Raw genomic sequence first — 55952 nt, 5'->3', positions numbered from 1 at the left:
TAGTCCTTCACCACCATCAGGTTGGACAGGGGACTTGCACCCCCAAGCTGTTGCGCATGCTCGGCGCACCAAAAAAATGCCCGCCGGTTATGGGCGGGCAAAACGCTGCGCTTGTCTCGGAGCTGTGCTGAACTAGCCTGCGCTCGATCATGGGGATGACGCCGCGACCTCTCGCGCCGGGCATCGCCCCCAACGAAAAAACTTCTTATTCGACGTGTTCGCCATGCAGCGTCACGTCAAGGCCTTCACGTTCCTCTTCTTCTGTGACACGCAGACCCATGACCATGTCGATAATCTTCAAAAGGACGAAGCTCATCACGCCGCTGTAGACCAGCGTGGTAAGCACGCCCTTGGCTTGCAGGAGGATGCTGCCGTCCGCGCCGCCAATGTCCTTGACCGCAAAGATGCCGGTCAGGAGCGCGCCGAGAATACCGCCCACGCCGTGGACGCCAAACGCGTCGAGCGAATCGTCGTAGCCGAGCTTCGTCTTGAGCCACGTTGCCGACCAGAAGCAGACCACGCCAGCCGCAATACCAATCACGATCGCACCGGTCACGCCGACATAACCCGAAGCCGGCGTAATGGCCACCAGACCTGCCACCGCACCCGAGATGATGCCGAGCACCGAAGGCTTACCCTTGGCCAGCCATTCGGCGAACATCCAGCCGAATGCGGCGAATGCGGTAGCCACTTGCGTCGTCAACATCGCGAAACCGGCACGGCCGTCAGCCGCCACTGCCGAACCCGCGTTGAAGCCGAACCAGCCGACCCACAACATGGACGCACCAATCAGCGAGAGCACGAGGTTGTGCGGCGCCATGACTTCGCGGCCATAACCGACCCGCTTGCCGAGCACCAGACAGCACACCAGGCCCGCGATACCGGCGTTGATGTGAACCACCGTGCCGCCTGCGAAGTCGAGGATGCCAGCCGCTGACAACCAGCCAGTCGGTTCCCAGACCATGTGCGCGATCGGCGAGTAGACGATGATCGACCACAGACCCATGAATACCAGCATGGCGGAGAACTTCATCCGGTCGGCGAACGCGCCGGCGATCAGCGCCGGGGTGATGATCGCAAACGTCATCTGATAGACGAAATAGACGGTTTCCGGAATCGTCGGAGCCAGATGGCTGACGGTCAGGGTGGTCGCCTTGTCGCCGTGGATGTAGTTCATGCCGTGCAGGAACACCCGCGAAAAGCCGCCGATGAACGCGTTACCCGGCGTGAACGCGAGGCTGTAGCCCACCACGGTCCAGAGGATCGTGACCAGGCAGCAGATCGCGAAGCTCTGCATCACGGTCGCGAGCACGTTCTTCTTGCGGACCATGCCCGCGTAGAAAAGCGCAAGGCCCGGGATCGTCATGAACAGCACGAGGGCGGTGGAAGTCAGCATCCAGGCGGTGTCGCCGGAATTGATCTTCGACGAATCAACAGAGAACGGTTCCGTCGGTGCGGCAGGTGCGGCGTCGGACGCGCCGGAAGCGGGAGCGGCCGCCGATGCTGCCGGTGCCGCGCTGGCTGTATCTGGTGCGCTTGCAGGCGCCGCCGCGGTGGTGTCTGAAGCCGCGGCGGATGCAGCCGCTGGCGCGGATGCATCCTGCGCCATCACGGTGCCGACGCTGACTCCTAGCAGCGACCCCGCCATCAACAAGGACATCAATAATTTACGCATTCTTCTGTTTCCTCTTATCGCCGTGTCTTTTCTTAGAGAGCGTCCGCGCCGGTCTCACCGGTGCGAATGCGAATGACTTGTTCAATCTGGGTGACGAAAATCTTGCCGTCACCGATCTTGCCCGTGCGGGCCGCACGCTCGACCGCCTCGATCGCCTGGTCGACGATGTCGTCGGAAACCGCCGCTTCGATCTTCACTTTCGGCAGGAAATCGACCACGTATTCGGCGCCGCGATACAGCTCCGTGTGGCCCTTCTGGCGGCCGAAGCCTTTTACCTCGGTCACGGTAATGCCCGAGACGCCAATAGCCGATAACGCTTCGCGTGCTTCGTCGAGCTTGAACGGCTTGATGATTGCGGTAATGAGCTTCATGTATCCCTCGCTGTGGTGTCGAACAGAGTTGGCGCTTTAGCGCCTTAATCTGGTCCCATGCCTGATCCCTCGCTGCCTGATGCCCGTCGCGAGCGGCGTCCGATGCGCCACGCCGCATTGCCGACCGCCCGGAAAAGCGCGCACGGACAAGGCCCGGGGCACATATGCAACTCGTATGCCATGCGCGTGTCCCCGCCTGTCGAATTGGCTCCGAGGGCCAGCATGTGTGGGCGTAGACCGGATGGCCAGCAACGCTTGCGTTCGCTGGCGCGCACCGTGGATCGTTGCTAGAGTGCTCGCAAGGTTCAGGCAGGCAGGGGTGTTCCACAGCGCAGGGTTGTGCTGCGCCAAGCGTCTCGCGGTGCCGGCGGCACGCAAGAGTACGCACCAAAATGGATCATCCGGTTTGCCGGAGCACTGAGCTAACAATGAATGCACTCTTATGGTGCGCAAGAGGAAAACGTATGAAACAACCGAACGACGTATTCAATGACTTCCAGGCCAAGATGAGCGAGCTGCTCAAGAATTCGCCGGCAAAGGACATTGAACGGAATATGAAAGCCATGTTGTCCCAGGGTTTTTCGAAGCTGGACCTGGTGACGCGCGAAGAATTCGATACCCAGACGCAAGTGCTCGTGCGTACGCGCGCCCGGCTTGAGGAACTGGAGCAACGGGTCGCGCAACTGGAAGCGAAGCTGGGCGGCGGACCGTCGGCTAGCAACCAGGACTGAAGTCCGGATGTTCTAAAGCGTGTCATCGGCTAAGCGAGCCGTGATGTTGGATCATTAAGCCGATGCCTCGAATCAGCGAGGCAACGGCAGCGGGGAAAAAATCATGTCGCTTGCCGTGGTGCGCAGCCGCGCGCCCGCCCCTGGGCGCGCGCCCGAGGTGACCGTCGAGGTTCATCTCGCCAATGGATTACCTTCGTTTTCAATCGTCGGCCTGCCCGATCTCGAAGTTCGTGAAAGCCGCGAGCGGGTGCGCGCCGCACTCCAGAATTGCGGCTTCGATTTCCCCGTTCGCCGCATTACCGTCAATCTCGCTCCCGCCGACCTGCCGAAGGAATCCGGCCGCTTCGACCTGCCGATCGCACTGGGCATTCTTGCCGCGAGCGGACAGATTCCCGCTGAGGCACTGCTGCATCGCGAATTCGCCGGGGAATTGTCGTTGACCGGTGCGCTGCGCCCAATGCGCGGCGCATTCGCCATGGCCTGCGGCGCGGCGCGGCAGTACGCGCGGGCCGGGTCATCGCTGGACGGCGCAGCCATGCGCGATTCCGATCCTCGCATGCCCGAAATCTACCTGCCCTTGGGTAGCGCGGCGGAAGCGGCGCTGGTGCCGGGTATCGATGTATTCGGGGCCGACGATCTGCCCGCTTTGTGTGCACACCTGAGCGGCTCAGTCGACGGCCGCCTGACGCCCATTCGCGGCGCTGCGCCCGACTCCCTGCTGCGCAGGCGTGCACCGTTGCCCGATCTGGTCGATGTAATCGGCCATCCCGGCGCGCGCCGGGCACTGGAAGTCGCGGCGGCGGGCGGACATCACCTGCTGATGGTCGGGCCGCCGGGCGCGGGCAAATCCATGCTCGCCGCCCGGCTGCCCAGTCTTCTTCCGCCCATGACCGATGACGAAGCGTTGTCGTCAGCCGCCATTCTTTCCTCCAGCATGCTGGGATTCTCTCCCGCGCAGTGGCGCCAGCGACCCTTTCGCGCGCCACATCATTCGTCGAGTTCCGTAGCGCTGGTAGGCGGGCGCAATCCACCGCAGCCCGGCGAGATCACGCTGGCCCATCTCGGCGTGCTGTTCCTTGACGAACCTGAAATTTCGCGTTTCAGCACAATGTTGCTCAGGCAATTTTCTTCATATTTTTCAATATCTTGTCGAAATCCTGAGCAAGCAGCTCGTGAGCAACTTACTGAGTCGCGTCGTGAAGCGTCTGATTACCCGCCGTGCGCTTCTTGGGCCCCACGCGGGCTCCGACATCTTGAGCCAACGCTTCGTAACGATGCATCAGCTCCAGCGTGAACTGCTCCGGTGACAGTGACTCCCGCAGCGCCTCAATCTCCGCGAGACTCGACTCCACGCTTGCCGCAACTCGAGCCATATCCACGAATTTCCGTTCGTTGCCTTCAGAGCCGGCCAGCTCAATGAAGGCCCAGTCGATATATCGGTCCAGCGACGCTAAACTTTTGTGCCCGGTGGACTCAGCCACCTCCTTCTTGAATCCTTCCATCTGAAACAGTATTTCAAACTCGGTGCGATTCGAAAGCTTATGGGCTTCAATTAAATCCTTGAGGCGAATTGTTATGAATCGATGTCTAAACAAATGAGGATGCGCCTTCCCCGTAATCTTCGCTTCAATACGAAGCCGCCTGAGTTCGCCGGTGATTGTCGTCTCTACCATTCGCTCAGCATGGTCCACACCAACCAGCAAAAATCCGTGGTCACTTTCCGACCCAAGCAATCTATCAATTAACGGAGCGCGAAATTTGTCTATATATCGCTGGATGTAATCAAGGTCGTTATAGGTGACCTTCACGAACCTATGGGGCTCATTCGACTTATTATTTCCCGTGCGCTTCGCGGAATACAACTTGAGAAACGGCCCAACGCTGGCAAGCGCCTCTTGAATATCCTCAACCGTAATGAGAGCAATTTCGCATCTCCGGCCACCTGTAGCCTCTAGAAGGCGCAGCAATACAAGGCGCCGCTGTTTGATAAACGGGTCGGACCTACCCATTTTTGCAGACTTATAGGTAATGGCCGCTCGCCGTAATCGCGTCACATAATCGATACCAATCAGATGCCTTTTATTGTCTTCGACCCGCTCCGGAAAAGAATGATGATACCAATAATGGACAATCCTCTTTCTGGCGGCATGAGATGAACCCACGGCCATTGCGCGCCTTTCCGCCTTAATATGCCCCTCTTCGCCACTTAGTAATCCAGTTATTCCGTGTAGATTACCAACGAACTCGAGAAACTCTAAACACCGTCGCCCGATTGAAATTACTGTGTTTGAATTCCGCGAGTCCTTTGGCTCATCGTTTTTGAATAGAAGTTCATCCTTCATCCCGCCCATGAATTTTGTAAACTCGTCATCATCCATTGCGTCAAACGGACAATTTTTGCGCCAGCAGTATCGTACGAGGTGGCTGATTTGCGACGTATATGTGGCCACTGTTCCGCCCCGGCTGAACAGAGAAAGGTTGCGACGCACGGCCTTACCAAGGTAAAGAGCGACCTCCGCACACCAACGTCCATCGGGCCAGATAGGTAAGGGAAGTCCATCCGCCGGGCTCGTCCGAGCGGTTCCGTCTCGTTGCATCGAAACGAAAAGTTGCGTCCCGGCTGGGGCTCGCAGAAACAATTGGCGGAAGCGCATGTCTACAAAATCCGAACTGTTTCTGCCCAACCCTCAGCATCGCTTCCCTTTGTAGCGACAAGCTGCTTTGACAGCCGCAGCCTGCTGCGAATCGTGGCTTCCTTTTTACGCCAGACCTCTTGCAGGGCGGAGTCCCCGGTATCGCCGGCAATCTTGCGGCCGGCCTCAATCGCCTCGAACAGAGCATGGGTCAGATGCCAACAATCGACAAGCCCAAGAACGACCTTCGCATTGCTATCTTCCGATTGCTGCTTATAGTAGTCGCGCGTTCGCTTAGGCGCTGACGGCACCTCCGCTAGCGTTCGCGCAACGGTCTTCAATTCTGCAAGCGCATCTTTCCGGAGCTTGTCGAATTCGAGCGCACCGCCGGGAAGCAGACGTTCACAAACACGTTCGATTGAGCTTCTAGATGTCGGGATTACGCCGTGAGCCTTGTTCTGATATGCCCCGAGACGCGACTGTCGCCGCAACGCTTGCAGCAGCTCTTTGTCCTTCACGAAATGCCGAGGCGCTTTGCTCACGAGCATCAAGAACTCATGTAGCGCTGAAACAGCTCGCTCCGTTGGAGTCTTAGCGTTCTTAATCATATGTTTGCACTCCTACTGAGCGTAACGGCTATTCTGGCAATCTTATGTCCCCCAACTTCAAAGAAGTGTGGAAGTGCAGACAGACCTTTCTTGACTGCCATGTCGAGAAAACTTTGGAGAAGTTCCGAATCAACAACATCAAATCTTCGAGTTCCGAACCGCCGTTCCATACCGTCTTCGAGCGCCGCAACAACATCTTCATGCATTTCGATTTGCTGCGGTTCGAACGGATGGTTCCGCAACGCGTCCAGCATGAAATAGGCTTGCACCTCTTTTAACATTTCCCCCGGTATCGACGTCATCAGATAGTGCCAGAGGTGTTCCACGTCACCGTGTCCAAGCATCCAACGAATAGCGTGGACGTTGCCCTCCGCGATACCGTAATAGAACGCGAGCACAAGAAATTTCCGATTTTGATGTTGGCGCACGTACCAGCGACGCCCTTGGCTATCGCACGCAACTTCAAAATAATCAGCGAAGGCGTCGAGGCAAATGTCGAATGTCGTTTTTGATGCACGCCTCATTCCGCAGACACCTGGCATATCCAGAAGCATGCCAGTATCAAATGAGCCCAAGCTGGCATGTAACTCCTCGCAAATCTGCACGACATGGGAGACTAGCTTTGGTACGGGGCGGACCTCCTCTTGCTTTTTGTCATCCAAGCCTGTCTTAGCGTTACCGAAGATAATATTCTCCCTAGACTCATCCAACACGCGCGAGACCGGTAGACGCACTAGTTCGGAACGTCGACGGGCAGTGACAGGACCTATGCACTGAATCACCGAGCCGATAAAGACCCGACCAAGTTCCACAAGCCCCTCGTTGTTCCTGAGCGAAGCGAAATAACGTTTAACTAGCTCTTCTTGAGGGATACGTCGCCTCGAGTCGGCCCTGGCCTGCAATCCCACTGATAGCCTACGCACCCCAAGTGCCAAAGTCTTAGCATCGAGAAACCCCTCCAATCCGTGCCGCTCGACAAGCTGAAACAAGGTTAACTCCTCGCTTTTAGCGGCGGCTACTAAAGCCGCGAAGCTTTTGACAATATGCTCACCATGTCGGAGACAGAATTCGGTCCCGTACTTAATGTTTCGCATGACCACCGGGAATGGTGCGATGGCAAAGCCTCTCGTATCGCGAAGCGATTCGACATCTATTGGACCAGCCCCCAACGCGGCCAGCAATGGACCTGCAGGTACACCATCGCAGACGTCCTGAAGCGCCGCTAGCGTCTTCAGCGTACTCCTTTGATAACCTACGTCCTGTTTGGTCGGGCGCTCGCCAGAGGCCCTCACCGGGACCGGTGTTTTCTCCCGAAGGCATCGCTCCACTGGAATCAGCCCGAGTTCGTCGAATAGCGGCTTCGAACTCACACCTCTCAGAGTATCCTCATATAAGATGGTGGATACGAGTTCCGTGTCGACAGTATGCACAAAGTCATGGTTTCCTATCGACCGGTAGTAGCCGCCAACCCACAAAGCGACCCGCCAGCGAATCAGCGTTCGCTTGTCCTTAGCAAGTCGCCAATCAATCTGAAGCGTATGCATCTCGCGCAAAAATCGATTTTCCCGCAAGGTCTTGGCGAGAGCAGGTCGATACCTCTCGACAAGTGTGTCGAGCCACTTCGCCAAACGAGTGGGCCACTCATAAGTGGCGTTCGCGAATCCGACGCCAGACTCAATCGCGCGTAACATCTCAACGAAATCGTTCTCGGTAGCGGCGCGGAGGCCATATTTCTCTAATCCGAACAGTTCCCGATTGAGCAACATATAGTCGATATGCGCAATCACTCGCGTCACGCGACGATAGAGGTATGCACTTCCATGAATGCGACCGCCCGTAACTCTCGGATGCGATTGCGAAAGAATCCAGCACTTGAAGATTGTCAGGACTTGTTGATGCCGTTTGTCAGTTAAACGGTCCTTTCCGAGAGAGACGTTCCAATTGAGCTTGATGTGATAGTGGCCAATCACAAGCGACCAATCGGCGCTGCCAAACGCAGACCGCAAAAATGGTGCCGTCCTAAAGCTATCAATAGTTGGTGACGCGATGGCATGAAGATGTGCCATGACTGCATTGGGTACAGAGTTACGCATAAATTGCTCTATCAAAGTTGTGTTCTTCAACGTGGCATTCAGCTTCCTCTAACATGACGATGAGCTCCTCTCGAGGAGGCTGCGCATGTTTGATATATCGAAACAGGCGGTCCGCATAGTCAGCCCACTCAACCGCGAGAGCAGTCGGGGGCACCGTTGCCCGTCTCACTGCCCGGCGGATGCCTTCCAAAACTGTAAGTGTCTCCACGCTTGCCGCAAAATAGACCTGCGAATCACCATCATCCACTTTGGCCTGGCGTCGCGCCTCCGCCGGCACGCCCCTCAATCTCAAAGCGTGGTTATTCAAAAATTGGTTCAGTTCGTCGGATGATTCAAAGTCCGTAGCGCGCAGTCGGTATTCGCTGTCTTTCAAAGCTTCCGCAATGACGGCATTTTGAAAAATTCTTACCCACCTCTCCTGGAAGAATGCAATCAAAGGTGGGGGGACATATCTCTCAATTTGATGGAAAGAAAGACGTTCGTGGCCTAAGTTTTTGGCTGCCTCGGCGAGGTCGGGTTTCTTGAGATATCTGGCAACGACCTCGCTAGCGCGCAACGTGACAAGACTGAATCGTTTTGCTAGCCGCCGCGCGTCCTCCTCGCGCATGTCCGCAAACGACACCAACTCATTGGTCAGTCTGTTGACGTTATCCACGCCTGACGTTCGCTTCGATGCAACAACGGGCCCTGGGTCATCAAATCCCTTCCCAGTCTCAATGAATATTCGTCTCCAGCTAGGGTCGCCTTTACCTTTGAGATAGTTGCGTAAAGGTTGAGTCAGTTTGATAACTTGCCCAAGTATCTCTGCTGCGCGGTCGGAAAGCGGCACCTTCTGTTGAGCAGTGTCCGGCCCCTTGCGCGCCTTCTTTCCATCAAGAACCCATCGACTATCTATCTCACTCACTCCGGCTACGCGGTCGTCCTTGTCATACAAAGTCAATTCGGTGAAGAAGCTGGGAGTCAACAGAGGATGCTCAATAACCAACGCGGCCATATGTGCCAACAGGGACCCAGCAGTGGGAAGCGCAATTATCGAATAGACGTCCGACCGCGGGGCTCCATACAGCAGGTCGAGCCGTGGCTCGTCATTGGGCGTTTCGAAACCACGAGCTGCATACGTTGCGGCTACGTTCTCCTGCCAACTTTCGTGCGTCCGTCGCGTTGCACCTTTTCTTAGCGTATGTCCTGCCTTAGAAAACTCTCGAACAGTGCCACTAGCGGACAGCTTCAAAAACACCTTATATCGATTCCATATCTCGGAAATCCGAGCATCAGCCCAAGCCTGTATGCGAGCCAAATCCGCGCGTATGGTACGGAAAAGGAGCTCTGCTGCCTCCTTATCTGTCAGCTTTAGCGGCACGTTTGTCAGGAGCTTCGTGCTATACCTCCCCCCAGCGCCATCGCTACGTTCATGTGTACGGTTCGGACTTCCCGCAGAAGGGAATTCTGGGAGCCCCCACAAGGGGCTGGCAAAAAGGCCACAGGAAAAGAACGCTTTGCGGAGAAAATTGCAACCCTTCGCCCAGTGGTTCTTGATGTAATCGTAATCGTGCGTACGACCTCGAACCTTTGCAAAATGCAGCGCGTAGGCGGCGAATAAACGTTGCGACTTGTCCGATTGGCCAAAATGTTCCCTTCTCCAGTTCGGGGGCAAATTCGCCAGGTAATCAAGGAGGAAGCTAATCTGATGTATCGATTCCTGGTCGCGTCCGTCGTAGAACCTTTGAGTCGCAGCCTGAACCTCACAAGCAAACTGAGAGCCGTATCGGAGATGCAGCGCACGCAGGTCCAGCCACCTTAGACCATCTTTGTTAGCAACCGGCCATCCGCGCGCGAGCACGACAGCCTCGGTGTCGAGTGTTGCCACTTCGAACTTAGCCCGCTGCGCCGCCCAGAACAGAGTCGGCCCTTTCGTCGAGATTTGAGGAAACATGGAATCGGAGATTGTCCTCGTCGCGGCCGCCAAATCTCTGACGGTGCACACCAAAGAATGCCGCCGAGAACGTCGTGCGAACCAAAAGCTCTCGGAATAGAGAGCACCGGCGAATTTCAAGAGAACGGACTTCGGCGATAGCCGGCCGTCACGAAGCGAAATGCGCTGGTCGGTAATTTGCAGATATATGTCGAGTAGGCGAATCGCTACATTTGCGTAACTGTTGTACGGCTTCGAATCCTCTGATGCGTCGAACAGGCATTTGAGCGCGTCTCGCGATATACGTTCGTGGGGTTGGCCGGCATACCACTTCACATCTCGAACAATTGCTGAAGATTCAAATCGCTGGTCACGAACAGAAACGAAGTGGCTCTCTTCAACTACCTCATCACTTTCCAGTGGTACAAGACGTAGGCGACTCATAACCCGACCGTCATCATCGATTTAGCGCTCGCTTTCGCATGACCTCCTGCTACCAAGGCCCGCTTAGTCGTGCTGTGTCGCTCCGCATTAATAGGTCGTCGCGCAGCCTCCTCGTCGATGAATAAATGTGAGAAAGACGGGCCGGCGTAATTTGTGCAGGTAACCAAAGTGATTTGTGTGAGAGCGCGTTGGGGCGGAAGATGCTGGTGTCTGCCTGATGTGCACATAAGGTCCCTGATGAGCGCAATGCAACCGTTGAAAGCAGCGCCATTTTGTGTCGGCTGCGTTGACGCCTCCAGCTAGGAGATGCTCCAGGTTTCGACCTAGATTTGGTACGATTTCCATCTGCACTTCGTCCAACACGTCATCTCGACAGCAGGTGTATCGCCCAGTAAACACCTGCTGCATCCGCAGCAGGTGGCGACCCTTGATAGGTAACGTGTGGCATGGAAATTTCCCCAGCTCCTCCAAAGTCGATGTTTTCAATGCAGGGTATTTACGTTGCGCATCAGCCACATCGCTGACGGAAAGTACAAATGTTTTGCGGCTGTTCTTGGAGGACATTTTCGACGTTGTGTGGAGTTGCTGGCATCCAGCGCGTTCCGGCTCGACGTCGCTCATTGACGGGAGCAGGGCCGGGCCCAAGCCTTCACACGCTGAACATTGATTTGGCCGACAAAATTTTGACTGACTTTGCGGCTCGCGTGAGCGCGACGTACCAGTGATGTCGAGTGGTGCACGCTTCTGGGGTTATTACCACGTGGTCAAACTCAAGTCCTTTGACCAGCAGCGTGCTGCCTACTGACCGGTTGCGAATAATTCGACCTTTCTCGCGCCGAGTATTGGCAACGTGCCATGACGCGTCCTCAAGTTGAACGTCAGGATTCTCGACGCAATGACGGAGCGTTGCTCTAACGCCATTTATGAGTTCCGGTCTGACGAGAGTCACGCCGGGTTCCAGCGCGATGCAGTTAAGAGCGTCAAGCACCGCATTTAACGAGGGGTCCCGGGCGATATTGCTTAGGGCGAACTCTGCTGGCGTCGGGGGCACTCTCATCCTGCTTGGATTGTTGAGAATGCTCTCGACTCGCTTTCGTTTTTCCGCGGCGTTCGCACCTGCAAAACCTGAACCTGCCAACTCGAGAACCGCGCCCACCAGGTGTGTTCCGGTGAGACTGCGCAGCGCGTCATAGAAGTTGCGCTCAGCACGCCCTCCGATAGGCTCAACCGTCGTTGCACCGATGAACTTCGCAAGTTCTGCCCGACCCGCGTCGTTCACGCTTGAGTGCAAAACAGAAAGGGTATGGCCATCCCTCATCCCTTTTGCGAAGCAGTCGCCTTTGAGGTCACGCGGCTCGCGCTCCTCGGCGGATTGCACCCAAGTCACACAGTTAGGCGCGTTCGCAAAATCGAAGTTTCCTGCCCGGAAGTTTGGCCTCTGAGCTATCAGCCACATCCCTAGGTCAGGGTCACCAGCCTGATTCCATCGATGTCCTGTGGAAAAACTGCCAGCCAAAGGAAACGCTTTTATCGTTTCAGACTCCCAATCGACCAACGGGTCGTTACCAAAGCCGAAGATTGCCTGCAACGGGTCGCCGAAAACATAGCAGCGCATGATTTGGCTGAGTGCCTTGACCAGCCGATGATGCGAAACGGTGCAGTCCTGATACTCGTCAACCAGGACGCCGTCGAATGAAGCTTTTAAGATGCTCCCGACAGCGCCGCTCTCTACGAGTGAGGCTGCGGCGTTCATAACAGCGGTCCAGTCGCGGCTTTGGGCTGTCCAAGAACTAGCCAAGCCGGAGTTCACCGGGAAAGCTCGGGCCCAACGGTATGACCACGCTGCGATGGTATCTACTTGAGTTTTCTCGCCATGTACTTGACGTTTGCGAAGTCGTCGGCGGATAGCCTCGACACCGGCCACGGTGTGCGTAAGTATCAGCCACCTTCCTGGCAGTTCCCCGGCTAACAGCGTAATCTGTTCGGTCTTTCCGGTTCCGGCAGGTGCCTCGACCGAGCCTTTGTCGGTTAGCAGCATTCGCTGAACAATGGGTTCAAGCATCGGCAGAGAACCAGACATCAAGTTTTTCGAAGTGCGAGGTGAGGCTACCGTCACCAAGGAGGCGTGCGAACGCCAGGTCGTGGTAGCCGATTTCGAAGCAGAGGTCGAAATTAGTCTTTATCCACCTGGCCTCATGGGCGAGCTTTCCGACGAGCCTCGCGTTCTCATCGTCGCCGATGTACTCCGCGACTTCTCCGATTGACTCGAACTTCACACGAGTCGAACTGAACAATTCGCCGAGCATTCGAGTCGCGCCGACGGACTCCGCGATACGGGAAAGGAGTTGCCTACGTTGGGCGTGATGGATGCCGCAGAACAGTTCCTGCTCTGTGCACCGATTGTCGCCCCACTGGAAGTGGGGGACGTTTGCTTTTGAGAGCGCGGTCGAGTCGGCAGTCTTCATAGGTACGTCGCTGTCGGTCAGAATCGCCGTGCGGTACCCAAGCGACGCAAGATGTAACGCAACCTTTGGCGCTTCCGAGCCACCGCCATCGACAAGCGCTACATTGTTAGCTTGGAACGGATGCGCCGTGCCCTCGGCGTACCCCTTCAGAAGACCTATCTCCGTTTGGCCCTCGCAGACAAGAACAGACCGAGCCAGCAACGCCTCCCCCTTATCTCGAACGTAGCGCTTTGCCTCAAGAAGCGGGGCCGTTGTCGCGGCCACCGGCTTCACAAGTGTGCTTCCGTCATGAGCGTCACGTCGACAGATAAACACCTCGCTGAATCGAACTTCTCGAAGTACGGTCGTCGAGTGCGTGGTCAAGAACACTTGCCCGCTAGCCTCGACTCGTTTTCGCAAATGACTCACGAGTAGCGATATTCGATGCGGTTCCAAGCCATATTCGAGTTCATCGACGAGCAGAAATTGCCGTCCTGCCGACTCGGCGCTCTGCAACGCAGCGACCGCCAGACGTGAAGAGCCGGTTCCCATGCAGCGAATTGGCACGTTGCCATCATGCAACGCCACGCCGCTCGCGTTGGCAGAAAAACTAGTGTGGTCAAGGTTCGCCACCAAGGTGTTCCGGATTTCAACGCCAAGGCCAGCAATGTCGGGGGATACCGAACGGATGATATCGGCGAACGTCTGCGAGCTCTTCTCTGAGAATGTGTCGCGGGCCGACCGCATCAGGTCATTTAGCTCAGCAGGAAGTCTTTCCGGGTGGGCTCCGACACGCTGAAGCGCGGAGCCTCGCCCCCATGACAGGTGACGGTCCGAATAGACACCGAGCCGTGAGGGAGCCATTTCTTTGCGGTCAGCGAACCGGATGCGCTTTGACTTGTCGCTAGGGTCACGACCAATAAAGATAGACCACACAGGTTCAAGCGTCTCGTCAACTTCGAGGAGAAGATATAGCGCGGGAATGAACCCATTGCCCTCTGCTGGTTCGCCACGCCATTGACCTGTGGCAACATTCCAGCCTCCTACGAGAAGGCCGTACCGGTCGTCGCGCAGGAATTCCTTTGGAAGGCCGGATATAACGGCACCTATGCGAATGGTGTTCGACGGGCGGGCTTCGTAAAAGTCCAAGTCATCGAATGTGACGTTTTGGCGCTCAGCCAGCAGCAGCTCTATTGCGTCCAGTACCGTGGTCTTGCCGCTGTCGCCCGGCCCAATCAAGCAATTGACTCCCCGAATCGGGCGCCAGTCTAGCTCGCGGATTCCACGAAAATTCCGGAGGTGGAGGATTTCGATATGCACACGTTTCCCAGATGGCCCTTGATTTTGAAAATCGGCTCTACGCTGTTCAAATGCCTCGCCATGCACATGAGCAAATCGCCATATTCATATCTTATTCCTGCGATGGCCGTGCGGTGAAGGGTCCCTCAAGGTTGGAGTCCATCCGACCGCGGCGCACTCTCCGCGCGTTGCTCATCTCCGGTATCGAGCAACAACTTCTGCGAGGCAGCCTTTTCCATAGCGGCCAACCGCTTCTTGACGCCAATCTTTGAATCGCGGCCGAGTGCGGCACGGTAGGCCTCAATTGCTTCGGCTGGCCTGTTTATCTTTTCCAGCAACTCGCCCTTGAGGCGATAGCCGCCCGCCAGCCACCTGTCGTCCTGCCCCGGTTGGAAAGCGGCAATCGTTGCTTCGACAACACCGAACGCGCGCTGAAGTGCCTTGTCGGACTCGTCAGTCTGGACGAGTTCCCCTGCGGCACGAATGCGTGTCCATGGGTCGCCTTTGGTAAGGCGCGTGGTCATGAATTTCTTCGCGTCGAGAAACTCTCCGGTCGGAGAGTATGCAAACTTCCCGAGATGGTTGATTTTCGCAAAAACTCGTTTGAGCTCACCGTCTTCGGTTTCAAACGTGTATTCAGAACTCCAGCCCGCGACAGGTGTGCACGACGCAATGACCCGTTGCCGCGCGACGTCGTGTATCTCGAGGATGAAGCTGTCCTCATTGCCTGAATTGCAGGTCTGGCTTGCGACGTACCGGCCACACGGCGAGATACTGAAGCCAGCCAGATTCGCCTTGTACGCGCGCCCGTACACCTGCATGCCTGTCGAATCGAAAATCACCAGGTTGGCGGAAAGCTCCGAAGTCTGCCCGGCGTCATTCACCCCGAAAACCCCAGTGTCCGAGACGTCAACGGAGAACGGGCGCTCCAGGCTGTTGACGGTGGCCACAATCCGGCCCGTCGTGTTGTCGCGAAGCCGGACGCTTCGTTGTCGCTTCTGCGAAGCGTCAGGGCCCGGGTCCCAGTAACCGACAGACCAATGCTTATTGGGCGAGTGCTCCGCTAGGCCAAAATCCACCAAGTCGTCAAATTTTGATGGAAGTCGGATAGGCTCGCGAGCGGACACAACATGCGGCTTGCCTGTCGCATTGGAAGTCGACGCGCTAGCCTCTGGTCGAGACGTCGGCTCAGATGCCGTCCGGGATTTCAGTCCCAATATCCCGAGGAGACTTTTTATAAGTGCCATGTCGCGCTTTCTCGTTTGTGTTGGTCCCGAAGGGCACGCGTATTATGCGCGTGGTCCACGCCAAACGTCGTCACGTGCTTTAACCTATTATCGACCGCCGCGCCCGCAGGCGATTGCGCCGACGCAGTCAGTCCGTTCGACACCTTGCAACGAAATCCCGTCGCGAGCTTCTCTGTAGGCTGCGCCGAAGCATCTTCCTCGGTGGCAATTGGGACACACGGTGTTGACGCCTGTTAGTTGATATTCAATCCTCAATCAGCCGACTTCGTGATTTCACAATCCCCTTCCAAAGAAAGTTCAGCCGCTATCGCGTCCAAAGATTTACGGCACCGCTTAGATGAGACAAACTCGAGATTTTGCGGAGCCGCGTCAGATTCACGCTACTCCTCTGCGACAGGCTGCGTCGATTCCTCCAGCTCGGCCACCATGCCGACCAGCGAAGCCGCCGTGGTCAAGACCATTACGGCATCCCGGCGACTAAACACCTCAGGCTGGCCCTCACCACCTACGTGATGACTCAGGTGGGTGTAGTTCCGAACCGCGTTATAAAGCACAGCCGCACGGTGTGATTTTGAGAAATCCCTGCGCCTCCCTTCCAAGACAGATTTGCTCAATTCCAGAAGAATCGGCGATGCCTCTTTTAGGCTATCCAGCGCGAGCCGACAGGATGAGACCGTCTGGTGATACTCTCCCGCGACCAGCGCACCACGCGCGTTTCTCAGGCATTCCACTGCGTGAACCATCTGTGTTGGCGCACTCAGGGGAATGTCTACCCCAACGACAATCGAATCGGCTGCCCCCAAGGACTCCAAGACCTTCACCCAGTTGCTGAGATTCAATTCGACGCGGACACTGTGGTCTGTCGGGTAGGTGTCGTTAGGAGCATGTGCCAGACCTATGATTTCGAGCTCGAAATTCACACCGCCACCACCCCGTAGTTCCTCCAGAGCCAGCAATTGTGCATCTCCGAAAGTCACGCGAAGCAGCGAAGACTGCGTTGTGGAATTAATCAGCCTGCGGACAACCAGTGGTCTCTCGAACTCTCCGTTTCCTAGCAGGAGGCGCCCTCTATTGGGCGCATGAACCCACACATTTGCGCGCAGGCAATCGATGAACATACCCGGTGGGTCGTCGGGATACTGGTTGGTAATAGAGAAATTAACACTGAATTTCAATGCAAGTATGCCGAGGCCACGCTCCCCGGCAACGTGTTGAATCTGGACATCGGCCATGTGGTATTGATAGACCGTCAGGCTCATGACTTTCCTTTAAAAACATACACGCAGTCAGCGCCGACGCCATACCGCGCACACAAAAGTACGATGCGAAAATCACTTTCGCTTCGGCGGAGATGAGTTTGTTTTGCGGCAATTCGCGGCTCTCTCGTAGCCGGAAACCCGGGATTGCCGGCGGCTCATTACCGCAAGCGGACCGAACCGTCCTCGACCACCACTACCGTCTGAACCCGTCCATGCGTCAACGCCCGTGAAATCCGCGCCCCAGCCTCGGCAGTAGTCCGAGCCACACCCAGCAGCCGGCAAACCACTTTTGCGAGTCCATCTTCTGAAGTGCCACCTTGCTGCGACAAGATGTACGCTGTCGCATTACCCAGTTCTTCCAGGCTAACCTCGTCAATACCGCGACGCGTTTCCGGGTCGCTTCCGGGCACCCGGATGCCCTCCCAAGTGCTCGGATTAGCATGCTCTGGCCAGTAAAAGGTGACGCCGTTGTCCGTCGTACTGGTTACCTGCCTAGGCACCAATGCACTCAGGTGAGCTTCGATGCGGTTACCGACCCGGGACAGCCCCCAAGCCCGCGTCACGCGCTTAAATACCACCGCCTGTGACACCGGACCTTCTGTTTCGATTACATTGAGGAGCTGACTGGCCAAGGTCGCCATCGAGCTTCCTTCGTAGAAGAGGTCTGGATTACCTTTGTTCAAGCTGGTCAGTTGGTATTCGGACAACTGAGTGGCAGGCGCAATCGACTCGACGACCGATTCGGCCCCGGCATACAAGGCATGCGGCTCTTCTCTATACGCGGCCTCTTCCGACAGTTCAACAACCGGTTCGTCCTCGGTCGGCACCGTCGCTACCAATTCTTCCAGTCGGGCGGCAAGCTTGCGCATCGGCTCCTCCGCATTTAACCACCAGTCCGTGGACCAGATTCGGTACAGCTCCCATCCCAGCCCCTCCAGGACATGCTGGCGGAGTCGGTCACGGTCGCGCGCCGTCGCACCGGAGTGATACGTGGCACCATCGCATTCGACGCCCAGCAGATAGCGGCCCGGCGCACGCGGGTCGACCACACCAATATCAATTCGGTACCCAGACACACCAACCTGCGGGTGGACCGTCCAGCCCTTCTCGCGGAGGGCGGAAATCACTTGTCGCTCGAATGGGCTGTCGGGCTCCCGCCCAGTCGGCATGCTTTGCGCAATCAAGGCGCGTGGACCTCTAATGGCGAACTCCAGATAGTTCTTCAGGTCTCGGACGCCGGCGGCCCGGACGCGCGAGAGGTCAATCTGTTCGGGAAGAAGCGTGCTGAAAATCACGACGCCCACGCGGGCACGCGATACGGCCACGTTGAGACGCCGATGGCCCCCCTCCAGATTCAACGGCCCGAAATTGAGGCTGACCTTGCCCGACGCATCCGGGCCGTAGGTGATGGAGAAGAAGATGATGTCCCGCTCATCACCCTGTACGTTTTCCAGGTTCTTGATGAACAGCGGCTCCTGTGCCGCCTGGGCAATTGTCTGGTCCAATTGCTGAGATACGCGGCGGCGTTCATCCAGCATCCGGTCAATCAGGCTTTGCTGCGCCTGGTTGAAGGTCACTACGCCGAGCGTCAGATGTCGCTTCGCTGAGTCGAGGTAGTGCCGCTCAATCGCCTTGACGATGGCATCGGCTTCTGCTCGATTGGTTCGCGAGCCGCCGCGGTCGTAGACACCCTGTACGCGTTCAAAGCGCACGCTCTGGTCGTCTGTCACCGGCGACGGGAACGTGACCAATTCGTTGTCGTAGTACGTGACGTTGCTGAAGGTAATCAGCCCTTCATGCTTGCTTCGGTAGTGCCAGTTCAACCGCAGTTCAGGCAGGCCGATACTGAGACACTCGTCCAGGATACTCTCGAGGTCCTGGATGTCGTCGCTATCCGCTCCATCTTCCGAATCATCCGAACGAGTGAAGAAGCTGGTGGGCGGTAGTTGCTTCGGGTCGCCGACGCAGACAAGCTGCTTGCCGCGAGCGATGGCGCCGACGGCATCCCACACGGGAATCTGGGAAGCTTCGTCGAAGATGACGACATCAAACTGGGCGTGCGACGCGTCCAGATACTGGGCGACCGACAAAGGTGACATCAGCAGGCATGGCTTCAGTCGGGCCATCAGGCTCGGCAGGTTTTGCACCAACTGCCGAATCGGCATGTGCTTGCGCTGCTTCTGTAATTCGCGCCGCAGCTTCCCCAGTTCAGAATCAGCACCAGGCACGACCTCAGCGCTCGCCGGAATCTGGCCCGCGAGTTTGGCTGCAATATATTGCTGGGTCAGCTTCTGAAAGCGCTCGTCGGCTTCCTTGAACTCTGCAATCTTGCGGTCATGCTCGGCACTCGAGAAGTTGCAGAGCACCGGCTCCCGGTCAATCGCTTTCCGCAGCCACCAGCTCTGGTAGCTGTATTCAAAGAACGTCGCCACACTGGACAACGGCGCCTCGCCAGTCTCCAGTGCATCCACAATGCCCTGTAACCCGCTACTGATTGCATTGGCGCGGGATTTCCGCCACAGGCACCAGGGCTGCATCTGCCGCGAAGCAGATTGCCATCCTTGAAGCAAGCTCAACAGCCGATGAACCACGCCGGCGGCAGTCGGGTCAAGTCCGAGGTCGGCCTGACACTGTCCAAGCTCAATGACCCGGCGGAGTTGAGTCACGGCGTCCCGATAGCAATCGCGGTACGACAACAAACTGGAGCCAAGAGGCATGTCCGCCTTCAGCAGGCTCCGGTTATCGGAAACAAATGGCTGCAGCTTTGCGCGGAGCGCCTGGGCCAACTCGATATCGTTGCCCGCGATTGCCGTTACCGCGTCCGCGAATGACGTCGCCCACCGCTCGACTGACTCGACGGTGTTCCAGTTCGTCTTCGACGCCGCGAACGTTTCATGCAGCAGTTGCGACGCATCGTGAGCCATAGACTCAATGACCCTGTCCTCGGCATTGACGGCGGTCAATGCCGTAATGACGGCCGGAACATCCCCACCTTGTGGGCGACGCTGGTCCTGTCGGTACAGGCGCAATCGTCCGGTAACCGCACGCTGGGCAAACAAGCTCTTCGGCCACCAGGTATTGGTTGCTGCCGCCCACTGGAGTTTCAGCTCGGACGCATTCAGGGTGCTGACGTCGTCCACGTAGCGTTTGCTCAGAGGCTCCCACGCCTGATTGCGCGCTAAGCCGTGCTGCCGGAGGCTGGCAAGACGGCTGCGGGCGGACTCGTCATGCGCCGAACGGGCAACCTCGACCGGAACGGTGGGCGCGGCGGAGAGCACGTCGGCCAGCACATCGAATTTGCCCAGCCCATTCAGGGAAAACGCAACTTTGGGAAGGCCCAGCTGATTCAGCAGGTTCGATGCAGCCTCATCCAGCTTCTTGATTTGGGCTTCAAACGCCGAGACCGTGTCGAGAAACTCTTGCTGCCAGGACGGCATCCATTCGGTCTTGTGGATGACTGCCAGAGGATGGTTCTGCAAACCGGTTAGCTGGCCGGCAAGGGCACCCATCTGGCGGCTGGTCTCACGCAGTGCCTCGAGCTGGGCGCGGTTATGTACATCTGCATCGGCCCACGGCATCGCACCAGGCCGCATTTCCGCATGCTGCAGGCTAGTTCCGATGGCCTCGTAAACGGTCAGGTCATTTGGATAGGTGCGATGCAGCGCACGAGCGACCCCGTTGAGGTCTGTGCGAAGCGTCAGGAGTCGCTCGGACTCTCGCTCCCAGTCCTTCACCGTGCGCGCACCGGCGGCATCAAGTGCAATGCCCAGCTGTTTCAGGACATCCGCTTTCTTTGCCTTGGACGAATGCAGCTCGAGACAAAATGGCCCAAGGCCAAGACTGTTAAGCCGGCGATGCACCACCTCTAGGGCAGCCATCTTCTCCGAGACGAACAACACCGTCTTCCCGGTGGCCAACAGGTGGGCAATCAGGTTCGATATGGTCTGGCTCTTACCTGTTCCAGGGGGACCTTCGATGACAAGGTTCTTACCTTCAGCCGCGACGCAAACAGCACGCAGCTGCGATGAGTCCGACAGCAGCGGCGTGAACAGGTCTTGAGGCCGGAACTTCTCGTCCAAGGTGCTGGGCTCGAAGCCCGTTGCGCTGTCAGCAAACGCTTTGCCGGGGTTGTTAATCAGATGAGCAACAACGCTGCTTTCCTGGAGCTGCTTCTGCCGGTCCTGGAGGTCCTTCCACATCAGGTATTTCGTGAACGAGAAGATACCCAGATGGACCTGCTCCTTGACCTCCCATCCCTTCAGTTCGCCCACATGCAGTCGGAAGGTCTGCAGAATCCGGTTGACGTCGATGCCCCGGTCATCGGTCGGCAAAACGTCGAGCGACGGCAGCTTCAGGCTGAAATCCTGCTGAAGTTTTTGCAGTAGCGTCGGGTTCACGAGTGCGTCGTCATCGTGACGAACCAAGCGGAAGCCACTCCGGACGGACTGGCGGGATAACGTAACGGGGATAAGCAGAATCGGAGCCAGATGGCTGGATTCGGCATCTTTGCTCTCCCGCCATTCCAGCATCCCAAAAGCCAGAAACAGCGTATTGGCGCCGCCTTCCTCCATTCCCGTGCTGGCCGCTCGGAATATCTCGAGAAGCCTGCCTTCCAGAGCTTCCTCCTCGATGTCCGTGACGATTTCGTTCCGGCCAAGCGCGTCGGTCGCCAAGTCATCCATTGCCGCCGTACCGTTTCGGCCGGCGTACACATTGGCATCTCGACCATCCGAGCCTGACATCATCTTCGGCTTCGCACGGACGCGGAATTCGCTTCCATCCGCAAGCCGGTCTTCCAGCGCACCCGGGTCAGGGCAAATGACGCGCAGCGTGGATTTGGCCGGCTTGAAATTCAGGAGTTTGTTTCGGAGCGTCAAGTCGAGCAGCTTGCTCTTCCATTTCGCCAGGCGTCCTTCTGGTGTTTCAGGTGTTACATCGTCACGCAGCGGTATGACGACCGGGTCCAGCGGCGGCAACTGCGGCACGTCCTCGATGACGGGTGTTTCGGCCTTGGCAATCGGGACAGTCTGCTCATCGACCTGCGACGAACGGGATGGGAGGGGGCGAATCTGGACTTCGCGTGCGCGCCGGACATCTACGGCATACGCGAACCCGGCTTCGTCGTTCAGGTGTTCCTCGCCACGAGTGCAGGCCCAGCGAAGGGACGGTTTCTGACCGCCCGCCACGCCGGTGGTCTCGAAGACCATGAACTCGCCGGATTTCACCCGCTTACGAACTGCCTGAACATCGTCCACCAATGCAGTCGGAAAGCTGGTCTCTATCAGCCAAACGCCAACCCAGGCATGGCCTTCCTTGAACAACACAACAGGGTGCAGACCGGCTTGCTCCAGGCAAGACGCGAACAGCATGGCGAGGTCCAGGCAGGTCGCAAGCTTGCCATCCAGGATGCGTTCTGGCGTCCGGATTTTCTGGCCGTCATTTCCGAACGATGCAGGCGGATTGGAGTATTGGATGTCCTCGGCAACTATCGTGCTGTAGATAGCCGATGTCTGCTTCCAGACCTTCTCGCGATTCTTGGACTGATATCCGTCCATGGACAGGTCGGTCGACGTCTGGCGCAGCAACCCGGAGGCTCGAGCGAGAAGTTTGTCCACGACCCGCGAGTTCGGCATGCAAAACGCGGCCAGCAACTCGGGCAACGACCGCGTGCCGGCCCATTGGTCGTAGGCGAGCACATCGATGTTGTGCGTTGCCGTTACAAGTTCCGTTTCCTGAACGCGCAACGATGCCGTGATGACGGCCCGCTCAGATTCGTCGAGTTGACTGAAGTACTGATGGTCGGGACGCAGGTCGACAGGTGCGAGACGGCGGCTTTCGCCGGGCGCCAATGCTTCGAAACGGAAACGTGCGCTCTCGGCAAAGGCCGGCACACATTTGACGAGCAGTTCGACATCAGATAGAGCCGCCTCCCCGTCGTTCGTGACCAGAATTTCACGTATGACCGGAACGTTGTTCTGAATCGCCGCGTACCCTATCGTCAGGTCGGCAATGACCTGAATGCTCGGTACCTTTACATCAGTATCAGCGGCCAACTTCTCAGCGTCGTCTGTGTACCCGTACGTCATAACCCCGTTCCCCATTATTGTCACCAATTCAACCGTAGCCGTTACTGTGGACAACACCGTCCTGGTTGAACCGTGATATTGATTGCGCTACTACCCGTAGTGTTTTGCAGGGCGCGCGTCGGTGCTTTTTCTTATGCGAATTGCATGGAAATCACGCCTTTATGCGGTCCCGATGTTGACTGAAATATACGCTTTTTTGACCGTCATCCTAGGGAACCGGCTGAACCTCTGCATAGCTATTCGCGACTGCGCACCGCGAGTCTCACGGCGCGCAGTCATGGTCAGGCCGGCATCCCCGCGCAGTATGCGCTGCCTTCCGGCTCAGAAGTTCCGCGTTCTTGCGGAAGGTCGTTGACGATTAATCCATTGCTTGTCCTCCCAAGTCCGATGCAACTGTCGATGCTCGTCATGGAGCACGCCGCGGTTTGCCCTCCAGAGGGGCCAGTAACCGGCACATTCTTCCCGTGCTCTGCCACTCCTCCGAATGCTCTAATATTCCTTGAGCGCAATACAAACGTCGTATCCGCCGCCCGCTGACCTTCAACATCAACAGAGAGACCCGCCCATGCCTACGACCAAGATGTGCCTACCTTCGCGCAGACAAGCCATCGAAGCGTTTCTTAGCGTCTACCTTGAGGATGCGCCCCAGTTCCTTTCGACACTGGAACAACAGTTTTTGGCCGCACTCGCGAAAGCGATGCACGCGCTCGCTACGCCCCGTCTTGAAGTTGTACTGTTAGTTTCGAACTGTCGCATTCGCGAGGGGGCGATGGCGACGTACTACAGGGCACAACGCGATGGGGATTTTGAGAAAACGCTAGGCGATGCTATAGCGTCCTGGTTGAAGCTCGCGGTCGCAAGAGAGGAGGCTGTCGGCGAGCCCAGGGTGTCCGCGGTTCCGAAGCCATCGCACGCAACCGTCGCTGTCAACTTCGTGGTGGACCTTTTCTGATGGCATTCGCGAAGTGCGGTGGGGTTACGGGCGTAGCTCGGGTACCATCAGGACAATTCGCTGGCAGTCTTATCGTAAACAAGCACAAGTACTGGCTCGTGGGAGGCTCGTACAACTGGTTCTGGCTGGTCACCCCGAACGGCGAAGAAAAAGGCGCAGTGGGTCCTGATGAGAGCAGCATCGCGGCGTTCATTGATATGTACGCGAAGTAACCGCAAGGTGCCGCGAAACTGGCTCGACCATGAACTTCCGGCTGGCGATAAGACCGGGACGCTCGCGACCCCTAAGCGCATCATGAGTGCCCACGCCATCAAAAACGAACAACGAACCGATGTCTTTCGCGGTTAGTCCCCAAACGGGTTGCCGGTGTCTTTCACTTCGGTATTGAGGTTGTATTCCGCACGCACGGCCTTGAGCACGCCCTCGATGTCGCGCTCGAAGCCGACCGCGTTGCCGAAGTGGGTCATGTTCCAGTTGCAGCCTGTCTTGTCAGCCTCTTGCAACTGCGGCCGCGGCACACGAATCTTCACGCCATCCTCGACGATTTCCTGCAGTCGATGGATTCGCCGGTTGACCTCCTGCTGTAATTGCGAAGCATTGAGCGTCTTGCGTATCATTCAGGTTTCCTTCCGGTTGCTCAAACTAGTCTAGCGCAGGTGAGGCGTTCCGCGACCTGACGCTGAAATGCAATCCGTCCAGAGCGAGCACCCCACAGGACGGGAACACAATTCCGGAGAAAGCCGAAACACCGGAATTTGTATGGAGATGTACTTGTCAGGGCGCTTTCTCCTCCTGAGCATAAACTAGCCGCAACGCGTCTACCGTGCCGATTGCCACTTGCCTCGAGAATTTGAGATGAATGTCTATCAGCGAGTCGCTGTCGGACCGCGCTGTGTACGAAGTGTCGACATACCGACCCTCGGCGTATCTCTGGAAGCTGATTTCGTCAAAGGCTTCACGCGTCAATAGAATCGACTGGCCAGGTTGCAGGAACACTCCATAAACCTCGACATCGTTGAAGTTGCAGATGTAAGCATGCCCTTTGTCGTTCGCATGCCAAACCCGAAGGTCTTGCGGCTTCTGATAACCCAAGCCAATGTATGCATGCTGCCATTCCCATACCCAATCGGGCTTGGTCGGGTTCTCCAGCAAAAGGATTGGATGCAGACCTTGGGCCGTCATGGACTCCGCGAACGATTGGACAGCAGCCCAGTACAACTCGGCATCCGGAACTAACTGAGCGCCCGCATCGCAAGCGCGCAGAACGTCCCACATAATCAACTGCCCTACATTGTTTCGTACAGCGTCGTCCCAAAAATCTGATTCGTTTATTGCGCGTTGGTCCATTTCGACCTTCGTCATCTCTCCCTTGCGAATCTGGCGCACGGTCAAGTTGAAGTCCTCCAACGGAGCATCGCTATCGCGGAAGTTCTGCTCGAATAGTTGCAGAGGAAACGGGCCGGACTGTGTGCTAAAGGCGCTACGCGACGCGAACATCGCAATCTGCTCAAGCCGCTCGGGGTCGACGGCCTCGTCGTGAAGCACTTCGTTTCGCCGGTTCTCCACGGTAGCCTTAATTGCTTCCAGGCTCGTATGCAGATTAGAGCGAGCTAATGGGGCGTCTTGAGGCTTGCCAGTTCGATTCAGCAGTGTGTCGACTACCGGCGCTAATAGTTCAGTTGTGTCACTTAGGCGACGTAGCCAGGCGTCAAGTCGACTCCGAACGATTTCGATGCTCCGGTACTGGCGAGTCATCCAGACATCAATTTGGTTGCTCAGCGACGCCGTCAGTTGCCACGTCTTGTCAGAGAGCACCGCAAGAAGTATCAGCTGTTGTTCCTGAAGTGATTCGAGGTCGTCCGCGCCAAAGGAGGAATAAACGCGCGAGCTAATCATGCCTGGTTGCTGCGTATTCTTTATCCTTTCGACAAAGGTGTCGAGCCGAGAGACATACCCGGTGCGATAATGTCCTCCCGACGCAAACTGCCGGACTTTGGCTGTCAGATATTCTGTCGCCGTCATGTCGCGCAGCGACTCTGATGCCGTACCGCCGGTTCGCCATTGTTTTCCGTTGAGCAACCCGGTAGCAATTTCGATGGCTAGAGACCCGTTGAGGTCCTGCTGGTCGTGTTGGCACGCAAGAGATATCAGTAGCTCGACGGTTACAAGCCGAATATCCGTCCACAGGTTTAGCAGAGCTGCGCGCAATACGCCACGCTGCACTTCAGTCTGACGTATTCCCGTCGGAAATGAGTTCTCATCGGCTAGACCGAAGGAAGCTTCGATTTCTTGCCAATTGGCCTCTAGGTCGTCCACCGTAAAAAAATCTGTCTTTCCGACAAGCACAAAGGGCTGGTGCTCGTATGTGGAGTCTCCCCACCACTTGCCGAGCGCGTCAGCAAACCACTCGGCCGCGGTTTTGTCTCCTCGCATAACCGCTGCGATTAACAGTTTTGAAGTGCCCTGAACGTGTGCCGCTCTCAGCTTTGCTATTTTGTACGCGCTCGTCCACTCGAAAGTGTCAGAGCTTGCCGGCATCTCTGCGACGTCATCTTTTGCGTTCTCCCACCCACCAACGAACGTAGAGATAACATTCTCGTATACGTGGAATAGCGGAGGTATCAGGGTCACCATCTGATGTGCGCCATGCCGACCCGCACCCTGTTCCTCTACCTGCCGGGCCCACCAATCCCCCAGTTGGTACATCAGAAGCAGGGGAAGGTCCAGCATTCCTTCCCGAATCTCAGCGGGAGACTCACGAAGCTCGCGACCACCGAGGTGCCGAACGATATGACACAGGCGACGTACTGGGCTAGCGTCGGTAGCCATGGATTCGATTGCCGCCAAGAACAAGTGGCGATACGTATTGTTCCAGTTCTCGTATAGCGAACGTTGAAAGACGTGCTCGAGGTCTGGCATCAACGCCCAGCTGGTCACGGTGCCATCGCTTGATTCGAACAAGGATGCGCCCAAAAGTAGCCGGTGCAGACCGACAAGTGTTTCGTAAGCTCGCTCGAATTCTTTGACGTTTGGCTTACTTACCGCAGTGCGCGCGTCGAGTTCAAACTCCTCCAGCACGGACGCCACCTGAATTTCGAAGCGTTCTCTCTTGACACTTGTGAAGGAAAACGCCCGACGCAGAAGCGAGCGAAGCACTTCATCGAGGTCGGGTCCCGCTTCGACGAGCGCAAGGGGTAACGTCTCGTGGTAGCGACTGCCGGGCGTCATCGGCACCGATAGTGTGGGCCAAACGGCGCGACGCTGGAATTGCTCCGCCGCAGGACGTGGCCATTTGGACGCGGCGCGAGCCCATAGTGCTATGACAACCACCAGCGGCCACAAACGCACATTAGTCAGTCGAGATTCCGACCGAAGTTCAATCGTTCCTTGCTGCGTTCCTCTTCCTAAAAGGTAGCGCGTCAGGTGAACTCTCGGTCCTTCCGTGCTCTTTTCGTCCAGATAGTCCGGCGTGGAAATCCAGCCTCTGGAATGTGCTTGGGCGAAGACCTGGAACGACCACAGACGTGCGACATCGCGGGGGAGCGCAACGCTGACAACGTGACGCCGCACAACATCAAGTTGAACATCTGCCCGCAGAAACTCCACAGTCCTGTAGAGAAAATGAGCCGTTAGGAGGGCGTTTATAGTAAACCAGATTGCGTCAAGTGCTCCCCAAGGAAGAAGGGAACTTGAACCTTGATGAGGCACCGCGACATACTGGACGCCCATGGCGACCACCAACATTAGTGACGATAGACCGGCGGGCAGTGCACCCGAATTCAGCATGTACAGGTGCATCGCATTGTCGGCGGCCGGTCGCCGCTGCAAGAAGACTGCCACGAACGCAATGACCATGGGAAACGCCAGAGCTGCAATAGTCGCCTGCACCGACCACAGCGTCGTGAAGTAGGTCAGTCGGTCTGAATTCGGCCAGTTTTTCCAGCTTGCAGGATGCATCGAGGCCGGGAGGTAGTGAACCAGTACCCGCAAGACGCAGATTGCAACAGGACCTGATAGGCAGAGCCAAATTGGATGTTCTCCCGCATGTGTTAGCGACCGCATCCACGGGGACAAACCTTGGCTTCTCTGGTAGCGATTGAACGAGCGCCAATCCGCGATATCACTGCGGACTATGCTTCGGACCGACCACGGAGTGTTGCTCAGTGATTTGATAAGCTTGAGAACAAAGGTCACAAGGTCGATAGGAGGACGTGTGGCCGCCACCCACTTCGCCTTAATGCGCTCACGTGTTAACCTGAATGTCTCTTGGACTCGTTCGACTTCATTCCTCATTTGGTCCCCGCTCTTATAGGCGCTATGTTAATAGCGTTGCGCGTTTGCGATTTACGACTGGTAGGCAAGCAGTTCGGCCCGCGCCCGGAGGTCGAGGTTGAGTGGATTCGTCACGCTGCTCACAATCAGAAGTCGAGTTATAGGCCGCCGGTCACGCAGCCAGCCGATGCTCGTAGTATGGCCTTATAGTACGGGCGAGATGGCACAAATTTCACCAAAACCTGAACGGCGCTCGTCGCGCTTGCCCGACATCGAGCGTTGCGGTACCGCAGGTGGGATGCAGACGTCGCCCTGCCGGAAAACACAAACCGGCAAGTCAAGAACGGAGAAAACCCGGCGCCGTGTTTGAGGGATAAAGTATTCTCTTGTCCAAACTGTGAACCTCCTCTGCGAGCTTTATTCGACTTAGATGATATCAACGACGCAGGACATCGCTACAGCGGGAGGCATTGCCGAAGCGGCGGCTCTCCTTGGAACGGGACCCTGGAAAGACGAGACGATTCGGTCGGCTTTGCTCGGGATTCGCGCTCCAATCTCCGAAGATTTCGCGTGGTTCTCGACCGAAATCGAAGCTTCGCTGAAGTCGCACAATTCGAGGCGCGCGGAAGATTTGTTGTGTTTGGCACTTCAACTCGCACAGAAAGCGTTTATCGAGAAAATCAAAGCAAGAGGACACCTCCGAATAAGCAGGTATCGATATGAAGGTGAGGTGCTGCGCCGAGCACTAACGGCAGTTATAAGTCGAATCGGCATCCATGTGACCGCCGACACCTCGGATTACCTTCAATCGGTCATTGCCATTACTGCGCTTTCGAGAGATGCGATGCGCGTAAGAAGCCGTCTGGAGGCTACGCTTTGCAAACGGAAGTCGGTCGCACTCAAAAGTGCGTACGCCGAGTTGGACTTGATGTTTCAAATGTCTGAGATGAACGGACGAGACCCTACTTCGGTTGAGCACAGTATTGAGAGAACTTGGCGAGGGGTTATCGTTGCTCACCCATTTGTATTTCGATACGGTGAAGGTCGAGCCGCACGGCTTTGGCCTCGTGGACGAGCCCGGTCTAGCATCGGGGAAATACCGAAGAATGCTCGAAGACTCAATGATGCTAAGGCAGGTTGGTGAGGCGGAAACGCTCGTTGACGCGTATGGGTACCGCGCAACCTCGCAGAACGGACAGGTTATCGTTCGCGCGAGTGAGGAGCTTTTGGAGCGGAGCATTCGCTACGGCTACATCCAGTTTCAAAGTGCTAGCACTCTGATATCACATCAAAGCAACCAACTCCACGCTGGGCTTCACACTTGCGAAGAAGTGATAGAAGCCATTCTTTCGCGCAGTGACCGCCGCTGGCTTCGGCTCCTCACGCATCCAATTCCTCGTTACGCTCTCGCGCTACCAGGGACGCCTTCGGCGCCTGCTCAATTTCGCAAGATACCATTCCGGCAGGATGCGGTGCAGGTGAATGTGGCGGCCTATGACCTGTTTTGCCAACCGGACGAACTTCTTGCGTTGAGGCTCAAGAACGGGTTGCCAGTCGAGGAAGCGAGGCAAGCACAACGCTATGTTGATTTTGTACGAAAACTGTTCTGGCGAGAGCTGCGGGACTTGCACTCTTTGGAAGAGCCGATTGCGATGCGAAGTCGAATCCCGGTCTTCAAGAAGGATGAGCTCAAGACCTTTTTCTCTACGTGCGTTCTTCCTGAATACATAGACACGGTCATCGACTCCCTATCCCATTCGCGACATAGCCGGGGCTTCTTTGACATTCAGTATCGGCCGATTTTGGAAGTGGACGGCCGCTATGTGGTTCCGATGAACATACTGGGTTTCTCGAACGTATTTCGCAATCTCCTTCAAAGTACCGAGTCAAGAATCGCCTGGCCAAATGATAGGGACCCGGTTCAAGTCGCACTGGGAGAAGCCCTCGCGGAAGCGGGGTTTCGCACCAAGGTCGCATTCCAGACAAAGCATGATGGTCGTCAGTTGGACATCGATGTAATGGCCATAAAAGGAGACACGCTCTATCTCTTCGAATGCAAGAATCCATTGCATCCAGCAGGTGTTCACGAACTTCGAAGGTCCTTAAATTATGCGCAAGAGGCAGCGGTTCAACTGGACCGGGCGGTTGCTGCATTTAAAGATACGCAAAAGGGAACTCAGCTGTTTCAGAGATTAGGATGGAAATGTCCGCAGAAGCTACGTATCCGAACCTGCGTGATGATGGGAAATCGCATGTTCAACGGTTGGACCGTCGGTGGCCATGCCGTTCGTTCGGTGCGCGAAGCCGTGAGGATGCTGGAAAGCGGGACCGTGGGAGTATCTGGGCGGGACTACAGGACCCTACAATTGCTTCGTCCCGCGAAGGCAGACCTCGACCGATTTCTCTCGGAGGACTCTTTCGCCGTGCAGTCGTTGAGGTTGATGGAACCTGTCCAACGTGGTTACGCGATTGGTCAATCGTCATTGACATTCCAGACGTTCGCACTGGACTTGGTCAAGCTTGCGTTCGCCGTAGATTCGTCGTTGCCTAGGGTCGGCCTCCGAACCCCACCCTTGCGCCGCTTTCGGCGCGCGAAGCCTGGTAGATTGCGAAGCCAAACGTCGCGGAGCAAAGTGCATCTGCAATACTTCAAAGCGGATGAGCTAGCCACCTGGCTCGCCCGTCCCGTAAAGAATGTTAAGGCGGATGCACGCCGTCGACATCCGCGCGTGCCGCCAGTGGCCGGTCATCGTCGACAACGACCGATGCAATGGAGTCGCTCGGATGTGAGAAACTGGTTCGGGATTGAATCGGAAGCCGAATTTCAGCTTAGGATGATTCGCGAAGTCAAGGCCGCTAAGGGCAAAAATAGCAGGCAGCCGGCCGCACCGCATCTCTATGACGGCGACGTTCCTCAGCACCGCGAGAAGCGGTCTTGAGTGACGTGTCAGCCCTCGAATGGCGGCCAGCGTTCGCCAAGACCAAACTGGAGACGCCTTCGATGAAGGCAGAGCATATTTTTGCGGACAACCTGTCCGAAGTTATCTGGCTACGCGTTAAGCGGCTGACCAGCCATCAACTGTGCGAGAAGGTCATTCTTCGCCGGTCGCCGGCGATGCCAGAAGGCGCCCTGGCCGAAAAGGCGGCGGGCATGGCGTGGGCCGTACGGTCAGCGGTCGGCTACTGGGAAACCAAATCGGGTGGATTAAACGCTCGTGTGCTTTCTCGCTACTATGCGTTGCTGCAAGTCTCGATAGCCGAGCAAATTGCTGCTGGCGACGAGACAAGCACACTGCCGTCAATACAGCGACATACAGAGCAGGGGCATGGCCTGTTCACGATAGCTGCTGATACAGAAGGATTTCCCGCGAACTACCTCATCGGCTGCATGAAGTCAGGGCACTTTGCTGCCTACAGCAAGACGCGAAAGCTGCCCGTCGACGGATTTGCGTTCGACCGCAGGCTACGTAAAGTGCCGACTGACGCGGAGCGGGCGCGTCTGGTTTCGCTCGCTGACCTTCTACGTCGAGTTCCGGAATTGCAAAGCGTAGCTCAGGAATACTTCGGCACGTACCCGCTATCGTTTCACGTAGGGAAGCGGCACGACTCGGAGCTGGAACACCAGCTCGACCAGATTGGTTCATCAACGATTGGCAGCCTGTACGATGCCAAGACGTTGACACCAGCGCTGAACACAACGTCTTCCATTGCGATATGTCCTGTCGGCTACAAAATTACCGCTCAACAGGCAAATGCGCTTGACCTACCAATCAAGCGTTTTGAAGACAGGGAAGACCCGTTCACTGGGCAGGTACTTCCAACGGGGGAACTTGAACACCCAGCGAACGAACACTGGCACCAGCATCTCACATTGCATAAGTCCGGCTATTGCGGTTCCAGCGTCGTGGTCCCTTTCTGGGGAACCGACGACGTTTTTACTCTGCACTTCGTGATTCTGTACGCATTCTCGATAGTGACTCGATATTTGCCTAGCCTATGGCATGAAATCGAGGACGGAACGCTGGACCACCTTCGTTCTTTGCTTGAGCACTACCTGGTCATCGTGGACAACGTGCTGCCGAAGATTGCGCTTGAGCGAATGACTGGCGATACTGTGTACGCCGTACAAGCTGGGTCAATCTTTGGTCCGACCTAGGCCCGGCTCTATCCCTCCAAAACTTATATGCGCGCACAGCCGTTCAATAATTTGGAACAGGAGGCGATTGTCCTCCTTGCCGTGTGGGACATGCTGGCAGGGATGGTGAACTATGGGTTCTTCCAAAAACTGGAGCGAAGCGTCGACGTCACGTTGATGTTCTCCAACTCGAACGACCGAAGACTTTTCAATATCTTGCTAGGAGACTTTCTTTCGCAGCCAAACGAGCGCGGCGGCAAAGAGAGTTTTCTCAGTTTGAAGCAGCCACCGAATGGTGCCCGCGCTACCGACTACACCTACCTGTTCTATCTCCGGCAGATATGCGATGCCCCGCTCCTAGGCAAAAAAGTCGACTGCATCAAGAGGCCTCTTGACGCTCTGTCCACGTGGCTCGAAGAAGACTGCTTCGTCGAGGATGTGTGGTTCGGGTCGATTGGTGTCAAAGCCAACATTCGTATTCCTCGAATCCGCTATATCAAAATTTGCGGAGACATAGCCAAGCATAATTTCTCCCGGTTGCAATCCAACGTCGACAAGATAGTCCAGACGCTTCGTAGATGTGGGGTAAGCATTGATGCGGAGGCCGGGTTCCGCGCACTCCCCGATTTCTATGAATGGTTCCACGATGATATTTTTATTTACCATTCCAGCCACATAGCGCAGATGCTGAACGACCTTCTATGGGGGATACATCAGTACTTACAGCCCGAATTCCACCGGTCCTATGAACGTGAACCTGACGGCGTCCTATATCGCTACATCTACCCAGAGGGGTGCGAGCATCAGTTCGCGCGCTCTATGTACTGGGGGCTGATGAACAACATCCGCCAAGGGCCATATTTGCCGCTGTTCACCGTGTCCTCATCGCTGAAGAACCACTATTGAGCGACTGGCTACCCGCGCTCGCCCGTTTATGCGTGTTGCGCAATTGGTTTTTGCCGTGCGGACTGGGCGGCTACAGTCGCTGGTTCTCGCCTGACATTTCCAGCATGCACATGCACATCTGGGCCCTCGTGCGGCCAAGTGTTACCACCCAAGCAGGACCCGCAGCCGTTCCATAAGCCAATCCGTCTCAACACCGCTTGTCCATCGCTTGCCTTCAATGGCTCGTCGCATTCGTCGTAGCGTCGTACCGTGTGAGTTCTCGGGAAACTTCTCTTGGTCTTTCAGTGTCTTGGAAACGAGCTGCCGCGCTAGGTCCTCGCATAAGTCCCATCTTTGATATAGTTCCGGCCCTGTTAGTCCGACAACAAACCTTCCAGCGATTTTCCGCACCGCTAGTTTTGGCTGTGTCCCGGACAGTGACGCGGGCATCGTGTCTCGCGGAAAGTCATCAGGTATCTGAGAGCTCAACTTTTCTTCAAGTAAAAGCTGCTCGACGTCGAACATGAGCGCGCCAATGCAGATTTCTTCGTCCAACTGGTCCCAACGCAAGCGCGCGCCGGACGCGCAAACGTGGGCTTGATGACGCTGCTCGGGCGTCGCTGCTAGCAATCGAGGAAACCATCGCCATGGAATCCGAAATTCTCGACCGTCTTTCAGCACGAGGATGAAGTCGCGCTTATTTACGTCTACCGAGATTGCTGTTGGCTCGTCCGGACTTGTCATTCGTTGACCCTCCTCGTTTGTCGACTAGAGGTGCTTGCAAAGGTAGCCAACGATGCGCTTGGCGATTTCGATGAAGCTTTCATGCTCATCGCGGGGCAACGTTTCTGAATGCAGCCGAGTGCCAACTGCAGCGGCAATGCGGATTAGAATCCGCTCACCGTCGACGTGAATTTGCACGCAAGCTTCCCGTATAGGCGTCGAGTCCCCCGCCGCCTGACGCGCGACGAAGAGGGAAAATATCCTGACGTCGGGATACGGCCCGAGTGGCCACTGATAACCGTGCAAGTGAAGTGCATTCGAGGCGCGCTCCCATAGAGGCCTCCTCGGGTCCACGTCGGCCGCAGCTGTGTAAAGCGGCTCGACGTCCGCCTGTTCCACTTCATGCTCGCCATCGAAAATTTTGACGACAGTGCGCGACCACTGCGCGGCCCAAGCCGTGGCCATTTGACTCACTGTTTTGAACCCGTCCATGGTCTTCAGAACGTCGAGAGGACTACGGTCGCCAAGACGTTCACGCCGTGAAGTGAGAAAGTCCAGCCGTGCGTCCGACGGCGCTGTCGCAATTACCCGGCAAATTTCGTATACGCTCCTTCGCTGATTTGCCGGAACTGCTAGGGAGGCGGCGAAATACTCCACGCCGTCTACTTCAATCGTAAAAACGCTGTCGTCCGCCAGGAGCACGGAAAGCCGTCGCGCTGTCAGGTTGCCGCGCCTGCGAAATTCCGCTTCTGAAATCAAGTCGCCATTCACAATCATCTCGCGCCGAGAAGTCAAGGCTTGCTGCCAAAGGTCCTCGCGCAGAATTTCTTCGCTAACGTCTTCGCCAGCTTCAAGGTAGGCTTCGATAACGATGTGCTCGATACGCGCGATAACCTCATCTGGCAAGTGTCCAACCTTGACGCGGTCCGTCACCGCTAGCCTGAAGTTGTTCGCGGTGATTTTGCGGACGAGGGATGATGCTACAAATTGTGGGAGGTCGTATTCGACGTCGATGCGTCGCATGGCGATGTCCCAACCGCTGTTACTCATACTCGACCGTCCGTCACCTTTGACGCGAGCCATGCATGAAACACTTCCTGCATGTAGGGTGTCTCAAGTCCGGTGTCTCCTGGTACGACGAAGAAACGTGACATCAAATCGAGCGGCACGCCGCGAAAATCATCCCCAATTGCAAACCAATTTCCAAGCCTATACGCACCGGCATGTCTGATGATGGACCACGTCCGCCCGGAGCCATTTTGTAGCTCGCCGAAACGCGGTGGATACTCGCGCGTCGTGCCGACGACTCTTCGCCCAAGCTCGCTAGGCAACAACGCGATTGTGTCTGCGTCACCGAACCACCGCGTCCAGTTCGTCGTCAGTACTAGCCGCAAATATGGATACGGTGCGAGCGCGTCGGAGAGGTAGTGGGCGCTTTCAAACGGCCGTCGACCGGAATTGAGCGTGACTCTTCCGTGGGTGTCCATCATGCCTTCACCGCGATGCAAGACACCACTGAATCCCACATACAGAGTTGGCGCGTTGGGGTCAATCGCGATACCTCCTCCGAGTTCAGTCATCACTGACCTCCATGACGCTGCTGTCGCTTGACCTCAGCAGGTACACCCGAGAGTCGTAATTCCGAGGGCATCGATGCGGCGGTAAGTATGAATATCAGTCTATGTGGCTGTTGCTCCGATGCGACCGCAAGGACATGCGCACCTTGTTGGTCGCTCAGCAACGCCCGTCGTCTAGTCATAGCGTATCCTTTCGCCGCCGCACGCCGGCTCGCTCGTACGTCATCATCCTGGTTCCGACCTGAATTTTTCGACTAATTCGACGTCGCCCCGTGGTCACCACTGCAAGCATCGGCACCTGTGTTGACGCGCCGGAGTTGTACTCTCGAGCGAGCAAGCCTGGTCCGATTTGGATGCCGAGCTTGGCGAAAGTTTCCGCAGCTATTGTTTCAAAAGTGGCAGCTGGCATTAGTCCCCCGGTGAACCGGTTCATCCGCGTTTTGGCGTACACGCCATGACTAACGCGTACTAACGTCTTGGCTGCGACCAGCTTTCTGAGTACGCGGCTTAGCTGCGCCGCGCTACCTAAAGGCGAAAGGTCCGAGCGGAGAATCACAACTCCTGCTCGCCTGCGGATAGAGCGCAGCACTCTGTCCTCAAGTCGCGACTTCCTCGTGACCTTTGGGCTCATATCCAATTGATAAATCGAATGCCTTCGGGCTCGGCTTGCTGTCCGACGACCAAGTGACCCTGAGGCAGACGCTTGAGGCCCCCCCAGAAACTGTTCGACGCTATCGAAGCACAAAGATAATGGCCATCAATCATGTCTCAGGGTCGTCAGGTAGCCAGGCTGCGGTGTGATGACTCGGCACTGCCGCGAAGAATCTTGGCGTACCTCGCTTTAAGGCCATCCCACTCTGTTCGCACGTGCCCCTTGAAAAGAGGGTTGCCGTTGGTCATGGCTTCATACTCATCTGCCGTCAACCCGCCAAGCAATGCATACGCTTCTTGCAAAACTATTCGCGCTTCCAGCGGATGCAAACCGGTATGCACTATCAGCTGCAGTTCAATGGTGTTGTCAAATTCATCTCGCTGCTGCACTGGCGTGGCGATGTAATCGCTTACGCATTTGCGAACAAGCCACTTCAGTAGGTCAGCACGCCACTCGACCTCGCCTGGTAGCACCTGGGCCGGCAAATCGATGCTTTCGCCCTCAAGCTCGATGGTGACCGGGGCGCCGATTCGCGTGAGAGCGGCACGGATAGTCGCCGGCACGTAATGAACATGAACGATTTCCAACTTACCTCTCCCGCTGCTGTTACAAAAAGACTTGAAGTTGCGAAGCGCTAGCTCAAATTTGCCAGCCATCATTTTTGCTGCTGCTCAAATGACTCAGTCGACTTTGAACCGAGTGTAGATGCAAAAGCTGTAGATGTAAACGCTGTAGGCGTAAAAGCTGTAGATGCATTGTCTGTAGATTCAAACGCTGCGTTGGGTAATGCTTCGGCTCTATGAAAGAAGAGCTAAATCCCTCGCAGCTGGAAATGCGCCTGCTGCTATCGAACAATCTGAAACGGCTGAGGGCCGCGCGGGGACTTTCACAGGAAGGACTTGCCGACTTGGCGGGGCTGCATCGTACCTACGTCAGTCAACTTGAGCGGATGATTACCAACGGGTCGATGGACAACCTCGCTCTCGTGGCCCAAGCACTCGCAGTAGCCCCGGCGGAACTGTTCGCAGATAACCAGGGCGAGGCAGAACCGGTCGATAACTCCGACGGAAAGAAGGTCCGGCGCGGGACGTCTAAAATTTGAGCGACGCGCTGTGATTTTCATCCAGCCATGAGCTGACGACGTCCTGACGCCAACGAAGAAGCTCGCGGTCAAATAGGACCGCACGGGGTGGCAGCAGCCAAGGGCGGTGTTTTGCTCGCCGCCGGATGGCGAGAACGGAAAGATTCAGCAACGCTGCAAGCTCGTGAGCGTCAAAATATTTGAAGTGTTGATGAGGTGCGGAGGTTGTCATCCGCTGTATAGCGCTTTGGGCTCAGCTTCTGCTCACCCTTAAAACTTTTGCTGCTATCGATTTTGCTTAGCAAATCCTCTTCTGGCTGGAGGTCTTGGCCGAAGCCGACAATAATTGCGCCGCGGTTATAAAGGGAGCTGTCGCTGAGCTGGAACCAAAATGCGCCTCAAATCCGCAGGATTTTGATGACGCTCAAGCAAAACCCGCAGATTGTCTTTGAAAGTGCTGACGATGACGTCCTCGGGCTGGCCAAACAGCGTGGAGGCGGTTCCGGATATCGATATCGCCTCCCATGGCATCCAAGGGGTGCCGTTCCTCGCGGCAAACGGCCCGTCAGTCTCTGGCAACACACGATTCAGCGGCATGTCTGCGAGTAGGCGTCGGCCCTTTTCAGCCATGAGCATGGCGGGCCCGACACTGAACCAGCAGCCTAGCTCTGTGGCGCGTCGCAATTCCCTTGGTGTTCCCGAGAACCAATGTAAGACAGGAAGGCCGCACTCCGGATGAGATTCAATAAGGTCAAGGACTCTCGTTGCTGCTCCACGTGAATGCAGACTAATGACTTTCCCGCCACGTGATGCGCATTCGCCAAGCACATCGTCGAGCAGCCGTTCTTGAACATCCAGCGTGCTGACGAATCTTCGCGAGCCATCCAGCCCGACCTCCCCGATGAACTGGGTGTTCCGCACGTTTTCGAGGAGCAGTTCGCGTTCCGACTGCTTTTTCTCAAAAATCTCGGGATGCAGGCCTAGCGCTACGCGGACGTTGTCGTAACCGGCGAATACTCGTGACGTCGCCTGCCACGCTCGAGGGCTTGTCGACACCACTAGGGTGAACAGATTCCTGCGCGAGACTTCGGGGAGAAGCCGCAACGCTTCCGGGTAAAGGTCGAGATGGCAGTGGAAATCAATCACAGGACGTTGTGCACACGTAGAAGCTCTCCGAGCTCATCCATGCCTCGTGCAAACACTGCAGAGTATGAATCCCGCTCTCCGGGCGGCGCAAACGACAATGCACCGCCAATCAGTCTATCAACTCCCTTCTCACTGTAGTTCACGTACGCAGTAGCGACGGAGCCGACGTCATTGGGACCTCGCTCGCGTCCGGCCGTTGCTAGGTCCGGAAATATGTATCGGGACGTCGGGTCCGTTATACCAGCCCGCAGGAAAGAAGCGCGCCGCACAAGACAGGGCACACACCGGCCGCAGTGCGTGTAATTGTAGTAGCCGAAGCGACCGCAGCTGGTTGAATGTCCCGCGAGTTCATGAAGCAGCAGGCCATTGGAGCAATTAACAAGCAGCTCCCCTTTGGTCACGAGTTGGTAAGGCCGCACGAGGCGCACACGCAATCCGACCTCATCGACGACTCGCTGTATCCCTTCGAGGAAAGTCGGATGTGTGGTTTTCGTGCTGTAGCTTCCGAAGCGGCCTGCATTCAGCGCGATGTTGAGGCTGATAAAGCCATTTTCCGGAATCACCAGGGCCGTTGTTCCACCGGTTTGCCAACCGGGCAGCGTCGTCGAGGCAAGGATTGCGAAGGCCAGAAACACAATTGAACGACCACGCGTCGAGCGTTCCGTCACATGCGGCACGGTTATTCGGTGATTCCACTGGAAGTGTCGTTCGCCGCCGCCCAGATGGCGCGCAAAAAGCCTCTGGGTATCGGAATCACCTTTGGCCATCTGCGATACGAACAAAGGCGTGCGTCCTGTTGCTGCCAGTTCGATTCCACCTACAAGGCTGTCAAGCCCGCCAGATAGAAGCGCTACACAATCGGCGTCGGTTTGTCGCGGAGCGGTAGTTGATGGGGGCGCCACCCCACCATCGCGGAAGTTCAGCGTCCAGAAATCGCCGGTGAGAAACCTGAAGGTTCTTTCAAGACTCGGTTTTTGCGCTATCCAGCGCTCCGGCTCATGAAGCGCAACTTCGAGCTCAATCATCCGAGTCCAACCATCAGCACTTCCTTGCCTGCTGCAAGCAATGTCGGCAGCTGCGACAGCCAGAGATATCGTCACGAAATCCCAAACTGCACTGGGAGGGGCGAAGCCAGAACGAGCGAGTGAACTGACCCAACCCGACGATATCCTGCCGACGTTCTGGCGTCCGGTATTCGCATAAAGCGAAAAATAATCGGTGTCGTCAACGAGCTGCTCAGGAATCAACTCGGCAGGTAAGCACATGACCCTCACTGTAGTTCTCCCTCAAACACCAGAAAGGTATTAGTCAGCGCCTTTTGCATGATGCCTTCGAACTCGTTGGGATTTGGGCTTGGTTGGTCCAGCCGAAGCGACTCGAGCTGAGCCGAAATTTCCGCCTTCATGTACTCGCGAATGTCATCTGTCCTCCGAACGACTTCAATCGGCGAAAGTCTTGCGCTTTCGAAAAGTTGCCCGATATCAATCTGCAGCCGATTGCAGGCCTCGACGGCCAAGTACTCTTCGACCAACGACCATATGTTGTCGTCCGACATGTTCAGCGGATTGATATCCGGTTGCAGTTCGAGCAGCTCAGAAAACGCTTGTGACATCGAGTCACGTATCGAGTCTTCGTCAACAGTTCCGCCAGCGCCCACGACCTCGCGAACTATCGCGTCGATAACCTCGCGAACAGATGGGGCGGTGGCGGTAAGCGCCTGAATCCAGTCACGAACGGCACCGTCAGTGCCTGCTCGTGCGGCCTGAAGGAAAGATACAAGTCCGCCCGCGGCGACAGTCGCCGCACGCATCCTGCCCGCCGCGCGCCGTGCTCCGCCCATTCCCGTTCTGGAGTAGTGCCCGACCGCGCGCCGAAAGGCGCGACCGTCTCCTGTCCGCGCAAATCCGCCAAGCTCTCTACGTGCTGGAGCGAAACGACGTGGTGGCGCAATCAGGGTATCCGGCTGGTGCGGTTCGAAGTCATTTTGCGACTCGGAACTATTCGGCTCTTCGCCTCCTTCGGTCTCTCCACCGCCAACGCCTGTCCCACCGCCACCGAGCTCGGTCTGGAGAGGCTCAAGCCATGGCGGGTCGAACGGCACGCTGGAACCCGGGCCGGAACTTGAAGTTGATGTCCCCATTTCCTGTCACCGCTTTATTTTGATAGCGTTTTTCACCGGCGCGGGCGTGTGGGCGTCCGCTGCCCAGCGCTCGAGCAATTCTTTCGCCCACTCCTCTGACGCAATCAATGGCACAAGCACCGGTGGACGGTCCTTTGGGGGTATCTCATCCAAAAGGGAACAAAAGGACCGGCCGAGCGTTGGAAAAGCCTTGGTGATGTGCAAACACCGCCTCAGAGCGACAACATCCCACTGTTCCGTTCGCGCCCGACGCTTCAGCCGGGTCAGCACCGATTCCGCTTCGCTTTCGCCGAGCGCTTTCACCTGTTCGACCAATGCGTGCTGAACTGTTTTCGCTTCTAGCAGGCTCTCGAAAACCGAACGCGCTTCCCGCGAAAGTTCGTCAAGTGCCGCAAGCGCAACGACCCTATCCCGACTCAAATGCAGGAGAGGCCGCAAGTTGGTCCCAGCAAGCGATGGACTCAGCGCAACCCAGTCGGCAACAAAGGGACTGTTCCAACTTGGGTCAGGCGCCTCGTAAGGCTCCCCGTTCTTTAACTCGTCTTCCAGCTTGTGCAGAAACTCCGGTTGACCGTCTTCCGATGAGGTAACCGACTTCGCAAGAAACTCAAATGCGGCCGACGACGCACAGCGTTCAAAGAGCTGCAGCTTCACCAGATGCTCAAACGAAATAGTCATCCCGTGTGCTTTGGCCACGGACTCCCGGATAAGCAAATTGTTCAGAAATCGCTTTATGAGTCTTGGATTGCCAGAAATTTGGTCGACCGTCGCCAATATCGCCGCAAGCTGGTCGGCGATATCTATCTCCTTCTCGAGTTTCGCCGCAGCGGCACCCATTGCGGATACGAGCTTTTGACGCGTGAGGCCTCCTAGCCAGCCCTCTTTAACGGCGGCCAATACGTTTGTTTTCGCAGTCTCCGCTACTGTAGGGTCCACCAGCTTCCTACGAACTGCCAAGTCAAGCATCAACAGCAAAACATATGCTTTAACCTCATTCACGCCCAGACGCGGTACACGAAGAGGAATCTGTATCAGCTTGTCAAAATAGCTCGTCACGAGCTCGTCATCGAACTGAGCTTGCGCAAAATGCGCGCGCACCGCGCTGCGAATCATTTTCTCGTCTGCCGCGATGATAAAAGCCGTCCTAGGGAGGAAGAGGAGCAGTCGTATTGCTTCGAGAGTTGAAATGGCAGTGTCTGGCATGCAGCGGTCCAAGTCGTCGACCAAAACCACCAGAGTCACCTGCAAAGATTCGAGCAATTCTGCGAATGCCTTGCGTAGACCCTCAATCTCCTTTTGTGGAGACTCGACTTCCTTTTCCTTGAGTAACTCTCTTACTTCGGGAGACAAGTCGTCGTACGCCTTTTTGACTTTCTCGATGTCTGACTCTTTTAGCGAGCCGGAAACCAAACCCGATAATCCGCCGAGGATTGCGCCAATCGGGCCCCCTACAGCGCCTCCTACAATTGCCGCTGAAGCAACTGGCGCTGCAATTTTCAATGCGCGAAACCATCGGACGCGTTTGGCAAAATCAGCGGCTTTTTCGAGAAAGGTCTTTTGGTTTCTCGCTTCTTCACTTAATACGTCCGAGACAGCCTGGAGCAACGCAAGCTTCGCATCGTCGAATCCCTGATAAAGCCACGCGTTAAATTCAACGAAGAGATAAGGTTTTCCAGAAGTATCCTTTTCCCCCAACGCCCCGCCAATCATCTTCACGAGCGACGATTTACCAGTTCCCCAACTTCCCGAAATCCCGATGGAGATTGGCTGGCCGCCGGCATCGTGAATTAAGCCCGCCGCCGTTTCTGCTATCAAACTGAAATTCAATAGGTCGGATGTTGCCTCGACGTCGTGCCACATGCTGCCCCCGGGAGTCGGCTCGAATATTTCTTCGGAGGATTGTAAGACATTGTGTTCGCATGCGACTCAAATCAGCCGAGGCAGGGGGGCACCAAGCTGTGGAAAAGTTGACTTCGTCAACTTCGTGGGGACAACGCCGTGGACAAGGTCGGAAAACTCCCAAACCCGCGGAGTTTCCCGAACCTTGCCCACCGGTTGCCCCCACTTTCCCACAGCGGCTAGTGGTCCACCAGACAAAGGCTCTATCGACCAAGGAGAAAAATACGTCAAATTCAAATGCACCTAAGGTCTGCTCCGGCGCGCTGCGAGCACCGGAGGTCTGAGCAACTTTTGGGGCCAAAGTGTGCCGGAACGCAAAATGCCCGAATTCGACTGGAAAGTGCTGGAAACGCTACGCGAACCGCTTGAGGCTGGCCGCATCACCATTTCACGCGCGGCGCATCAGGCGGATTTTCCGGCAGCGTGTCAATTGGTCGCAGCAATGAATCCGTGTCCGTGCGGCTGGCGCGGCGATCCGAACGGCCGCTGCCGATGCACGCCAGACGTCGCCACCCGGTATCTGCGCAAGTTATCGGGGCCGCTGCTCGATCGCATCGACATCCAGATCGAATTGCCCGCGTTGTCGCCAGCGGAGTTGTCCGGGAGGAGCGCGTCGATTGGTGAAACGAGCGCAACCGTTGCGCGGCGCGTCGCGGACGCGCGCGACCGGCAACTTGAACGGCAAGGCAAGACGAATCGCGAGCTGGACGGGCGCGCAGTGGACGCCGTCTGCCAGCTCGATGCCACCGGGGAAGCGCTGCTTCGCGAAGCCGGAGAACGTTTCGGCTGGTCGGCACGGGCGTATTACCGCGTGCTGAAAGTGGCGCGCACGATCGCCGATCTCGCTGCAGCCGATTCGCCAACAGCGACCCACCTCGCCGAAGCAATTCAGTATCGGCGGGCATTTTCGACCGCATAAACCACCACTGAAACGCCGGCGCCCGCAAAAAGAAAAATCGCCTGTCAAGACTTGACTTATGCACATTGCGTCGTTCTTGGTTTCTCTAACATCTGATCAAACACTTATTTTGGCAATGATCGACAGGCCGTTGATTTTATTGACTATTTTTGACTGCACTGAATCAAGGCAAAGTAAGGAAAGCCGCGTCGGGCGGGCACTTGGCGAGGGTGCGGTGATGTTTTCCACAAAGTTATCCACAGCCTCTGTGGATAGTTTAAAAAACTGAGATAAATCCTAGTTTTAGCGGTAAATGCTTGTGCGATTTCTCAGACCCGAAACGTTTGCGAGGTGTCGCTCAATTTGAGAAATATCCGCGAACGAATGGACGCGCTTCAGGGCAAATACTTAAAAAAGTTTGAACGAGGAAAAAAACTGGTCGACTTGATCGGGCGGCGGCATCTTCGTCGAGACTATTGCAACTTGGTAAGCGTGGGTTCCTTTGGCGATAAAACGTGCCCGGATCTGACGTGTTTCGCTTTTCTGGCCATTGGCGCTTGTGCCGCTGACGGCAATTTCCGAGCCGGACAAGCGGCCGCCTGCCGCCACTTCAATGTCAACCGGATGTGCGGCGGGTGCTGCGTTGAGATTGCGCGCGAGACCCTGCTGGAGAAAAACGAGTGCCGCGCGCTGAGTCGCGGGGTCGGCATCCGGCAAGTCGACCGTACCCACGGCGAACACGGCGTCACCCGCCTCGGCCATCTGCATCTTCATATGCATCGGCTTCCCGGCGACGTCGATATCGCGGGCATCCGAACGCGGCTTGGCCGGGAAGGTGACTTCGTAGGCGTCGTCGTTGTTCTGGATCGTGCGCCAGTCGTAGGCCGGCGTGCAGGCAAGCAACGCCACGGTGGTGAACAAGAGCGTGGCGGTCGAAGCGGCCGATTTGAACAGTGTGCGCGGGGACGGCACGGCGGTATGAGGAAAAGCGCGTTTCAAAGCACGTGGAAAAGATCTGATCATGGGAAAGCAGCGGGGAAAAACGTGATTATCCGCTGCCGGTGCTAAATACGTTGACAGCAGGTTCCACACGGGACAGCGCGTTGCCTTGCAAACGGCTCACAGCAAGCCGCACGCAGAACGCTTTCTCGAGATTGGGGCTAAAATGCGGTCCAAGCTGGCGCTGTTGCGCGTTGTTGCAAATTTGCCGGGTACAAACCAGGTACGAACCGAGCACGCTCGAGGTTTCCATGTCAGAAAATTCACAGGTTTCACCGAGGCGCGGCAAGAGCCCGCTGCGCTATATCTTGATGGCGGTGGTCGCCGGCGTGATCGCGTGCACCGGCTATTTCGCGTTCGGCGGCCAGCAACGTGTTCCGGATGCCACGTTCACGCTGCTGTCGGGGCAGAAAATCTCGACATCAACGGATCTCAAGGGCAAGGTCTACCTGATCAATTTCTGGGCGACCGACTGTGAAACCTGCATGAAAGAGATGCCGGCAATGGTCGACACGTACAACCGCTTCAAGGGCCGCGGCCTGGATTTCGTCGCCGTGGCGATGAAATACGACGCGCCCATGTACGTGACCAACTACGCGCAGACGCGCAACCTGCCGTTCAAGGTTGCGATGGATGACGGCAGCGCCGCGAAGCAGTTCGGCAATGTCCAACTGACGCCGACTACGTTTGTCGTGGATAAGGACGGCAAGATCTTGAAGCGTTACGTGGGCGAGCCGACGTTCTCCGAGCTCGACGCACTTCTCGACAAGGCGCTGAACGCAGCCTGAGGCAGGTTCGGCCTTACGCGTGACACGGTTAACAGCAAAATGCCCGCCGATTCATCGGCGGGCATTTTGCTTTTGGGGGTGGGAAAAATACGCAGAACACCAGACTTTCCCTACCGCTCGACCTCGCCCTTTGCCGCCAGCCCATAGCGCTTGATCTTCTCGTAGAGCGTAGCCTTGCCGAGTTGCAGCCGGTCGGCTGCTGCGGCCACCACGCCACCGCACTGCTCCAGCGCCTCCGCGATCACCGCGCGTTCGAACTGCTCCGTGCGCTCCTTGAGCGACTGTGTGGCGGCATCGAGGGGAACACCGGTTTCATCGATGATTCCCAGCACCATCCGGTCGGCCGCGTTGCGCAGTTCGCGCACATTGCCCGGCCAGTCGCGCTGCATCAGTTCGGCTCGCTGGCGATCGCTGAGCAGCGGCGCGGGGCGTTCGTATCGCACGGCGGCATCGAGCAAAAAGTGCTCGAACAGCGGCACCACGTCTTCGCGGCGCTCAGCCAGCGGCGGCAGCGTGATCGTCACCACGTTCAGCCGGTACATCAGGTCGCGCCGGAACGTGCCCGCCGCGACGTGCTCCGCCATATCGCCCTTCACAGCCGCGATCACCCGGCAATTCGCGCGAATCGGCTGATTCGAGCCAAGCCGCTCCAGCACGCCGTCCTGCAGCACGCGCAGTAATTTCACTTGCAGCGCGAGCGGCATGCTTTCGATCTCATCGAGGAACAGCGTGCCGCCCGACGCATGTTCGAGCTTGCCGATGCGGCGTTTCTGCGCGCCCGTGAACGCGCCGGCCTCGTAGCCGAACATCTCCGACTCGAACATCTGCTCGGGCAACGCGCCGCAATTCACCGCGATGAACGGTTTGTCCCGGCGCGGCGAGAGATCATGCAGGCTCCGCGCGATCAGCTCCTTGCCCGCGCCGGTGTCGCCGTTGATCAGCACGGAGGCATCGGTGGGCGCGACGTTTGCAATCAGCTTGCGCACCTGTTCGATAGCCGGGCTGCGGCCAATGATTTTCGGCGCCACGCTGCTCTGGCCGGCAAGTTCGCGCCGTAGCGCGCGGTTTTCGAGCACGAGTGTGCGACGCTCCAGCGCGCGGCGAACCGCTTCGATCAAGCGCTCCGACGCGAACGGCTTCTCAATGAAATCGTAGGCGCCGTCGCGCATGGCCTGGACCGCCATGGAGATGTCGCCGTGGCCTGTCACCAGGATGATCGGGACTTCGGGCGCCCGTTCGTGGCATTGGGCCAGAAGGTCGAGGCCGCTCGCGCCCGGCAGGCGAATGTCGCTCACGATCACGCCGGGGAAACTGGCGTCGATCAGGCGCGATGCGCCCTCCACGCTGCCGAATGCGGTTACGTCGAAGCCGGCGAGCTGGAGGCTTTGTACGCTTGCGCGGCGCACCAGTTCATCGTCTTCGATGAAGATCACCTGTAGGCCTGCGGTCATCGGTTTTTACTCCTGCGGGGTATTGCGGGGTATTGCTGTGTGTTGCCTGTTTTCAGCGCGGATCGCTGCGAACCGCTGCGGTCCGTTACCTATCCGGCATTTTCTCAGCATATGGAGCGTACTGCTGCTGTGCTACCCACGCTCTTGTCACGCGCGATGCAGCGTAATCACGAATTCTGCGCCGTGCGAACGATCCGCATCCGCCTGCGTGCCGCCCTCGGGCCCATCCACTTCCATCTGCGGGATCAGGTTGCGGGCGACCAGCGTGCCGCCATAGTCCCGCGCAATAGCCGATGAAATCGCCAACCCCAGACCCAATCCGTGGCCCATTTCCTTCGTCGTGAAAAACGGCTCGAACAGGCGCGGCAGGACATCGGGCGGAATGCCCGGCCCGTTGTCCCGGACCACGATATCGACGGTCATTTCGTGCCTCACCAACTCGATCTCGATACGAGGTACATCGCACGCGACCACGGCGTCCAGCGCATTGCCAATCAGGTTGATCAGGATCTGCTCGAGCCGCAGATCCTCGCAGCGCACATACAGCGGCGGACTGGAGTCGGCGCGTTCGTTGGCATCGAAGGCGAGCACCACGTTTTTCATGCGCGGCTGCAACATCGCGAGCACGTTGCGCAACGCGCGGCCGACATCGGTGCGCGCGTTTTTCGGGCGGGCCTTCGCCACGAACAACTTCAACTGATTCGTGATCTTTCCCATCCGCTCGGTCAGCGCGGCAATTGCCTCGAGGTTCTCATGGGCCGCCGCGTGATCGCCGCGTTCGATCAGCACGCGGGTGTTGTCGGAGAAACTGCGTAACGCGGCGAGCGGCTGGTTCAGCTCATGCGTAATGCCCGCCGCCATCTGACCGAGCGCGGCGAGTTTGCTCGCCTGGATCAGCTCGCCGTGCGCGGCGCGCAAGTCCTGTTCGGCCCGCGTGCGCTCGCTCACCTCCTTGGTCAGCAACGCATTCGCCTCCGATAAATCCGCCGTCCGCTCCGCGACGCGCTCGTTCAGTTCGGCATAGGCGGTCTGCAACAGCGCGCGGCTGCGGATCATTTCCCGTACACGGGCACGCCGCATACGCCAGTAAAACGCGAGCAAACACAGCGATACGAACACCAGCGCCGTCACAATCGTCGCGCTCCACGCGGCATCGACCGCCGGATCGAGAGACACCATCGTCATCAAGTGCCAGTCGGGCTCGCCCAGTGCGCGCTGCGTCGCGAGAAAACTCGGCGCGTCGCGCCCGCCCCCCACGCGCACAATCTGCGCGCCGCCCTCGAGCGTACGTACGATGGTCATTGGCAGTGCGGTGATCGGATGCTGCGCGTACTGCCGAGCGGAATACACCGACGCCTCGATATCCTTCGGCAACGGCCGAAGCGTGTGATATTTCCACGCCGGCACCGACGACAGGAAGATCACGCCGTGATCGTCGGTCACGAGCAGCGGCTCGGAGGCATCGGCGCCTTGCAGCCATTCCAGGTTCAGCTTGACCACCGCCACGCCGATAATGTCGCGCGTCCCCTCTTTGAATACCGGCTGCGAGATGAAATAACCCGGTTCGCGCGAGACGGTGCCGAGCCCGAAAAAGCGGCCGGTGCCGCCTTTGACAGCATCGACGAAATACGGCCGGAACAGATACTCCGCGCCGACGAAGCTATCCGGGCCATCCCAGTTGCTCGCCGCCACGCAGCGCCCGTTCGCCTGGATGATGTACGTCGCCGTGGCGCGCGCGTGCGTGTTCAGGTCGGCGAGATAACGGTCTGCCCGTGCAGTGAATTGCGGGTTCGGATCGGCGAGGACTTCCTGAACGAACGGATGGCGCGAGAGCAGATAAGGCAGATATTCGTAACGGTCGAGCGTGCTTTTCAGCTCAGCCGTTGTGCGGTCGACACGTGCCGCCGCGTTTTGGCGCAACGCGTCGAGGCCACGTTGCCACGCGATGCTCCACGTGAGCGCGCATACGCCGGCGAGCGCCGCGAGAAGAATCAGGAAAACGACCAAACGCCGCGTCACGTGAACGGGTTCCAGACGATGGGGACCCCCGATTGTGGCACGCGCCGCTTCGAACGAGGCTTCCGTCGACGCCCTCGCCGACGCCCTCGCCAGGTCGGCCGTAAACGGACGCGGCGAAGCATTCGCCACCGAATGCTTCGCCGCTGTCATTGCTGTTGATTCCCTTTCGCGTGAATGCCGGGTAAAGCAGCGCGCCTGGACCAGCCGCTGCTTCACCCGATCAGGACACGGTTTCGGCTTCGGTATCCACCGCGCCGTGCTTGAGCTGATCGCGCAGCTTGTTGCGGTCCAGTTCGTTTTCCCATGCCGACACAACCACCGTTGCCACGCCGTTGCCCACGATGTTAGTCAGCGCGCGGCACTCGCTCATGAAGCGGTCAATGCCAAGGATCAGCACCATGCCCGAGAGCGGAATGGTCGGCACGACGGCGAGCGTTGCAGCCAGCGTGATGAACCCCGCGCCGGTCACGCCGCTTGCGCCCTTCGACGTAAGCATGGTCACCGCGAGCAGCGTCAGTTGTTGCGTCCACGTGAGGTCCGTGTTCGTGGCTTGGGCGATGAACAGCACGGCCATCGTCATGTAGATGTTGGTGCCGTCAAGGTTGAACGAATAACCGGTCGGCACCACGAGGCCGACGACCGAGCGCGAGCAGCCGAGCTTTTCGAGCTTGAGCATCAGCTGCGGCAATGCAGCTTCCGATGAGCTGGTGCCCAGCACGATCAGCATTTCTTCCTTGATGTACGCGACGAAGCGCAGGATGTTAAAGCCCACCATGCGTGCAATCGCGCCAAGCACGACGACCACGAACACGATCGACGTCAGGTAGAACGTGCCGATCAGCTTGAGCATGGGGATCAGCGAGCCGATGCCGTACTTGCCGATGGTGAACGCCATTGCGCCGAACGCACCGATCGGGGCCAGCTTGGTGATGATGCGCACGATGCCGAACAGGATATGCGACAGCCCTTCGATAAAACCGGTCACCACGCGGCCCTTCTCGCCAGCCGTGGCGAGCACCGCGCCGAACAGCAGCGCGACCAGCAGGATCTGCAGGATTTCGCCTTGCGCGAACGCCGACGAGATCGTGTCCGGGATGATATGCATCAGGAAGTCGGTGGTCGTCTGCCCGTGCGCCTTGGCGGCGTACGAGGCAACCGCCTTGGCGTCGAGGGTGGCCGGATCGATGTTGAAGCCCACACCCGGTTTCAGGATGTGCGTGGCGGCGAGGCCGAGCACGAGCGCGAACGTCGAGACGATTTCGAAGTAGAGCAGCGCCTTGCCGCCCACGCGCCCCACCTTCTTCATGTCTTCCATGCCGGCGATACCAGTCACAACCGTACAGAAGATGATCGGGCCAATCACCATCTTGATGAGCTTGATGAACCCATCGCCGAGCGGCTTCATCTCGGTGGCGAGCGCGGGGTAGAAGTGCCCGAGCGCAATGCCGATGGCGATCGCCAACAGCACCTGCACGTACAGGACTTTATAAAAGGGTTTCTTCACGGTTGTCACAGTTGTTCCGGGCATGGTCGGCGAGTAGCAAGGGGGTGAGACAAAAACGCGCCGGCGCTAGGCTGCGGCGATGCGCGTCTGGCGTCGGCAAAATCAGGTGAAGCTGAATGGGATGGGTTGCATCGAATCGTCTCCCTGTCTTTTTTTGTGGCCTGTGTGGCCGCCCTTCATATTGCAAGGTCGATGCCAGTTTTTGATTCGCCTTGTACCTTGATTTATAAGGGTTTTTTGTTGACTTGAAGCCGTGAAAATCCGTGTTTCCGGAATTCGGGAATTAGACCGTCCGACCATCCGGACGGCATTCGGGTTATCCCTGAGACGCTTTATCTACGGGCTTTCCCGAGGTTTTGGGACCGTTGGGACTGGGTCCGGCAAAGTCACGCGTTCCGGGCAATCGGAGGGGTCCCAAAACGAAAAAACCCACGTTTCCGTGGGTTTTTTTCGTACCGGCCAAGCCAGAGAAAGGCTTACATCGCGCCAACCAGCCCTGCGTCGTGAGCCTGTTGATCCGCGTGATAGCTCGACCGCACCATGGCGCCGACAGCCGCGTGCGTGAAGCCCATCTTGTACGCTTCTTCCTCGTACATCCTGAACCTGTCCGGATGGACGTACGAACGCACCGGGAGATGGTGTTCGGAAGGCTGGAGGTACTGGCCGATCGTCAGCATGTCGACGTTGTGCGCGCGCAGGTCGCGCATGACCTGAAGAATTTCTTCTTCCGTTTCGCCCAGGCCGACCATCAGGCCGGACTTGGTCGCCACTTCCGGATGCAGCGCCTTGAAGTCCTTCAGCAGTTTCAGCGAATGCGCGTAGTCGGAACCCGGACGCGCTTCCTTGTACAGGCGCGGCACCGTTTCAAGGTTGTGGTTCATCACGTCCGGTGGCGCGGCGGTCAGGATACCAATCGCGCGGTCCAGACGGCCGCGGAAATCCGGCGTCAGGATTTCGATGCGCGTCATGGGCGAATGCTCACGCACCTGGCGGATACATTCCACGAAGTGCGCTGCGCCGCCGTCGCGCAGGTCGTCGCGGTCCACGCTCGTGATCACGACGTACTTGAGCTTCAGCGCACCGATCGTGCGGGCGAGGTTCAGCGGTTCGTCGGCATCGAGCGGATCGGGGCGGCCGTGGCCCACGTCGCAGAACGGGCAGCGACGCGTACATTTGTCGCCCATGATCATGAACGTCGCGGTGCCCTTGCCAAAACATTCACCGATGTTCGGGCAGCTTGCTTCTTCACAGACCGTATGCAGGTTGTGTTCGCGCAGGATCTGCTTGATCTCGGTAAAACGCGAACTTCCCGTTGCGGCCTTCACGCGAATCCATTCCGGCTTTTTCAGCTTTTCGATCGGGACGATCTTGATCGGGATGCGCGCCGTCTTCGCTTGCGCTTTTTGTTTGGCGGTGGCGTCGTAGGGTGCGGCAGCGGGCGTCAATGCGTCAGTACTGCCAGCCAGATTTCCAGTTACGTCAGTCATTCGGTCGGTCCATTCAGACGGCCACGCCGTTCTGCGGTTGGGCGGCGGTCGCGCAATGGCCGCCGATATGGTGAGTGAGGTTTTCAGCCAGCGTTTGAGCCACGTTGTTCCAGTCTGCTGCCACGCCGAGTGTTGCCATGTCGACGGTTTCCAGCCCGGCGTAGCCACACGGGTTGATCGAGAGGAACGGTTGCAAGTCCATTTTCACGTTGAGGCTCACGCCGTGATAACTGCAGCCGTTGCGAATTTTCAGCCCGAGCGCGGCGATCTTTGCGCCCGCGTGGGCAAGCTGCGACGGTGTTGGCGCGACGTAGATGCCCGGCGCGCGCTCCTTGCGCTCCGTTGCGAGATTATACGATGCAAGCGTTTCGATCACGCCGGCCTCGATTCGCCGCACGAGTTCACGCACCATCAGTTTCCGGCGGCGCAGGTCGAGCAGCAGGTACGCAACGACTTGTCCGGGACCGTGGTAGGTGATCTGGCCGCCGCGATCGACCTTGACGAGCGGAATGTTGCTGTTGGGGTTGAGCAGATGCGCGGGGTCGCCGGCCAGTCCCAGGGTGAAAACGGGCGGATGCTCGACGAGCCAGATTTCGTCCGTGGTCTCGGGCGTGCGCGTTTCCGTGAAGGCGCGCATGGCGTCAAAGCTTTGTGTGTAGGGCTCGAGGCCGCGCCAGCGGAAAATGACCGAGGGGGTCAACGCGCCAGGGACCGCGTGATCCGCGCTATCTAATGACGCTGAGGGGGAAGTTATTACCGGCTGGGCGGACATAGTTCCGCTAGTTTACCGAAGTTCGGTCTCCCATGCCGGCGGGTACTCGTGCCAGTGGACCGGGGAATGACCGGCGCCAGCGGGTTGGGGAGCAGGATCGCCGGCGATAACCCCGCCCCCTTCACACGCGAGCGCTAACGAACATAAACGCTCTCAAACCGTCCTCCACCCCGACCTGAAGCGACCGGCAAGCTTCTCGAAATTGCGCGCCAGCCATCCAATCGCCCGCTGATCCGGCCGCGGCGCCAACGTGAACACCACCTGTGCCGTGTGGCCCTTTTCCGTACTCAGCCACAAGCGCTCACGCTCACGCAGCTTCAGGCAATCGCCCGGCACAAGCCAGTAATCTTCCGTATCGTTGCTACGTGTAGCCCACACCGGCGCACCCTGAACGATCAACCGGACGCTGCGGCCAATTTTCATCGGTACAGTCTCTCCATCGTTGATCTCAAACATGATGCTTGTGGATATTTCTCGCATGACAGCCTCCGCCAAAATTCGTGTTGATGGCTATAAGATAGGCTCAGCATACGTTTCGGCAAAACGAGCAATTTTCTTCCGTTTGTGAGATAAATTCACATACGCAACTCAAGAGAATGCCTGTGGACCTCAGACACCTCCCCGCCCTCAACGCGCTGCGCGCCTTCGAAGCCGCCGCGCGCCATGAAAGCTTTTCACGTGCCGCCGACGAACTGTTTGTCACCCACGGCGCCGTCAGCCACCAGATCCGCGCGCTCGAAGCCGATCTCGGCGTCACGCTATTCGCTCGCGACGGCAAACGCGTCCGCCTGTCGGACATCGGCCGCCAATACGCCACCGAGGTTCGCGCCACGCTCTCCGCCCTCGCCGAAGCCACGCGCCGCCTGCGTTCAGGCGAACGGGACCGGCGGCTGGTGGTGTCGATGCTCTCGTCGTTTTCAGCACGCTGGGTGACGCCGCGGATTGGCGGGTTTATCGAGGAGCATCCGGAGATCAACCTGGAGTTGCTCTCGACCAACACGCTGACCGACTTCACCCGTGACGACGTGGACGTCGCCATCCGTTTCAGCAGCCTGGGCAAATACGCCGGACTGCACGCGGAAGAATTGCTCGATGAAGTGTTTTTCCCGGCGTGCTCGCCGAACTTCAACGGCGGCAAGCTGCCGCGCACGCCCGCCGACATGGCCGACGTGCCGCTGCTGCGCTCACACGATGAACTCTGGAAGCCCTGGTTCGATGCAGCCGGACTCGTGGACCTTCCTGAGCCCAAGCGCGGAGTTTTATACGAGGATTCGTCGAATTTGCTGCAGGCGGCCATTCAAGGCCAGGGAATTGCACTCGTGCGCCGGTCGCTTGCCATGCATGAAATCGTGGCGGGCCGGCTGGTGAGGCTGTTCAATGTTGATGGGCCGAGCCCGTGGAACTACTACTTTGTGTGCCCGCCCGCGTTGCTGGGAACGCAACGCGTGCAGGTCTTTCGCACCTGGCTCTTCGATGAAATCGCGCGCTTCAAGCAGCTCTACGAGTGCACGCCGGCGGCCTGCGATGTGCCTATGAAGCCGCCGATGACCGCGCCCGAACTTCGCCTCAAAGCACCACTTTGACCATTGGGTGGCCCGTCAGCGCGCGATAGATATCGTCGAGATGCGCCCGGCTCTGCGCCCGTACGGTGACGGTCAGGCCGGTGTATTTGCCGCCCGACGACGGGCGCGTTTCAATGCGCTCGATGTCGAACTGGTCATCGAATTCGCGGATCACGGTCACGACGGCATCGCGGAATTCCGGATGCGTCGCGCCCATCACCTTGATCGGAAAATCGCAGGGGAAATCGAACAGGGCGTCGATATCGGGTGAGCTCATGGTGTTCTCCATCACGGGACGCCCGGTCCACCCGGGCGTCGTACAGCAGGCATAGATGGAGCCGGATCACATAAATCCAACTGCCGCCCTGCCTTGCCGCTTACTTCCTCTTTTGCCACATCATCAGCAGCGAGTCCCACGTCCGGCCGACAAAACCGGCTTGCGGCACGTCCTGCAGCGCGACCAGCGGAAACTGCGCGACTTCCTTGCCGTCCGCCACCATCTTCACCGTGCCGATCTGCTGACCCTTCTTGATCGGCGCGACGATGGTGTCGTTGTGCGTGACGGTCGGCTTGACCTTGTCGCCCATGCCCTTCGGCACGGTGATGTACTGATCCGTCTCCACGCCAGCCTGCACCAGATTCTCGGTGCCCTTGTACACGCGCGGCGACTCAATCACCTGACCCGCCTTGTACAGGCGCAATGCGTCATAGGCCGTATAGCCGTAGTTCAGCATCTTCAGGCTGTCCTGCACCCGGTTGTGCTCTTTCGGCTCGCCCATCATGACGGCGACCAGGCGGCGGCTGGAGTCAGGTACGCCGTCCAGCGGACGTTTCGCCGTGGCGATCAGGCAATAACCGGCGGCCTGCGTATGGCCGGTCTTCAAGCCGTCGACGGTGGAATCGATCCACAGCAGGCGGTTGCGGTTCGGCTGCTTGATCTTGTTATAGGTGAAATCCTTCACCGAGAAGATGCTGTAGTACTCGGGGAAATCGCGGATCAGGCGCGTGGACAGCACGGCCAGATCGCCCGCCGTGGTGTAGTGCTGCGGGTCGGGCATGCCGTTGACATCGGCGAAATGGGTATTCTTCATACCGATCTGCTTGGCCGCCGCGTTCATCAGCGCGACGAAGTTCGACTCGCTGCCACCCACCAGTTCCGCCAGCGCAATAGCCGCGTCATTACCCGACTGGATGATCATGCCGTACACCAGGTCGTGCACGGTCACCGGCTTGTTCGCCTCGATGAACATGCGCGACTCGTCGGTGCCCACGCGGCGCACGGCCTCGCTCGGCATGACGGTCTGGTCCATGTTGATCTTCTTCGACTTGAGCGCGTCGAAAACGAGATAAGCGGTCATCAGCTTGGTCAGCGACGCCGGCTCCGAGCGCTCGTCCGGGTTGCCGGAAGCGAGCACCTGGTTGCTGGTTGCATCGACGAGAACCCACGAGCGCGCCGTGACATCGGGCGGCGGCACTTGCGCAAACGCGCTCGCCGCAACAAGCGTCGCAGGCAAGACGATAGCGGCAGTGACAGCGCGGTGAATGGAGGAAGGAGCGACGAAGGACAAGCTTGAAGGGGAAAAGCGCATAGGTTCGGATCGGCAGAAAAAACATCGGCGAGTCAGGCGTTCCCCTCAAGGAAACACGCAACGCGCGGGTTGTACAGGCGGAGGGTCAGTCCAGTAGAGCGCCTGGGTGAGCGGCATCGTTTGACGCCGTTGGACGTCGCGACAAGTGGATTAATTGGACTCGCCGGGACCGCCCGGGTTGCATCGGTTCACGTTTGACGGCTTTTTAATCGTGTTCGAACCACCGCTGAATGGCGGACAGTTTTAAACCACGGCATAAGGCGCGCAACACAGTAAAACCCAAGACAAACCCGACGCAGTCCGGTCGAATCCTTAATCCGCCGGCGCGGCATAAAACGCTCGCTGGACTGACCTCCGCGCGCTTCGATACTCGAGCGGCGCATGGGCTTTGCGTGTCCGCAAGATTCAATGCCGGACACGTGCCGCATGCGCTACGGCGAGCGCTGAACCGACAGGCGGCCGCGCAAAAGTCTGCGCCATTATACGCGTGCGCCAAACCGCTTTTGCCGCGAAAGTGGCTTGATGTGCAGGGGATTAGTGAATAATTCCATTTCTAATTCAATAGTGTAATAATAAGCACACCTTCCATGTAGAGGTGCGCGCGATGGTTCGTCAAGCG

40 protein-coding genes and 2 pseudogenes are annotated in these 55952 nt (G+C 57.6%); 10 read left to right on the top strand and 32 right to left on the bottom strand.

Going from position 1 to position 55952, the window contains the following annotated elements:
• Positions 1–205: 205 nt before the first annotated feature.
• Positions 206–1675, bottom strand: a complete 1470-nt coding sequence (locus AWB69_RS33430; RefSeq protein ID WP_062091093.1) for an ammonium transporter — start codon at positions 1673–1675, stop codon at positions 206–208.
• A 32-nt stretch (positions 1676–1707) separates the two neighbouring features.
• A complete protein-coding gene (locus tag AWB69_RS33425; RefSeq protein ID WP_062091092.1) occupies positions 1708–2046 on the bottom strand; it encodes a P-II family nitrogen regulator in 339 nt (112 codons plus the stop codon).
• A gap of 464 nt (positions 2047–2510) precedes the next feature.
• Between AWB69_RS33425 and AWB69_RS33420 the strand changes: the two genes are divergently transcribed.
• Together AWB69_RS33420 and AWB69_RS33415 are read left to right on the top strand one after the other, a co-directional pair.
• Entirely contained in the window at positions 2511–2777 is a 267-nt protein-coding gene (locus tag AWB69_RS33420; protein ID WP_062091091.1) for an accessory factor UbiK family protein, read from the top strand.
• A 103-nt stretch (positions 2778–2880) separates the two neighbouring features.
• Positions 2881–3900, top strand: a pseudogene (locus tag AWB69_RS33415) (YifB family Mg chelatase-like AAA ATPase); the annotation flags it as partial.
• A gap of 58 nt (positions 3901–3958) precedes the next feature.
• Here AWB69_RS33415 and AWB69_RS33410 read toward each other — a convergent pair.
• The 9 genes from AWB69_RS33410 to AWB69_RS33370 form a co-directional block, all read right to left on the bottom strand.
• Complete coding sequence (locus AWB69_RS33410; protein WP_062091090.1) at positions 3959–5155, bottom strand: site-specific integrase; 1197 nt, start codon at positions 5153–5155, stop codon at positions 3959–3961.
• Between the two features lie 278 nt (positions 5156–5433).
• Complete coding sequence (locus AWB69_RS33405; protein WP_156529052.1) at positions 5434–6018, bottom strand: hypothetical protein; 585 nt, start codon at positions 6016–6018, stop codon at positions 5434–5436.
• Positions 6015–8141, bottom strand: coding sequence for a hypothetical protein (locus AWB69_RS33400; RefSeq protein ID WP_156529051.1), 2127 nt, complete (start codon positions 8139–8141; stop codon positions 6015–6017). The genes AWB69_RS33405 and AWB69_RS33400 overlap by 4 nt, the downstream gene beginning before the upstream one ends.
• Positions 8104–10467 carry a hypothetical protein gene (locus tag AWB69_RS33395; RefSeq protein ID WP_156529050.1) on the bottom strand — a complete coding sequence of 788 codons (2364 nt, stop codon included), beginning with the start codon at positions 10465–10467 and terminating at the stop codon, positions 8104–8106. The genes AWB69_RS33400 and AWB69_RS33395 overlap by 38 nt, the downstream gene beginning before the upstream one ends.
• 649 nt (positions 10468–11116) lie before the next feature.
• Complete coding sequence (locus AWB69_RS33390; RefSeq protein WP_082913695.1) at positions 11117–12547, bottom strand: UvrD-helicase domain-containing protein; 1431 nt, start codon at positions 12545–12547, stop codon at positions 11117–11119.
• The gene (locus AWB69_RS33385; RefSeq protein ID WP_156529049.1) at positions 12522–14231 is read right to left on the bottom strand and encodes an ATP-dependent nuclease; all 1710 of its coding nucleotides are present in this window, start codon (positions 14229–14231) and stop codon (positions 12522–12524) included. Before AWB69_RS33385 ends, AWB69_RS33390 begins: the two co-directional genes overlap by 26 nt.
• A gap of 125 nt (positions 14232–14356) precedes the next feature.
• A complete protein-coding gene (locus AWB69_RS33380; RefSeq protein WP_156529048.1) occupies positions 14357–15160 on the bottom strand; it encodes a hypothetical protein in 804 nt (267 codons plus the stop codon).
• Between the two features lie 677 nt (positions 15161–15837).
• A complete protein-coding gene (locus tag AWB69_RS33375; protein WP_062091083.1) occupies positions 15838–16716 on the bottom strand; it encodes a hypothetical protein in 879 nt (292 codons plus the stop codon).
• 158 nt (positions 16717–16874) lie between these two features.
• Positions 16875–22817, bottom strand: a complete 5943-nt coding sequence (locus tag AWB69_RS33370) for a DUF3320 domain-containing protein (RefSeq protein ID WP_082913694.1) — start codon at positions 22815–22817, stop codon at positions 16875–16877.
• A 550-nt stretch (positions 22818–23367) separates the two neighbouring features.
• On the opposite strand from AWB69_RS33370, the gene AWB69_RS33365 reads away from it, so the two are divergent.
• Entirely contained in the window at positions 23368–23754 is a 387-nt protein-coding gene (locus AWB69_RS33365; RefSeq protein WP_062091081.1) for a hypothetical protein, read from the top strand.
• Positions 23755–24098: 344 nt separating this feature from the next.
• Here AWB69_RS33365 and AWB69_RS33355 read toward each other — a convergent pair whose 3' ends face one another.
• On the bottom strand, positions 24099–24371 hold the full coding sequence (locus AWB69_RS33355) for a hypothetical protein (protein WP_062091079.1): 273 nt from the start codon (positions 24369–24371) through the stop codon (positions 24099–24101).
• Between the two features lie 157 nt (positions 24372–24528).
• A complete protein-coding gene (locus AWB69_RS33350; RefSeq protein WP_156529047.1) occupies positions 24529–27711 on the bottom strand; it encodes a hypothetical protein in 3183 nt (1060 codons plus the stop codon).
• 1286 nt (positions 27712–28997) lie between these two features.
• Between AWB69_RS33350 and AWB69_RS33345 the strand changes: the two genes are divergently transcribed.
• From AWB69_RS33345 to AWB69_RS33335, 3 genes are read left to right on the top strand one after another with little or no spacing between them, the layout of a single operon-like run.
• The gene (locus AWB69_RS33345; RefSeq protein ID WP_156529046.1) at positions 28998–30965 is read left to right on the top strand and encodes a hypothetical protein; all 1968 of its coding nucleotides are present in this window, start codon (positions 28998–29000) and stop codon (positions 30963–30965) included.
• Between the two features lie 5 nt (positions 30966–30970).
• Complete coding sequence (locus AWB69_RS33340; protein ID WP_407923069.1) at positions 30971–32182, top strand: YaaC family protein; 1212 nt, start codon at positions 30971–30973, stop codon at positions 32180–32182.
• Positions 32183–32209: 27 nt separating this feature from the next.
• Positions 32210–33067: a hypothetical protein gene (locus AWB69_RS33335; RefSeq protein WP_062091075.1), complete on the top strand. Its 858-nt coding sequence runs from the start codon at positions 32210–32212 to the stop codon at positions 33065–33067.
• A 141-nt stretch (positions 33068–33208) separates the two neighbouring features.
• Here the strand turns inward: AWB69_RS33335 and AWB69_RS49790 are convergent, their stop codons facing one another.
• The 5 genes from AWB69_RS49790 to AWB69_RS33310 form a co-directional block, all read right to left on the bottom strand.
• Positions 33209–33790 carry a DUF2442 domain-containing protein gene (locus tag AWB69_RS49790; protein ID WP_075644038.1) on the bottom strand — a complete coding sequence of 194 codons (582 nt, stop codon included), beginning with the start codon at positions 33788–33790 and terminating at the stop codon, positions 33209–33211.
• A 24-nt stretch (positions 33791–33814) separates the two neighbouring features.
• On the bottom strand, positions 33815–34792 hold the full coding sequence (locus AWB69_RS33325) for a hypothetical protein (protein ID WP_231937317.1): 978 nt from the start codon (positions 34790–34792) through the stop codon (positions 33815–33817).
• Between the two features lie 23 nt (positions 34793–34815).
• The gene (locus AWB69_RS33320) at positions 34816–35349 is read right to left on the bottom strand and encodes an HAD domain-containing protein (protein ID WP_062091073.1); all 534 of its coding nucleotides are present in this window, start codon (positions 35347–35349) and stop codon (positions 34816–34818) included.
• Between the two features lie 175 nt (positions 35350–35524).
• Positions 35525–35977, bottom strand: a complete 453-nt coding sequence (locus AWB69_RS49785) for a DUF6088 family protein (RefSeq protein WP_062091072.1) — start codon at positions 35975–35977, stop codon at positions 35525–35527.
• A gap of 146 nt (positions 35978–36123) precedes the next feature.
• A complete protein-coding gene (locus AWB69_RS33310) occupies positions 36124–36585 on the bottom strand; it encodes a hypothetical protein (RefSeq protein WP_156529044.1) in 462 nt (153 codons plus the stop codon).
• A gap of 212 nt (positions 36586–36797) precedes the next feature.
• On the opposite strand from AWB69_RS33310, the gene AWB69_RS33305 reads away from it, so the two are divergent.
• Entirely contained in the window at positions 36798–37100 is a 303-nt protein-coding gene (locus tag AWB69_RS33305; RefSeq protein WP_062091070.1) for a helix-turn-helix transcriptional regulator, read from the top strand.
• A gap of 336 nt (positions 37101–37436) precedes the next feature.
• Here the strand turns inward: AWB69_RS33305 and qatD are convergent, their stop codons facing one another.
• From qatD to AWB69_RS33285, 4 genes are all read right to left on the bottom strand, one after another.
• On the bottom strand, positions 37437–38225 hold the full coding sequence (qatD, locus tag AWB69_RS33300; protein ID WP_063977962.1) for a Qat anti-phage system TatD family nuclease QatD: 789 nt from the start codon (positions 38223–38225) through the stop codon (positions 37437–37439).
• Positions 38222–39490 (bottom strand): Qat anti-phage system QueC-like protein QatC, encoded by a 1269-nt coding sequence (gene qatC / locus AWB69_RS33295; RefSeq protein WP_031357153.1) that lies wholly within the window; start codon positions 39488–39490, stop codon positions 38222–38224. The genes qatD and qatC overlap by 4 nt, the downstream gene beginning before the upstream one ends.
• 5 nt (positions 39491–39495) lie before the next feature.
• Complete coding sequence (gene qatB / locus AWB69_RS49780) at positions 39496–40065, bottom strand: Qat anti-phage system associated protein QatB (RefSeq protein WP_062091069.1); 570 nt, start codon at positions 40063–40065, stop codon at positions 39496–39498.
• 306 nt (positions 40066–40371) lie between these two features.
• Positions 40372–42225, bottom strand: coding sequence for a KAP family P-loop NTPase fold protein (locus AWB69_RS33285; RefSeq protein WP_062091068.1), 1854 nt, complete (start codon positions 42223–42225; stop codon positions 40372–40374).
• A gap of 355 nt (positions 42226–42580) precedes the next feature.
• On the opposite strand from AWB69_RS33285, the pseudogene AWB69_RS33280 reads away from it, so the two are divergent.
• Positions 42581–43183, top strand: a pseudogene (locus AWB69_RS33280) (ATP-binding protein); the annotation flags it as partial.
• Positions 43184–43279: 96 nt separating this feature from the next.
• Here the strand turns inward: AWB69_RS33280 and AWB69_RS50470 are convergent.
• Positions 43280–43411: a hypothetical protein gene (locus tag AWB69_RS50470; protein ID WP_269447514.1), complete on the bottom strand. Its 132-nt coding sequence runs from the start codon at positions 43409–43411 to the stop codon at positions 43280–43282.
• A gap of 159 nt (positions 43412–43570) precedes the next feature.
• On the bottom strand, positions 43571–44134 hold the full coding sequence (locus tag AWB69_RS33275; protein WP_231937316.1) for a hypothetical protein: 564 nt from the start codon (positions 44132–44134) through the stop codon (positions 43571–43573).
• A gap of 278 nt (positions 44135–44412) precedes the next feature.
• Between AWB69_RS33275 and AWB69_RS33265 the strand changes: the two genes are divergently transcribed.
• On the top strand, positions 44413–44949 hold the full coding sequence (locus tag AWB69_RS33265; RefSeq protein WP_062091066.1) for a peroxiredoxin family protein: 537 nt from the start codon (positions 44413–44415) through the stop codon (positions 44947–44949).
• Between the two features lie 110 nt (positions 44950–45059).
• Here the strand turns inward: AWB69_RS33265 and AWB69_RS33260 are convergent, their stop codons facing one another.
• The 6 genes from AWB69_RS33260 to AWB69_RS33235 all read right to left on the bottom strand — a co-directional run bounded on the left by AWB69_RS33260 (position 45060) and on the right by AWB69_RS33235 (position 52662).
• Positions 45060–46400 (bottom strand): sigma-54-dependent transcriptional regulator, encoded by a 1341-nt coding sequence (locus AWB69_RS33260; protein ID WP_062091065.1) that lies wholly within the window; start codon positions 46398–46400, stop codon positions 45060–45062.
• A 147-nt stretch (positions 46401–46547) separates the two neighbouring features.
• Positions 46548–48569: a sensor histidine kinase gene (locus AWB69_RS33255; protein WP_082913693.1), complete on the bottom strand. Its 2022-nt coding sequence runs from the start codon at positions 48567–48569 to the stop codon at positions 46548–46550.
• A 70-nt stretch (positions 48570–48639) separates the two neighbouring features.
• A complete protein-coding gene (locus tag AWB69_RS33250; protein ID WP_062091095.1) occupies positions 48640–49923 on the bottom strand; it encodes a dicarboxylate/amino acid:cation symporter in 1284 nt (427 codons plus the stop codon).
• A 476-nt stretch (positions 49924–50399) separates the two neighbouring features.
• Entirely contained in the window at positions 50400–51410 is a 1011-nt protein-coding gene (gene lipA, locus AWB69_RS33245; RefSeq protein ID WP_062091064.1) for a lipoyl synthase, read from the bottom strand.
• 13 nt (positions 51411–51423) lie between these two features.
• Positions 51424–52182, bottom strand: coding sequence for a lipoyl(octanoyl) transferase LipB (gene lipB, locus AWB69_RS33240; protein WP_062091063.1), 759 nt, complete (start codon positions 52180–52182; stop codon positions 51424–51426).
• 153 nt (positions 52183–52335) lie between these two features.
• Positions 52336–52662, bottom strand: coding sequence for a DUF2917 domain-containing protein (locus AWB69_RS33235; protein ID WP_062091062.1), 327 nt, complete (start codon positions 52660–52662; stop codon positions 52336–52338).
• 122 nt (positions 52663–52784) lie between these two features.
• Between AWB69_RS33235 and AWB69_RS33230 the strand changes: the two genes are divergently transcribed.
• The gene (locus AWB69_RS33230) at positions 52785–53765 is read left to right on the top strand and encodes a transcriptional regulator GcvA (RefSeq protein ID WP_062091094.1); all 981 of its coding nucleotides are present in this window, start codon (positions 52785–52787) and stop codon (positions 53763–53765) included.
• On the opposite strand, the gene AWB69_RS33225 is transcribed toward AWB69_RS33230, so the two are convergent.
• Both AWB69_RS33225 and AWB69_RS33220 read right to left on the bottom strand, forming a co-directional pair.
• Complete coding sequence (locus tag AWB69_RS33225) at positions 53749–54021, bottom strand: DUF493 family protein (protein WP_047895688.1); 273 nt, start codon at positions 54019–54021, stop codon at positions 53749–53751. The two genes, AWB69_RS33230 and AWB69_RS33225, sit on opposite strands and share 17 nt — an antisense overlap.
• 100 nt (positions 54022–54121) lie before the next feature.
• Positions 54122–55333, bottom strand: a complete 1212-nt coding sequence (locus tag AWB69_RS33220) for a D-alanyl-D-alanine carboxypeptidase family protein (RefSeq protein WP_062091061.1) — start codon at positions 55331–55333, stop codon at positions 54122–54124.
• Positions 55334–55952 lie beyond the last annotated feature (619 nt).

This window comes from Caballeronia udeis, assembly GCF_001544555.2.
In the GTDB taxonomy this organism is placed as follows: domain Bacteria; phylum Pseudomonadota; class Gammaproteobacteria; order Burkholderiales; family Burkholderiaceae; genus Caballeronia; species Caballeronia udeis.
Note: the sequence above shows the minus strand (reverse complement) of the source record. Positions and strands in the feature narration are given on the sequence as shown.

Bases quoted from the DNA above. Each gene is read 5' to 3' on its own strand.
- AWB69_RS33430 (WP_062091093.1), bottom strand. From the start codon at position 1,675: ATGCGTAAATTATTGATGTCCTTGTTGATGGCGGGGTCGCTGCTAGGA.
- AWB69_RS33425 (WP_062091092.1), bottom strand. From the start codon at position 2,046: ATGAAGCTCATTACCGCAATCATCAAGCCGTTCAAGCTCGACGAAGCA.
- AWB69_RS33420 (WP_062091091.1), top strand. From the start codon at position 2,511: ATGAAACAACCGAACGACGTATTCAATGACTTCCAGGCCAAGATGAGC.
- AWB69_RS33410 (WP_062091090.1), bottom strand. From the start codon at position 5,155: ATGGATGATGACGAGTTTACAAAATTCATGGGCGGGATGAAGGATGAA.
- AWB69_RS33405 (WP_156529052.1), bottom strand. From the start codon at position 6,018: ATGATTAAGAACGCTAAGACTCCAACGGAGCGAGCTGTTTCAGCGCTA.
- AWB69_RS33395 (WP_156529050.1), bottom strand. From the start codon at position 10,467: ATGAGTCGCCTACGTCTTGTACCACTGGAAAGTGATGAGGTAGTTGAA.
- AWB69_RS33390 (WP_082913695.1), bottom strand. From the start codon at position 12,547: ATGTCTGGTTCTCTGCCGATGCTTGAACCCATTGTTCAGCGAATGCTG.
- AWB69_RS33375 (WP_062091083.1), bottom strand. From the start codon at position 16,716: ATGAGCCTGACGGTCTATCAATACCACATGGCCGATGTCCAGATTCAA.
- AWB69_RS33370 (WP_082913694.1), bottom strand. From the start codon at position 22,817: ATGGGGAACGGGGTTATGACGTACGGGTACACAGACGACGCTGAGAAG.
- AWB69_RS33365 (WP_062091081.1), top strand. From the start codon at position 23,368: ATGCCTACGACCAAGATGTGCCTACCTTCGCGCAGACAAGCCATCGAA.
- AWB69_RS33355 (WP_062091079.1), bottom strand. From the start codon at position 24,371: ATGATACGCAAGACGCTCAATGCTTCGCAATTACAGCAGGAGGTCAAC.
- AWB69_RS33350 (WP_156529047.1), bottom strand. From the start codon at position 27,711: ATGCATCCTGCAAGCTGGAAAAACTGGCCGAATTCAGACCGACTGACC.
- AWB69_RS33335 (WP_062091075.1), top strand. From the start codon at position 32,210: ATGCGCGCACAGCCGTTCAATAATTTGGAACAGGAGGCGATTGTCCTC.
- AWB69_RS49790 (WP_075644038.1), bottom strand. From the start codon at position 33,790: ATGACAAGTCCGGACGAGCCAACAGCAATCTCGGTAGACGTAAATAAG.
- AWB69_RS33325 (WP_231937317.1), bottom strand. From the start codon at position 34,792: ATGCGACGCATCGACGTCGAATACGACCTCCCACAATTTGTAGCATCA.
- AWB69_RS33320 (WP_062091073.1), bottom strand. From the start codon at position 35,349: ATGACTGAACTCGGAGGAGGTATCGCGATTGACCCCAACGCGCCAACT.
- AWB69_RS49785 (WP_062091072.1), bottom strand. From the start codon at position 35,977: ATGAGCCCAAAGGTCACGAGGAAGTCGCGACTTGAGGACAGAGTGCTG.
- AWB69_RS33305 (WP_062091070.1), top strand. From the start codon at position 36,798: ATGAAAGAAGAGCTAAATCCCTCGCAGCTGGAAATGCGCCTGCTGCTA.
- qatC (WP_031357153.1), bottom strand. From the start codon at position 39,490: ATGTGCTTACCTGCCGAGTTGATTCCTGAGCAGCTCGTTGACGACACC.
- qatB (WP_062091069.1), bottom strand. From the start codon at position 40,065: ATGGGCGGAGCACGGCGCGCGGCGGGCAGGATGCGTGCGGCGACTGTC.
- AWB69_RS33285 (WP_062091068.1), bottom strand. From the start codon at position 42,225: ATGTGGCACGACGTCGAGGCAACATCCGACCTATTGAATTTCAGTTTG.
- AWB69_RS33265 (WP_062091066.1), top strand. From the start codon at position 44,413: ATGTCAGAAAATTCACAGGTTTCACCGAGGCGCGGCAAGAGCCCGCTG.
- AWB69_RS33260 (WP_062091065.1), bottom strand. From the start codon at position 46,400: ATGACCGCAGGCCTACAGGTGATCTTCATCGAAGACGATGAACTGGTG.
- AWB69_RS33255 (WP_082913693.1), bottom strand. From the start codon at position 48,569: ATGACAGCGGCGAAGCATTCGGTGGCGAATGCTTCGCCGCGTCCGTTT.
- lipA (WP_062091064.1), bottom strand. From the start codon at position 51,410: ATGACTGACGTAACTGGAAATCTGGCTGGCAGTACTGACGCATTGACG.
- lipB (WP_062091063.1), bottom strand. From the start codon at position 52,182: ATGTCCGCCCAGCCGGTAATAACTTCCCCCTCAGCGTCATTAGATAGC.
- AWB69_RS33235 (WP_062091062.1), bottom strand. From the start codon at position 52,662: ATGCGAGAAATATCCACAAGCATCATGTTTGAGATCAACGATGGAGAG.
- AWB69_RS33225 (WP_047895688.1), bottom strand. From the start codon at position 54,021: ATGAGCTCACCCGATATCGACGCCCTGTTCGATTTCCCCTGCGATTTT.
- AWB69_RS33220 (WP_062091061.1), bottom strand. From the start codon at position 55,333: ATGCGCTTTTCCCCTTCAAGCTTGTCCTTCGTCGCTCCTTCCTCCATT.